The 54,004-nt window shown below is 71.5% G+C and carries 46 protein-coding genes and 2 pseudogenes (1 of these 48 running past the window's edge); 28 read left to right on the forward strand and 20 right to left on the reverse strand.

The window, feature by feature from the left end; genetic code table 11:
• Positions 1-802 carry the 3' portion of a molybdopterin oxidoreductase family protein gene (locus ACZ5NH_RS09915; protein ID WP_468774004.1) on the forward strand. The gene continues 1,334 nt to the left of window position 1, outside the view, so the window shows 802 of its 2,136 coding nt (coding positions 1,335-2,136); the start codon falls outside the window, past its left edge; it ends in the stop codon at positions 800-802.
• Here the strand turns inward: ACZ5NH_RS09915 and ACZ5NH_RS09920 are convergent, their stop codons facing one another.
• Positions 803-1,252 carry a gamma-glutamylcyclotransferase family protein gene (locus ACZ5NH_RS09920; protein WP_451552362.1) on the reverse strand — a complete coding sequence of 150 codons (450 nt, stop codon included), beginning with the start codon at positions 1,250-1,252 and terminating at the stop codon, positions 803-805.
• Positions 1,253-1,391: 139 nt separating this feature from the next.
• Between ACZ5NH_RS09920 and ACZ5NH_RS09925 the strand changes: the two genes are divergently transcribed.
• Positions 1,392-3,044: a M4 family metallopeptidase gene (locus tag ACZ5NH_RS09925; protein ID WP_468774007.1), complete on the forward strand. Its 1,653-nt coding sequence runs from the start codon at positions 1,392-1,394 to the stop codon at positions 3,042-3,044.
• A gap of 68 nt (positions 3,045-3,112) precedes the next feature.
• On the opposite strand, the pseudogene ACZ5NH_RS09930 reads toward ACZ5NH_RS09925, so the two are convergent.
• Together ACZ5NH_RS09930 and ACZ5NH_RS09935 are read right to left on the reverse strand one after the other, a co-directional pair.
• Positions 3,113-3,322: pseudogene (locus tag ACZ5NH_RS09930) on the reverse strand (Dabb family protein); the annotation flags it as partial.
• A 22-nt stretch (positions 3,323-3,344) separates the two neighbouring features.
• Positions 3,345-3,653 carry an aminotransferase class I/II-fold pyridoxal phosphate-dependent enzyme gene (locus ACZ5NH_RS09935; RefSeq protein WP_468774009.1) on the reverse strand — a complete coding sequence of 103 codons (309 nt, stop codon included), beginning with the start codon at positions 3,651-3,653 and terminating at the stop codon, positions 3,345-3,347.
• Between the two features lie 184 nt (positions 3,654-3,837).
• Between ACZ5NH_RS09935 and ACZ5NH_RS09940 the strand changes: the two genes are divergently transcribed.
• The 9 genes and pseudogenes from ACZ5NH_RS09940 (at position 3,838) to ACZ5NH_RS09980 (ending at position 12,788) form a co-directional block, all read left to right on the forward strand.
• Positions 3,838-4,344: a hypothetical protein gene (locus ACZ5NH_RS09940; protein ID WP_468774011.1), complete on the forward strand. Its 507-nt coding sequence runs from the start codon at positions 3,838-3,840 to the stop codon at positions 4,342-4,344.
• 430 nt (positions 4,345-4,774) lie between these two features.
• Positions 4,775-5,428 (forward strand): class F sortase, encoded by a 654-nt coding sequence (locus ACZ5NH_RS09945; RefSeq protein WP_468774013.1) that lies wholly within the window; start codon positions 4,775-4,777, stop codon positions 5,426-5,428.
• A gap of 358 nt (positions 5,429-5,786) precedes the next feature.
• A complete protein-coding gene (locus ACZ5NH_RS09950; RefSeq protein ID WP_468774015.1) occupies positions 5,787-7,004 on the forward strand; it encodes an NAD(P)/FAD-dependent oxidoreductase in 1,218 nt (405 codons plus the stop codon).
• Positions 7,004-9,604 (forward strand): nitrite reductase large subunit NirB, encoded by a 2,601-nt coding sequence (gene nirB / locus ACZ5NH_RS09955; RefSeq protein WP_468774017.1) that lies wholly within the window; start codon positions 7,004-7,006, stop codon positions 9,602-9,604. Before ACZ5NH_RS09950 ends, nirB begins: the two co-directional genes overlap by 1 nt.
• Positions 9,601-9,951, forward strand: a complete 351-nt coding sequence (gene nirD, locus ACZ5NH_RS09960; protein ID WP_388622085.1) for a nitrite reductase small subunit NirD — start codon at positions 9,601-9,603, stop codon at positions 9,949-9,951. The genes nirB and nirD overlap by 4 nt, the downstream gene beginning before the upstream one ends.
• A gap of 56 nt (positions 9,952-10,007) precedes the next feature.
• Positions 10,008-10,592 (forward strand): TetR/AcrR family transcriptional regulator, encoded by a 585-nt coding sequence (locus ACZ5NH_RS09965; protein ID WP_468774019.1) that lies wholly within the window; start codon positions 10,008-10,010, stop codon positions 10,590-10,592.
• A 74-nt stretch (positions 10,593-10,666) separates the two neighbouring features.
• Positions 10,667-10,846: pseudogene (locus tag ACZ5NH_RS09970) on the forward strand (SDR family NAD(P)-dependent oxidoreductase); the annotation flags it as partial.
• A gap of 235 nt (positions 10,847-11,081) precedes the next feature.
• Positions 11,082-11,666: a DUF4232 domain-containing protein gene (locus ACZ5NH_RS09975; RefSeq protein WP_468774021.1), complete on the forward strand. Its 585-nt coding sequence runs from the start codon at positions 11,082-11,084 to the stop codon at positions 11,664-11,666.
• A gap of 396 nt (positions 11,667-12,062) precedes the next feature.
• A complete protein-coding gene (locus ACZ5NH_RS09980) occupies positions 12,063-12,788 on the forward strand; it encodes a hypothetical protein (protein ID WP_468774023.1) in 726 nt (241 codons plus the stop codon).
• 227 nt (positions 12,789-13,015) lie between these two features.
• Here ACZ5NH_RS09980 and ACZ5NH_RS09985 read toward each other — a convergent pair whose 3' ends face one another.
• The 3 genes from ACZ5NH_RS09985 to ACZ5NH_RS09995 form a co-directional block, all read right to left on the reverse strand.
• Positions 13,016-13,741 (reverse strand): class I SAM-dependent methyltransferase, encoded by a 726-nt coding sequence (locus tag ACZ5NH_RS09985; protein WP_468774025.1) that lies wholly within the window; start codon positions 13,739-13,741, stop codon positions 13,016-13,018.
• Between the two features lie 195 nt (positions 13,742-13,936).
• Complete coding sequence (gene ppdK / locus ACZ5NH_RS09990; protein WP_388622095.1) at positions 13,937-16,657, reverse strand: pyruvate, phosphate dikinase; 2,721 nt, start codon at positions 16,655-16,657, stop codon at positions 13,937-13,939.
• Between the two features lie 422 nt (positions 16,658-17,079).
• On the reverse strand, positions 17,080-18,300 hold the full coding sequence (locus tag ACZ5NH_RS09995) for an ROK family protein (protein ID WP_468774027.1): 1,221 nt from the start codon (positions 18,298-18,300) through the stop codon (positions 17,080-17,082).
• A 131-nt stretch (positions 18,301-18,431) separates the two neighbouring features.
• Between ACZ5NH_RS09995 and ACZ5NH_RS10000 the strand changes: the two genes are divergently transcribed.
• The 3 genes from ACZ5NH_RS10000 to ACZ5NH_RS10010 all read left to right on the forward strand — a co-directional run bounded on the left by ACZ5NH_RS10000 (position 18,432) and on the right by ACZ5NH_RS10010 (position 23,897).
• Complete coding sequence (locus tag ACZ5NH_RS10000; protein ID WP_468774029.1) at positions 18,432-19,955, forward strand: MGH1-like glycoside hydrolase domain-containing protein; 1,524 nt, start codon at positions 18,432-18,434, stop codon at positions 19,953-19,955.
• Positions 19,952-21,889: an amylo-alpha-1,6-glucosidase gene (locus tag ACZ5NH_RS10005; RefSeq protein ID WP_468774031.1), complete on the forward strand. Its 1,938-nt coding sequence runs from the start codon at positions 19,952-19,954 to the stop codon at positions 21,887-21,889. Before ACZ5NH_RS10000 ends, ACZ5NH_RS10005 begins: the two co-directional genes overlap by 4 nt.
• 202 nt (positions 21,890-22,091) lie before the next feature.
• Positions 22,092-23,897 carry an alkaline phosphatase family protein gene (locus tag ACZ5NH_RS10010; protein ID WP_468774033.1) on the forward strand — a complete coding sequence of 602 codons (1,806 nt, stop codon included), beginning with the start codon at positions 22,092-22,094 and terminating at the stop codon, positions 23,895-23,897.
• On the opposite strand, the gene dusB is transcribed toward ACZ5NH_RS10010, so the two are convergent.
• Positions 23,898-25,031, reverse strand: a complete 1,134-nt coding sequence (gene dusB, locus ACZ5NH_RS10015) for a tRNA dihydrouridine synthase DusB (protein WP_468774035.1) — start codon at positions 25,029-25,031, stop codon at positions 23,898-23,900.
• Between the two features lie 226 nt (positions 25,032-25,257).
• On the opposite strand from dusB, the gene ACZ5NH_RS10020 reads away from it, so the two are divergent.
• Positions 25,258-26,697 (forward strand): MFS transporter, encoded by a 1,440-nt coding sequence (locus tag ACZ5NH_RS10020; protein ID WP_468774036.1) that lies wholly within the window; start codon positions 25,258-25,260, stop codon positions 26,695-26,697.
• 105 nt (positions 26,698-26,802) lie between these two features.
• Here ACZ5NH_RS10020 and ACZ5NH_RS10025 read toward each other — a convergent pair whose 3' ends face one another.
• Positions 26,803-27,714 (reverse strand): helix-turn-helix transcriptional regulator, encoded by a 912-nt coding sequence (locus ACZ5NH_RS10025; RefSeq protein WP_468774038.1) that lies wholly within the window; start codon positions 27,712-27,714, stop codon positions 26,803-26,805.
• A 101-nt stretch (positions 27,715-27,815) separates the two neighbouring features.
• Between ACZ5NH_RS10025 and ACZ5NH_RS10030 the strand changes: the two genes are divergently transcribed.
• From ACZ5NH_RS10030 to ACZ5NH_RS10040, 3 genes are all read left to right on the forward strand, one after another.
• Complete coding sequence (locus tag ACZ5NH_RS10030; protein ID WP_468774040.1) at positions 27,816-29,243, forward strand: MFS transporter; 1,428 nt, start codon at positions 27,816-27,818, stop codon at positions 29,241-29,243.
• Between the two features lie 136 nt (positions 29,244-29,379).
• Positions 29,380-29,604 carry a hypothetical protein gene (locus tag ACZ5NH_RS10035; RefSeq protein WP_228620312.1) on the forward strand — a complete coding sequence of 75 codons (225 nt, stop codon included), beginning with the start codon at positions 29,380-29,382 and terminating at the stop codon, positions 29,602-29,604.
• Positions 29,605-29,754: 150 nt separating this feature from the next.
• Positions 29,755-30,255: a hypothetical protein gene (locus tag ACZ5NH_RS10040; RefSeq protein WP_468774042.1), complete on the forward strand. Its 501-nt coding sequence runs from the start codon at positions 29,755-29,757 to the stop codon at positions 30,253-30,255.
• Here the strand turns inward: ACZ5NH_RS10040 and ACZ5NH_RS10045 are convergent.
• The 3 genes from ACZ5NH_RS10045 to ACZ5NH_RS10055 all read right to left on the reverse strand — a co-directional run bounded on the left by ACZ5NH_RS10045 (position 30,236) and on the right by ACZ5NH_RS10055 (position 33,519).
• Positions 30,236-30,928, reverse strand: a complete 693-nt coding sequence (locus tag ACZ5NH_RS10045; RefSeq protein ID WP_468774044.1) for a TetR/AcrR family transcriptional regulator — start codon at positions 30,926-30,928, stop codon at positions 30,236-30,238. The two genes, ACZ5NH_RS10040 and ACZ5NH_RS10045, sit on opposite strands and share 20 nt — an antisense overlap.
• A gap of 26 nt (positions 30,929-30,954) precedes the next feature.
• Entirely contained in the window at positions 30,955-31,965 is a 1,011-nt protein-coding gene (locus ACZ5NH_RS10050; RefSeq protein WP_468774046.1) for an aldo/keto reductase, read from the reverse strand.
• A gap of 171 nt (positions 31,966-32,136) precedes the next feature.
• The gene (locus tag ACZ5NH_RS10055) at positions 32,137-33,519 is read right to left on the reverse strand and encodes a glycine--tRNA ligase (protein ID WP_468774048.1); all 1,383 of its coding nucleotides are present in this window, start codon (positions 33,517-33,519) and stop codon (positions 32,137-32,139) included.
• A gap of 184 nt (positions 33,520-33,703) precedes the next feature.
• Between ACZ5NH_RS10055 and ACZ5NH_RS10060 the strand changes: the two genes are divergently transcribed.
• From ACZ5NH_RS10060 to ACZ5NH_RS10075, 4 genes are all read left to right on the forward strand, one after another.
• A complete protein-coding gene (locus ACZ5NH_RS10060) occupies positions 33,704-34,663 on the forward strand; it encodes a metal ABC transporter substrate-binding protein (protein WP_468774050.1) in 960 nt (319 codons plus the stop codon).
• Positions 34,664-34,674: 11 nt separating this feature from the next.
• Positions 34,675-35,445, forward strand: coding sequence for a metal ABC transporter ATP-binding protein (locus tag ACZ5NH_RS10065; RefSeq protein WP_468774052.1), 771 nt, complete (start codon positions 34,675-34,677; stop codon positions 35,443-35,445).
• The gene (locus ACZ5NH_RS10070) at positions 35,445-36,347 is read left to right on the forward strand and encodes a metal ABC transporter permease (RefSeq protein WP_388622122.1); all 903 of its coding nucleotides are present in this window, start codon (positions 35,445-35,447) and stop codon (positions 36,345-36,347) included. Before ACZ5NH_RS10065 ends, ACZ5NH_RS10070 begins: the two co-directional genes overlap by 1 nt.
• A 64-nt stretch (positions 36,348-36,411) precedes the next feature.
• Positions 36,412-36,828 (forward strand): Fur family transcriptional regulator, encoded by a 417-nt coding sequence (locus ACZ5NH_RS10075; protein ID WP_388622124.1) that lies wholly within the window; start codon positions 36,412-36,414, stop codon positions 36,826-36,828.
• A 5-nt stretch (positions 36,829-36,833) separates the two neighbouring features.
• Here ACZ5NH_RS10075 and ACZ5NH_RS10080 read toward each other — a convergent pair whose 3' ends face one another.
• The 4 genes from ACZ5NH_RS10080 to recO are packed head-to-tail and all read right to left on the reverse strand — an operon-like array spanning position 36,834 to position 40,390.
• A complete protein-coding gene (locus ACZ5NH_RS10080) occupies positions 36,834-37,370 on the reverse strand; it encodes a YcxB family protein (protein WP_388622126.1) in 537 nt (178 codons plus the stop codon).
• 31 nt (positions 37,371-37,401) lie between these two features.
• Positions 37,402-38,733 carry a histidine-type phosphatase gene (locus tag ACZ5NH_RS10085; RefSeq protein WP_468774054.1) on the reverse strand — a complete coding sequence of 444 codons (1,332 nt, stop codon included), beginning with the start codon at positions 38,731-38,733 and terminating at the stop codon, positions 37,402-37,404.
• Positions 38,734-38,773: 40 nt separating this feature from the next.
• Positions 38,774-39,625, reverse strand: coding sequence for an isoprenyl transferase (locus ACZ5NH_RS10090; RefSeq protein WP_388622128.1), 852 nt, complete (start codon positions 39,623-39,625; stop codon positions 38,774-38,776).
• Between the two features lie 18 nt (positions 39,626-39,643).
• Positions 39,644-40,390 carry a DNA repair protein RecO gene (gene recO / locus ACZ5NH_RS10095; RefSeq protein ID WP_132783564.1) on the reverse strand — a complete coding sequence of 249 codons (747 nt, stop codon included), beginning with the start codon at positions 40,388-40,390 and terminating at the stop codon, positions 39,644-39,646.
• Between the two features lie 117 nt (positions 40,391-40,507).
• Here recO and ACZ5NH_RS10100 point away from each other — a divergent pair, with 117 nt between their 5' ends.
• From ACZ5NH_RS10100 to ACZ5NH_RS10125, 6 genes are all read left to right on the forward strand, one after another.
• The gene (locus ACZ5NH_RS10100) at positions 40,508-40,885 is read left to right on the forward strand and encodes an AMP-binding protein (protein ID WP_468774235.1); all 378 of its coding nucleotides are present in this window, start codon (positions 40,508-40,510) and stop codon (positions 40,883-40,885) included.
• A 71-nt stretch (positions 40,886-40,956) separates the two neighbouring features.
• Positions 40,957-42,591, forward strand: a complete 1,635-nt coding sequence (locus tag ACZ5NH_RS10105) for an ABC transporter substrate-binding protein (protein ID WP_468774056.1) — start codon at positions 40,957-40,959, stop codon at positions 42,589-42,591.
• 4 nt (positions 42,592-42,595) lie between these two features.
• Positions 42,596-43,552 carry an ABC transporter permease gene (locus ACZ5NH_RS10110; RefSeq protein WP_468774058.1) on the forward strand — a complete coding sequence of 319 codons (957 nt, stop codon included), beginning with the start codon at positions 42,596-42,598 and terminating at the stop codon, positions 43,550-43,552.
• On the forward strand, positions 43,552-45,525 hold the full coding sequence (locus tag ACZ5NH_RS10115) for a dipeptide/oligopeptide/nickel ABC transporter permease/ATP-binding protein (protein ID WP_468774060.1): 1,974 nt from the start codon (positions 43,552-43,554) through the stop codon (positions 45,523-45,525). Before ACZ5NH_RS10110 ends, ACZ5NH_RS10115 begins: the two co-directional genes overlap by 1 nt.
• Complete coding sequence (locus tag ACZ5NH_RS10120; RefSeq protein WP_468774062.1) at positions 45,522-46,526, forward strand: oligopeptide/dipeptide ABC transporter ATP-binding protein; 1,005 nt, start codon at positions 45,522-45,524, stop codon at positions 46,524-46,526. The genes ACZ5NH_RS10115 and ACZ5NH_RS10120 overlap by 4 nt, the downstream gene beginning before the upstream one ends.
• 1 nt (position 46,527) lies before the next feature.
• Positions 46,528-47,454, forward strand: coding sequence for a dihydrodipicolinate synthase family protein (locus tag ACZ5NH_RS10125; RefSeq protein WP_468774064.1), 927 nt, complete (start codon positions 46,528-46,530; stop codon positions 47,452-47,454).
• Positions 47,455-47,458: 4 nt separating this feature from the next.
• Here ACZ5NH_RS10125 and ACZ5NH_RS10130 read toward each other — a convergent pair whose 3' ends face one another.
• From ACZ5NH_RS10130 to ACZ5NH_RS10150, 5 genes are all read right to left on the reverse strand, one after another.
• On the reverse strand, positions 47,459-48,634 hold the full coding sequence (locus ACZ5NH_RS10130) for a sialidase family protein (protein ID WP_468774066.1): 1,176 nt from the start codon (positions 48,632-48,634) through the stop codon (positions 47,459-47,461).
• Positions 48,631-49,296 carry a response regulator transcription factor gene (locus ACZ5NH_RS10135; RefSeq protein ID WP_468774068.1) on the reverse strand — a complete coding sequence of 222 codons (666 nt, stop codon included), beginning with the start codon at positions 49,294-49,296 and terminating at the stop codon, positions 48,631-48,633. The genes ACZ5NH_RS10130 and ACZ5NH_RS10135 overlap by 4 nt, the downstream gene beginning before the upstream one ends.
• Entirely contained in the window at positions 49,293-50,501 is a 1,209-nt protein-coding gene (locus ACZ5NH_RS10140) for a sensor histidine kinase (RefSeq protein ID WP_468774070.1), read from the reverse strand. Before ACZ5NH_RS10140 ends, ACZ5NH_RS10135 begins: the two co-directional genes overlap by 4 nt.
• A 15-nt stretch (positions 50,502-50,516) precedes the next feature.
• A complete protein-coding gene (locus ACZ5NH_RS10145; protein ID WP_468774072.1) occupies positions 50,517-52,586 on the reverse strand; it encodes an MMPL family transporter in 2,070 nt (689 codons plus the stop codon).
• Positions 52,587-53,024: 438 nt separating this feature from the next.
• Positions 53,025-53,720 (reverse strand): TerB family tellurite resistance protein, encoded by a 696-nt coding sequence (locus ACZ5NH_RS10150; RefSeq protein ID WP_388622147.1) that lies wholly within the window; start codon positions 53,718-53,720, stop codon positions 53,025-53,027.
• Positions 53,721-54,004 lie beyond the last annotated feature (284 nt).

Here is a 54,004-nt window from a genome sequence, read left to right on the forward strand (position 1 = left end):
GTGGGCGGAGGAGACGGGCACGACGACCAGCCTGGAGGGCAGGGTCCTGCTGCGCCGCCAGGCGGTCACCCCGCCGCCCGGGGTCCGCAGCGACCTGTACGTCCTGCACCAGCTGGCGGCCCGGCTGGGGGTGGAGAAGGGCTTCCCGACAGACGCGGAGGAGGTCTTCCAGGAGCTGCGCCGGGCGAGCGCGGGCGGTCCGGCGGACTACTCGGGGATCAGCTACGGGCGGCTGGCGGAGGAGAACGGGGTGTTCTGGCCGTGCCCGCAGAACGCGGACGCGGATCCGGAAGGCGAGGTGGCTCACCCGGGCACCCCGCGCCTCTTCCTGGACCGTTTCGCCACGCCGGACGGCCGGGCCCGGTTCGCCCCCGTGACCCACCGCCCGACGGCGGAGGAACCGGATGCCGAGTATCCGCTGCTGCTGACCACCGGCCGGGTGGTGTCGCAGTACCAGTCGGGGGCGCAGACCCGGCGGGTCACCGAGCTGAACGCCGCCGCTCCCGGCCCCTTCGTGGAGCTCCACCCCCGCCTCGCGTCCCGGATCGGCGCGGCCGAGGGGGATCCGGTGACCGTGACCTCCCGCCGGGGCCGGGCGACCGCCCCCGCCCGGATCACCTCCGCCATCCGCCCGGACACCGTCTTCATGCCCTTCCACTGGCCCGGCGAGGGCCGCGCCAACACCCTGACCAATCCGGCCCTCGACCCGACGTCCCGGATGCCGGAGTTCAAGTCGTGCGCGGTGCGGGTGGAGGTCGGTGACGATCAGCGAGGACTCGGCCGGCCAGTACCTCGCCTCTGATCAGCGCCCGCGCCAGTCCCCGCCGTCGATCGGCCTGCCCTGGTTTCGCAGCCGGGCCGCCACGCGCGGGGCGGCCAGGTAGACCCAGGCGGGGATGGTGGTGCCGTCGGCGCGTACGACCTCGCGGGCGGCGCGTTCGTAGAGGTTGCGGGGGTCTCCCGGGGTGTACTCCTCCAGGCGGTCCAGGGCGGCGAGCAGCTCGGTGTACGACTCCGGGCGGGCGGTGACCAGTTCGCCCCGGATCTCGCCGCCCGGCCGGTCCACGGCGTAGGGGTAGCCGGGGCCGTCGTACAGCGCGGCGTCCCGCAGGCGGGCCGGTTCCTCCGACACGGTGCGGCCCCGCAGGAACAGGTCGTGGTTGGCCTCGCCGGGACGCAGGGTGCCGTAGACGAAGAAGGGCAGGGGGGTGCCGGGCTCCTCAGGGGCCTTCTCGTTCTCCTCGGTGATCACGGAAACGATTCTCTACCCCCCTCGGCTCCTCACACATCTCCATGAAGGGGCTATGGACATGACATGTCAGGGCCCCTTAAATCACTGGGGACATCAGCGCCGCCCCCACGCCTTGACGGGCGCTTCCCCGAGGAGATCCATGAGCCGGATACGCCAGCACGTCCGAGGATCCCGTCGTCTCGCCGCCACCGCCGGCGTCGCCGTCACCACCGCGACCCTGCTGTCCCTGGCCCTCTCCCCCGCCGCACACGCCGACGCCAGACCGACCAGGGCCACCGCGATCCAGAACGCCGCGTCGGCGCTCCTGGCCCACGCCGCGAGCCTCGGCCTGACCCCCGCCGAGGGCACCACCGTCCGCGATGTGATCGTGGACAAGGACGGCACCCAGCACGTCCGCTACGACCGCAGCTACCACGGACTGCCCGTGCTGGGCGGCGACTTCGTGGTCCACCTGACCCCGGACGGCGCCTACCGCAGTGCGAACCGGGCCACCCGCGGCACGATATCCCTCACCTCGATCCTCCCGAAGATCTCCGCGCCCAAGGCCGCCGACCTCGCCGTGAACGCCCTGCGCGCCGTCCACCTCGGCAACACCCTGAAGCAGGTCAAGGCCAAGCCCGAGTTGATCGTCGACGCCCTGCACGGCACCCCGAGGCTCGCCTGGCGCACCAACGCGGCCGGCCTGGACTCGCTCGGCAACCCGGTCGCCCGGACCGTGCTGACCGACGCCCGCACGGGCCGGCAGATCGACGCCTGGGACAGCATCGAGACCGCCGCCGGCGACGGCAAGTCGCTGTACAGCGGGACGGTGCCGCTGGAGACGACCCAGTCGGGATCGTCGTACCAGCTCAAGGACCCGACGCGCGGCAACACCTACACCGGCGACGCCGAGGGCAAGACGGACCTGTGCTTCTTCGGCATCTGCTTCAGCCGGGCGCCCGCGGACCTGTTCACGGACGCCGACAACCACTGGGGCACCGGCACCACCTCCGACCGCGCCTCGGCCGCCGTCGACGCCCAGTACGGCACGAACATGACCTGGGACTACTACAAGAACGTCCAGGGGCGCAGCGGCATCGCGGGCGACGGCAAGGGCTCGTACAACCGCGTCCACTACGGCAGCAACTACAACAACGCCTTCTGGGACGACAGTTGCTTCTGCATGACGTACGGCGACGGTGACGGGACCACGTTCGGGCCGCTGGTCGCCCTCGACGTGGCCGGGCACGAGATGACCCACGGGGTGACGTCGAAGACCGCCGCGCTGACCTACTCCGGCGAGTCCGGCGGGCTCAACGAGGCCACCTCGGACATCCTCGGCACGATGGTGGAGTGGTACGCCAACAACCCCTCCGACCCCGGTGACTACCTCATCGGCGAGAAGATCGTGAAGTCCGGCTTCGGCCACACCGCCCTGCGCTACATGGACAAGCCGTCCAAGGACGGCAACTCGGCGGACTACTGGAGTTCGTCGGTCGGGAATCTCGACGTCCACTACTCCTCCGGTGTCGCCAACCACTTCGCCTATCTGCTGGCGGAGGGCAGCGGCCCGAAGACCATCAACGGCGTCAGCTACGACTCGCCGACGTACAACGGCTCCACGGTCACCGGCATCGGCCGGGACAAGGTCGGCAAGATCTGGTACCGGGCGCTGACGGTCTACATGACCTCCTCGACGAACTACGCGGGGGCCCGCACGGCGACCCTGAACGCCGCCAAGGACCTGTACGGCGCGGGCAGCACCGAGTACAACGCGGTGGCCGCGGCCTGGAGCGCCGTCAACGTGAACTGAGCCCCGCATCGAGTACGCCAGGCCGCGGCCGCCCCGGTGACGATGCCGGGGCGGCCGCGGTCCGCTCGTCACGCCTCGACGTCGACCACGGCCCAGTCGCTGATCCCCCGCCACTGGCGGATGGCCAGCTGGTGGAAGGGGTGGACCAGATAGCGGTCGACCATGTCCATGTCGTCCAGGAGGCCCTCGACGAGGAAGTCGTAGGCGATGTCTCGCGGGGACACGTTGCGGCCGTAGCGCCACTCCCGCAGTTCCGGCACCTCACGCCCGACCTGGGCGGCAGTGCGTTCCGCCGCCTGGTCAGCTTGGCCCGCTCGCGCACGGCCGGGTCCAGGGCGTCGTAGTCGGGCAGGAAACCGTTCTCCCGCAGGAGCGGGAGCGGGTGCATCCGGGCGCGGGCCCGGGGTTCAGGAAGCACTGGCTGATCTCCACCAGGCCTGCCTTCGCGCCGAACAGGATCGCGACCCCGGTCTCGGGGTCCAGCTCGACGCCGTGGTGCGTCGCGTACCACTGGGCGACCACGGCCTGGAGCTCGACGAGCCCGGCGAAGGACGGGTACTGCCGTCGCCCGTTCAACGGCAGACGCCGCTCCATTCGTGTTCTTTTCATACTTGTTGCTCTTCTGGTCGCGGGGTGCGCCTGTGACCTGCCAGAACGCGGCGAGGGTAGACCATGTGGGGGTCGGGGGCGACACCCGTTCATCGCATTTCTGACGAATCATCAGGGAGCGGAACTCCCGGACTGCGGCTTACCTCGGAGACAGGAGACCGAGACGAGAGCCCTGGGAGCCACCATGCGACGCACCGCTCGCCTGCTGTCGGGTGCCGCGCTCGTCATGGCGGCCGCCGCACCCGCCTGGGCCGGCACCGGCAGCCTGGACGTGTACCCCTCCAACGTGGTGCCCGGCGGTCAGGTCACGGTCAACACGGCCGCGTGCGGCGACAAGGGCGCGGCGATCGGGGACGCCGGCGCGGTCGGCGCCGGCACCTTCGCGCTGGCGCCCAGCTCGCACAAGGGCGAGGCGATCGGGCAGTTCCAGGTGCCCGAGAGCGCGCAGCCGGGGACGTACGAGATCGTCGCCAAGTGTTCCGAGGGCACCCGGCAGGTCACCGGCGACCTGGTGGTGGCGTTGAGCGCGGCGCACGAGCAGGTGCAGCCGCGGGGAAGTGTGAAGACGGGGGTCGGCGGCGCACTCGGCGCCGGCCCCGTGCAGACCGCGGCGGGTGTGGCGGCGCTGGCCGTCGCCGCCGCGGGCGGTACCTGGCTCCTGCATCGCCGGGCGAGAGGCGACGGGATCTGACGGACACCCTCCGCTGTCCGTCAGCCGGTACCGCACAGCCCGCCCCCTCCGGGTCCGACGCCCCTCGCGGCCCGGAGGGGGAGGGGGCCGATGGGGCCTCCAACCCACGGAGGCCAGGCCGCCCGGCCCTTCCGGGGTCCAGCCTCCGACCCACGGAGATCCGGACTCCCGGTCCTCGGGGTTCCGGCCTCCGGCCCACGGAGGCCCGGCCCCCAGGTCCTTCCGGGGACCAACCTCCAGCCCACGGAGGCCAGACTCCGGGCCTTCCGGGGTCCAGCCACGGCGCACGGCCAGGCCTCCGCTCCATGGAGGTCCTAGCCTCCAGGCCCACGCAGGGTCCGCCCACCGGCCCACCGAGGTCCGGCCTCCAAGCCCACGGAGGTCCGCCCACCGGCCCACGGAGGCCCCCGCCTCCGGGAGAGGTGTTCGTATGTGCACCAGAACCACGCGCGACAGGCTCGGCGACACCGCGATAGCCGCGGTCACCGTCGTGGCCCTCGGCTCCGGGGTGTGGCTGCTCGGAGGTGGCTCCGGGACGCACGCGCCGCCGCAGCCCGCCGCGGTCGAGGGGCGCCCGGAACCGGGGGGTGACCGGCTCGCGGCACCCGCCCTCGCCCCGTCCCCGCCGACCCGCATCCGCATACCCGAGATACGCGTGAACGCCCCGCTGATGGGCCTCGCCCTCACCCGGTCCGGCAGCCTGGACGTCCCCCCGGCCCAGAACAAGAACCTGGCCGGCTGGTACGAGGCCGGCACCATACCCGGCGAGACGGGCACCGCGATCGTCGCCGGCCATGTCGACAACACCGAGGGTCCCGCCGTCTTCTACGACCTGGGCGCGCTGAAACGGGGCGCCCGCATCGAGGTGGATCGCCGGGACCGCTCCGTGGCCGTGTTCACCGTGGACGCGGTGGAGGTCTACGCGGCGAGCAACTTCCCCGACGAGAAGGTCTACAGCGCGGCGCCCCGCCCCGAACTCCGCGTCATCACCTGCGGCGGCGGCTACTCCAGGACCACCGGCTACCAGGGCAACGTGGTGGTCTTCGCACACCTGACCGGGAGCCGCGCCCCTTCGGCACACTAGTGTGCCGGTTCACCGCCGAGGACATGCTCCCTCCCCCGCGCCCCGAGCGGCGCCGGCACCTCGTTCAGCAGCGCGCCCCGGCGAGCGGCGACCGCCGGACACCACCGGCCTGGTGGACCCGCTGCCCCGCCGAGAACCGGCCCGCGCCTCCTCACAGCCCTGCTGCCCCGCCGAGAACCGGCCCGCGCCTCCTCACAGCCCTGCTGCCCCGCCGAGAACCGTCCGCGCCTCCTCACAGCCCTCCCCCGCCCGCGCACGGACCCCTCACACCCCCCGGCCGCCCCCGCTGAGGGCAGCGTTCCTCACGGGAAACAGGCGTGATGCGACCGGGTAACGTCCGGACCGCACGCTCAAGGGCATGACCTCGAATACGCGTGTGGTGGTGATCGGCGCCGGCCTCGCGGGCGTACGGCTCGCCCGGCGGCTCGGCGAGCTGGGCACGCCCGCGCTGCTCGTCGGCGAGGAGGAGCACCCGCCGTACAACCGGGTGCTGCTCGCCGAGGTGCTGGCCGGCCGGTACGCCCCCGAGGTGATCGGCCTGCCGGCGCCCGAGGGCCTGCTGCGCGCCCGGGTCACCGGTATCGACCGGGCCGCCCGGAGCGTCGAGTGCGCCGACGGCTCCTCGATCGCATACGACACGCTGGTTCTCGCCACCGGATCCAATCCGGTGCTGCCGCCGCTGCGCGGTCTGTTCACCCCGGATCACCAACTCCCCGAGGGCGTCCACGCGTTCCGGACGATGGACGACTGCCTGGGGCTGGCCAAGGCGGTCCGGCCGGGTGTGCGCGCGGTCGTCATCGGGGGCGGGCTGCTCGGCGTGTCCGCCGCCCGCGCGCTCGCCGTGCGCGGCGCGCAGGTCGTCCTCGCCCAGCAGGCCGAGCGGCTCATGGAGCGCCAGCTCGACCCGGACGCCTCGCGGCTGGTGCTGCAGCATCTCACCGACCTGGGCGTCGAGGTGCACACCGAGTGCCGGGTGCGGGACGTGCGCTCGGTCGCGGGGGCGGTCCGCTCGGTGGAGATGGCCGACGGATACGCCCTGGACGCCGACCTCGTCGTGGTCGCCTGCGGGGTGCGCCCGCGCGCCTCACTCGCCGAACAGGCCGGTCTCGCCGTGCACAAGGGCATCCTCGTCGACGACGAACTGCGCACCTCCGACCCGCACATCCACGCGGTCGGCGACTGCGTCCAGCACGACGGCACGGTCTACGGCCTGGCGGTCCCGGCGCTGGAACAGGCGGACGCTCTCGCCGAGTTGCTCGCCGGAGACCCGGGCGCGCGCTATTGCGGCACCCGCTCCCTGACCCGGCTGACCCTCACCGGACCGGGCTCCCCCTTCGACCTGGCCGCGTTCGGCGAGACCGAGGCGCGCCCCGGCGACGACGTCGTACGGCTCGCCGACGCCACCCGCGGCACGTACCGCAAGGTCGTCGTCCGCGACGACCGGCTGGTCGGCGGGGTCCTCGTCGGCGAACTCGGCACCGTCGGCGCGCTCGCCCGCGCCTGGGAGGGAGCAGAGCCGCTCCCGACCGACGGCGGCCCGCTGCTCCACCTGCTCACCAACGACGGAGGCTCCTGATGTCCACGGACACCACCCCCACGATCGTGCTCGTCGGCCACGGCATGGTCGGCCAGCGCTTCCTCGAAGCGCTGGCCGAGCGCGGCCTGACCGCCACGCACCGCGTGGTCGTGCTGTGCGAGGAGCCGCGACCGGCGTACGACCGCGTGCAGCTCACCTCGTACTTCTCGGGCAAGACCCCCGAGGACCTCTCCATGACCGACATGGGGTTCATCAAGGACCACGGCATCGAGCTGTACGTCGGCGACCCGGCTCAGACGATCGACCGCGAGGCGAGGACGGTCACGGCCGGGTCCGGCCGGGTCTTCGGGTACGACACCCTCGTCCTGGCCACCGGCTCGTACCCGTTCGTGCCGCCGGTCCCGAACAAGGACGCCGAGGGCTGTTTCGTCTACCGCACGATCGAGGACCTGCTCGCCATCGAGGAGTACGCGAGGACGCGGGCGACGACCGGCGCCGTGGTCGGCGGCGGACTGCTCGGCCTTGAGGCGGCCGGCGCGCTGAAGGGGCTCGGACTGGCCACGCACATCGTGGAGTTCGCGCCGCGGCTGATGCCCGTACAGGTCGACGAGGGCGGTGGCGCGGCGCTGCTGCGGACCATCGAGGGCATGGGCCTGACCGTGCACACGGGTGTGGGCACGCAGGAGATCCTCACCGGTGCGGACGGCTCGGTCAGCGGCATGAAGCTGTCCGACGGTTCCGAACTCGCCGCCGACATGGTGGTGTTCAGCGCGGGCGTTCGGCCCCGCGACCAGCTGGCCCGCGACTGCGGCCTCGCGGTCGGCGAGCGCGGCGGCATCACGGTCGACGAGCAGTGCCGTACGGTCAGCGATCCGCACGTCTTCGCGATCGGCGAGTGCGCACTGGCGGCGGACGGGCGGGTGTACGGCCTGGTGGCCCCCGGCTACGAGCAGGCGCAGACGGCCGCGGCGACGATCGCCTCCGACGAAGCCGCTTTCGCCGGCGCCGACCTGTCCACCAAGCTGAAGCTGCTCGGCGTGGACGTGGCGTCCTTCGGCGACGCGCACGGCACCACCGAGGACTGCCTGGACGTCGTTTACTCCGACTCCCGCGCCGGCCTGTACAAGAAGCTGGTCATCGGCCCGGACGGCACACTGCTCGGCGGCATCCTGGTCGGTGACGCGGAGGCGTACGGCACCCTGCGCGCGCTGACCGGTTCGGTGCCCCCTGTCTCCCCCGAGTCGCTCGTCCTGCCCGCCGGAGCGGGCTCGGGGGCCCAGCTCGGCCCGTCCGCCCTGCCGGACGAGGCGGTCATCTGCTCCTGCCACAACGTCAGCAAGGGCACGATCCGCGGCGCGGTCACGGAGCACAGGTGCACCACCGTGCCCGAGGTGAAGAAGTGCACCAAGGCCGGTACCGGCTGCGGAAGTTGCGTCAAGGTGCTCGGCCAGCTCGTCAACGCCGAGCTGGAGGCGTCCGGCGTCGAGGTCGACAAGGGCCTGTGCGGCTGCTTCGCCCAGACCCGCGAGGAGCTGTACGAGATCGTCCTCGCGCTGCGCATCACGTCGTACCAGGACCTGCTGGACCGGTACGGCCGTGCGGGCGCCCGGGGCGGCGACGGCTGCGAGGTCTGCAAGCCGGCGGTCGGCTCGATCATCGCCTCCCTCGCCCCGACGATCGGCGCGAGCGGCTATGTCCTGGACGGCGAGCAGGCGGCCCTGCAGGACACCAACGACCACTTCCTCGCCAACCTGCAGAAGAACGGTTCGTACTCGGTCGTGCCGCGCATCCCCGGTGGCGAGATCGCACCCGAGAAGCTGATCGTGATCGGCGAGATCGCCCGGGACTTCGGCCTCTACACGAAGATCACCGGCGGCCAGCGCATCGACATGTTCGGCGCGCGGGTGGAGCAACTCCCGCTGATCTGGGCCCGCTTGGTGGACGCCGGCTTCGAGTCGGGCCACGCGTACGGCAAGGCGCTGCGCACGGTGAAGTCCTGCGTCGGCTCCAGCTGGTGCCGTTACGGCGTCCAGGACTCGGTCCGGATGGCGATCGACCTGGAGCTGCGCTACCGGGGCCTGCGCTCCCCGCACAAGCTGAAGTCGGCGGTCTCCGGCTGCCAGCGCGAGTGCGCCGAGGCCCAGTCGAAGGACTTCGGTGTGATCGCCACGGCCAACGGCTGGAACCTGTACGTCGGCGGCAACGGCGGTGCCACCCCGCGCCACGCGGACCTGCTGGCCCAGGACCTGTCCGACGCCGAACTGGTCCGCCTGATCGACCGTTTCCTGATGTTCTACATCCGCACGGCCGACCGCCTGGAGCGCACCTCGACCTGGCTGGAGCGGATCCCGGGCGGCCTGGACCACGTACGGGACGTGGTGGTGCACGACTCGCTCGACATCTGCGACGAGCTGGAGCGGCTGATGCGGGCGCATGTCGCCCACTACCGCGACGAGTGGGCGGAGACCATCAACGACCCCGAGAAGCTAGCCCGGTTCGTGTCCTTCGTGAACGCCCCGGACACCCCGGACCCGGTCGTCGCCTTCGTCCCCGAGCGCGACCAGATCAAGCCCGACCTGCCGCTGCTGAACATCGGCCTGCGGCCCGCCGACGACATCCTGGAAGGAAGCGCCCGATGACCCTGGCTGTCGAGACCACCGACCTGAAGGTCCAACTCCGGCTCGCCGACGGCTGGTTCACGGCCTGCGACCTGAGCGCGCTCACCCCGGGCCGCGGGGTGGCCGCCCTGCTGCCGGACGGCCGCCAGGTGGCCCTGTTCCGCGACCGCGCCGACCGCCTGTACGCCGTCGACAACCGTGACCCCTTCACCGGCGCGGCGGTCCTCTCCCGCGGCCTGACCGGCACCCACCGGGACCGCCCGTTCGTCGCCTCCCCCCTGCTCAAGCAGCGCTTCGACCTGGCCAGCGGGGAGTGCCTGGACGACGAGGAGGTGCGGGTGGCCGCGTACGAGGTGCGGGCCGCCTGACACGGGCCTCGACCTCTCTGGATCTCGGCCGTTTCAGTAAGCCTTAGGCTGCCCGCATGGCCAGGACGAAGGAATTCGATCCCGACGCCGCCCTGCAGGCAGCCCTGGAGCTGTTCTGGCAGCGCGGCTACGAGGCGACGTCGATGGCCGAGCTGGTCGAGCACCTCGGCATCGGCAGGGCGAGCCTGTACGCGACCTTCGGGAGCAAGCACGAGCTGTACCTCAAGGCGCTGGAGCGCTACGAGCGGTCGGGGCTCACCCGGATCGTGCAGGAGCTGTCCCAGCCGGGGGCTGCCCTGCCGGCCGTGCGGGCGGTCGTACGGCGGTACGCGGCGGAGGCGGCCGACGAGCGGCTGAGGCTGAACGGCTGCCTGATCACCAACACGGCCGCCGAACTGGCCCCGCACGACCCGGCCGCAGCCCGGCGCGTCGAGCGCAACTGGGACCATCTGGAGACACTGCTGCACTCCGCGCTGGCCCGCGCCCAGAGCCAGGGCGAGTTGCCGGCCGGCCGCGATCCGCTCGCGCTGGCCCGCACCCTGCTGGTGCTGATGCAGGGCCTGCGGGTCGTCGGCAAGGCGTCCGCGGACCCGGCCCGCGTCCGGGAGGCGGCGGAGCAGGCACTGGCACTGCTCGACTAGACGGACACCCTCCCCGCGGAGGGCGTCTTTCCTGGCCTCATACTGAACCGATCGTTCCGCAAAATTCGGTCCTCATGCCTCGCTTCTCCGGCCGGACGGCCCTCGTCACCGGCGCGGGATCCGGCATCGGCCGGACCCTTGCCCTCGCGCTCGCCGCCGAGGGAGCCCGGGTCGTCGTCGCCGGACGGCGGCCCGAGCCGCCGGCGGAGACCGTCCGGCTGATCGAGGAACAGGGCGGCAAGGCCCTCGCCGTGGGGGAAGGGCAGGACGCCGAAGCGTGTTGCGGCCGTGTGCCAGCGGGGGTGGGGGGCACCCGGAACACATGTGCTGGCCGCGGGCACCTGGAACGCATGTCCGACCGCAGGCGGCGGGCCGCAGGCGGCGGGCGGCGGGCCGTCTCGGGGCGGCGATGCACAACTTTTCCGCCCCATGGTGCATCCAACCCAGTGACCTGCATCCACCCGTTCGCCCGATGGAGGCGGATGTGTCATGTTTCCGTATCTGAATTTCCCGGATCATCCGAACCCTCGCCCTCAGAGAGCCTTCCGGACGCTCCGGACGCTCCCCAGGCGCAGCCCGGCGGCCGCACTGACCGCCGCGCTCCTCGGCCTCACGGCCGCGGGAGCCGCGTGGAGCGCGACCCCGGCGGCGGCACGGACCTCGGCCACCGTCCGGACCTGCGCCGTCAGCGACCTCTACCTCTCCATGGGCCGCAAGGAAGGCGCGGCGGGCTCGCTGTACTGGCCCATCCGGTTCACCAACACCAGCACGACCAGCTGCGCCCTGCGCGGCTACCCGGGCGTCAGCGTCCTGGACACCGCGCACCACCAGATTGGCCCGGCCGCCACCCGCAGCGGCCGCTCGTACGGCACGGTCACCCTCACCCCCGCCCATTCGGCGTCGGCGATAGCCCGCACCACCAACGGCCCGGTGGGCGGCCCCTGCCTGCGCGCCGGCGCCTACCTGCGGGTCTACCCACCGGCCTCTCACACCGCGATCCTGGTCCCGGCCTCCTGGACGACCTGTTCGGGCGTCTTCCAGATCGGGCCGGTGAACGTCGCGGGCACCTTCTGAGAGGGGGCGGAAGAGCCGAAGGGGCGGCACCCACACCAGGTACCGCCCCGAGCGACTCCCCCCTCTCAGTCCCGCCGGATCAGCACCGGGCCGCATGTCAAGCAGCGACTCGCCGGTGCTTCCCGGCGACCCACCACCATTGCGGGTGACTAGATGTCAGAAGATCACCCGCAAGGGCTAACTGCCGCTCAACTCCGCCTATCGGCACGGAGGTTGCTGGCTCATCAGCTCTGCTTCGGAGCGGGATGGAGGGCCTCCGTATACCCGATCAGTCCCACGAAACCGAGATCCCGATTTGCTCGATATGACAGCAATAAGAGGTGTTAGTACGTTCAATCACGCACCGTCTGCCACAGCGGGCGCTTCCCTCTCGGTCTCAGAAGGAGAACAAGCGGCATGTCCATGAACCGTTCCCACGCGATCGCCACGGCCGTCGCAGCCGCCGCGGCCCTGACCGCGACTGGTATCACCTACGCCTCGGCCGCCTCACCGCCGGTTCCCCAGTCCGCCCCGGCGGCTGCCATGGCGGCACCGCTCGGCGGCCCCAGCACCCCCAACACCGAAGGCAAGGGCAACGAAGGAAGAGGAGGAAGGGAGTTCCGCCCCCACTTCGAGGGCAGGGTCTTCATCAACGAGCGCGAATACTCCGGCCGCCCCGACGGCTGCATCACCGTCGTCAGCGGCCTGGGTGCCAAGACTCTCAACATCCGCAACGACAGCCGCAACGTGGTCGAGGTCTTCCGCGGGGCCGTCTGCGACAACGGCGCCCCCATCGCCATCGTCGGCCCCCACAGCGACGCCAACGGTGTCTGCCCGAAGTTCAGGGACGAGGACGAGCGCGAGCGCGAGCACGAGAACGAGAACTGCGAGGAGCGCGAGCACCACGAGAAGGGCGAGCACCACGAGAAGGGTGAACACCGCGAGAAGGGCGAGCACGACGAGAAGGGCGAACGCCACGAGAAGGGCGAACACCGCGAGAAGGGTGAACACCACGAGGACGAGGACGGACTGAAGGTAAAGAACGGAGTCATCGCCAGCTTCCGCGTCATCTGCCGCCATGGCGAGGGCGGCGGATTCGGCGAAGGCGGTGGATTCGGCGAGGGCGGCGGATTCGGCAAATAATGCCAGCAGCTGCCTAATGCACATGCTGGAGAACGCCGGCCCACCGGAATCGGGCCGGCGCCCTCCGGCTAGGCGCACAATACAGGATCCCGGCCCGCCGTAATCGGGCCGGGATCCTGTTGTGCAATGGCTGACGGGCCGTAAGCCTTGGCCTGGTATGCGGTGACGCGCCTTTAAAGCCATAAGCGCCCCGCACGTAGCGGCTACCCATTCCCGCGAATAGCGACCTACCTTGCCTCTCGCTGCTCCGATAGAAACGTCGCCTCTGCTTGCATTCCCTTTGACAACCGCCAAAGGTCACCGGGCTTTTCGGGCTTGCGGGCCAGCAGGCAGGCGTGCGGTCTGCTCACCCGTCCGCCAGGCTCCTGCTCCAGCCTCGCGGTGACGACGAGTCCGGCCTGCTCCAGCAGGCCGATCACGCGGTTCAGGGGCACGAGATACGACTCGTAGGACACCGGACGGCCATAGCCCTGGGTGGGCTGCAGCCGTTCATCGCCGACATAGTCTCCCCAGAGCAGGTAGCCGCCGGGCGCGAGCGTGCGGTGGAACTCGGCGAACACCGCCGGCAGCCACTGCGGGGGCGTGTGGTGGGTGGAGTACCAGGCCAGGATGCCGCCGAGTTCGTCGTCCCTCATCTCCAGCGCGGTCATCGAGCCCGCGGTGAACCGCAGGTTCGGATAGGCGTGCCGGGCCAGCCCGATCATCTTCGGTGACAGATCGACGCCGAAGGCGGACACTCCCAGCCCGGCCAGGTGCGCCGTCACGCGTCCGGGGCCGCACCCCAGGTCCGCGACCGGCCCCAGACCGGCCGTCCGCACGAGTTCGGCGAACCCCGCCAGCATCGCGCGGGACAGCGGGTCCATCTCGGCTGGAGGCGGGACCCGTTCGACGTAATCGGCGGCAACCGTGTCGTACGACTCCCGGACGGCGGTCAGGAAGGAGGGCTCAGCCATGCGGGCGACCCTAGACCAGAGGACCGACTGGAGGGCACGACGAGGGCACCACGGCTTCGGACCACAGACGATGCACGGAGAGGCGGCACCCCCGCACAGGGTGTCGCCTCTCCTCTTTCGTGCGCCGGAGCCGCCGCCGATCGGTGAGGGTCGGGGACCAGCGGCTGCTCCGGGGTTCACGGGGCCCCTGAGGGCCTAGCGGTGGTCGCTGCCCACCGACTGGGTTGCCGCGCGGCCTGCCTCGAGGCGGGCCACGGGGATGCGGAAGGGGGAGCAGGAGACGTAGTCCAGGCCGACCTCGTGGAAGAAGTGGACGGACTCGGGGTCACCGCCGTGCTCGCCGCAGACGCCGAGCTTCAGGTCGGGGCGGGTACGCCGGCCCGCCTCCGCCGCCGACTTCACCAGGGAGCCGACGCCGTCCCTGTCGATCGTCTCGAAGGGGCTGACGCCGAAGATGCCCTTCTCCAGGTACGCGGTGAAGAAGGAGGCTTCGACGTCGTCGCGGCTGAAGCCCCACACCGTCTGCGTCAGGTCGTTCGTGCCGAAGCTGAAGAACTCCGCCGCCTCGGCGATCTGGCCCGCCGTCAGGGCGGCTCGCGGGAGTTCGATCATCGTGCCGATCGCCAGCTTCAGAGCCGTACCCGTCGCCGCCTCGACCTCCGCGATGACCTTGTCGGCCTCCTCGCGGACGATCTCCAGCTCCTGGACCGTGCCGACGAGCGGGATCATGATTTCCGCGCGCGGGTCGCCCTTCGCGGACTTGCGTTCCGCCGCCGCCTCGGCGATCGCGCGGACCTGCATCGTGAACAGGCCGGGGATGACCAGGCCGAGGCGGACGCCGCGCAGGCCGAGCATCGGGTTCTGCTCGTGCAGGCGGTGTACCGCCTGGAGCAGGCGGAGCTCGTTCTCGTGCGGCTCCTGGCGGGACTCGGCCAGGGCCACGCGGACCGACAGCTCGGTGATGTCGGGGAGGAACTCGTGCAGCGGCGGGTCCAGGAGACGGATCGTCACCGGGAGGCCGTCCATCGCCTCGAAGAGCTCGACGAAGTCCGACTTCTGGAGGGGGAGCAGGTCCGACAGGGCCGCCTCGCGCTCCTCCTCCGTGTCCGCGAGGATCAGCTTCTCGACCATCTCGCGGCGCTCGCCGAGGAACATGTGCTCCGTGCGGCACAGGCCGATGCCCTGGGCGCCGAAGCGGCGGGCGCGCAGCGCGTCCTCCGCGTTGTCCGCGTTGGCGCGCACCCGCAGGCGGCGCTTGCGGTCGGCGAAGGCCATCATGCGGTGGACCGCCTCGACCAGCTCGTCCGCGTCGTCGGCGCCCGGGTGCATCCGGCCCTCGAAGTACTCGACCACGGGGGACGGGACCACCGGGACCTCGCCCAGGTAGACCTTGCCGGAGGAGCCGTCGATGGAGATCACGTCGCCTTCCTCGACGACGTGGCCGCCGGGGACCGTCATGCGACGGCGCTTGGTGTCGACCTCCAGCTCCTCCGCGCCGCACACACACGTCTTGCCCATGCCACGGGCCACCACGGCGGCGTGGGAGGTCTTGCCGCCGCGCGACGTCAGGATGCCCTCCGCCGCGATCATGCCGTCCAGGTCGTCCGGGTTCGTCTCGCGGCGGACCAGGATGACCTTCTCGCCCGAGCGGGACCACTTGACGGCCGTGTAGGAGTCGAAGACCGCCCGGCCCACCGCGGCGCCGGGAGATGCGGCGATGCCGCGCGCCACCTTGTCGACCTTCGCCTGCTCGTCGAAGCGCGGGAACATCAGCTGGGCCAGCTGGGCGCCGGTGACGCGCTGGAGCGCCTCCGTCTCGTCGATCAGGCCCTGGTCGACCAGCTGGGTCGCGATGCGGAAGGCGGCGCCCGCCGTGCGCTTGCCCACGCGGGTCTGGAGCATCCACAGCTGACCGCGCTCGATCGTGAATTCGATGTCGCACAGGTCCTTGTAGTGGTTCTCCAGCGTCTCCATGATCTGCATGAGCTGGTCGTACGACTTCTTGTCGATCGACTCCAGCTCCGCGAGCGGGACGGTGTTGCGGATGCCGGCGACGACGTCCTCGCCCTGGGCGTTCTGCAGGTAGTCGCCGTAGACGCCCTGGTGGCCGGAGGCGGGGTCACGGGTGAAGGCGACGCCCGTGCCGGAGTCGGGGCCGAGGTTGCCGAAGACCATGGAGCAGACGTTGACGGCCGTACCGAGGTCGTGCGGGATGCGCTCCTGGCGGCGGTAGAGCTTGGCGCGGTCGCCGTTCCAGGAGTCGAAGACCGCCTTGATGGCGAGGTCCATCTGCTCGCGCGGGTCCTGCGGGAAGTCCCGGCCGGCCTCCGCCTTGACGATCTTCTTGAACTTGGTGACCAGCTTCTTCAGGTCGGCGGCCTCCAGGTCGGTGTCGACCGTGACCTTCTTGGCCTCCTTGGCCGCCTCGAGGGCCTCCTCGAAGAGGTCGCCGTCGACGCCGAGGACGGTCTTGCCGAACATCTGGATCAGGCGCCGGTAGGAGTCCCAGGCGAACCGGTCGTCGCCGGCCTGCTTGGCCAGGCCCTGCACCGACTTGTCGGACAGGCCGATGTTCAGGACCGTGTCCATCATGCCGGGCATGGAGAACTTCGCGCCGGAACGGACCGACACCAGAAGAGGGTTGTCGGGCTGGCCGAGCTTCTTGCCCATGCGGGACTCGAGGGCGTCGAGGTGCGCACTCACCTCGTCACGCAGCGCCGCGGGCTCCTCACCGCTGTCCAGGTAGACCTTGCAGGCCTCGGTGGTGATGGTGAAGCCGGGAGGCACCGGCAGACCGAGGTTGGTCATCTCGGCGAGGTTGGCGCCCTTGCCGCCGAGGAGGTCCTTGAGGTCCTTGTTGCCCTCGGTGAAGTCGTAAACGAACTTCACTACGTGGGGTTCTTTGTTTTCCGACACGGGTCTCGACTCCTTGAGGCCACGGTGGCTGCCCTGACGGCGAGGAACATACCCAGATCGAAGGCGCATGGGTACGTCCACTTGCGCGTCATGAGCCCGTAACCACTCGTCCGCCAGCGGATCGAAAGTCAAGGCTTGGCAAGCAAGCACCGCCAGATGCCTTCACTTCTTGAACGCAAGCATGCCCAGAGGCTGGGTTTTTCGCTCAGATGAGCGGGCATCCCGCACGTCTGATTTCGATCGATGAACGATCAGGGGGTGGCACCCAGTGCCACCCTTTGGAGAAGTGCAGTCGCTCATGATCCGCTCATCTGAGCGCAACCCTTATCAAGGGTGGCGAGAATCACGCTGCCACAGCCCGCCGGATTTCACCATGCGGACCGGTTGCCGATACCCGGAAACACCCACGTCACACGCCCGCCTCAGACACCCAGTGCCCGCAGCCGCTCCTCCGCCCGCTCCGGCGCGTAGAGGTGTTCCACGACCAGCGCCCCCGCTCCGATGAGCGCGGCCCGCTCCCCCAGCCGGGAGGTCACGACCTGGAGGTGCGCCGTGGAACGCGGCAGCGCCCGCTGGTAGAGGAGTTCCCGGACGCCGGTGAGGAAGGGGGTCCCGGCCAGGTCGCCCGCGATCATCAGCACCCCGGGGTTCAGCAGGGTCACCACCGTCGCCAGTACGTCACCGACCCGCCGCCCCGCCTCCCGGGCCAGCGCCGCCGCCTCCGGATGCCCGGCGGCCAGCAGATCCCGTACGTCCGCGCCGGAGGCGGCCGGCACCCCGCTCTCGGCCAGCCGCCGGGCCACGGCGCCCCCGCTCGCGACGGCGGCGAGACAGCCGTGCGAACCGCAGCGGCACAGCGCGTCCGCGCCGACCCGGATGTGCCCGATGTCGCCGGCGCCGCCGTCGATGCCCCGGTAGATCGAGCCGTCCACGACCACCCCGGCGCCGATGCCGGTGGACACCTTGACCAGGACGAAGGCCGCGCAGTCGGGGTGGCCGGCGCGCTGTTCGCCGTACGCCATGAGGTTCGCGTCGTTGTCGACCAGGACGGGGACCACCGGGGCACCGGTGTGTTCGGTGAAGGCACGGGAGAGACGGCCCGCCAGGTCGTAGCCGTCCCAGCCCGGCATCATCGGCGGCTGCGCCACCCGGCCGGTCCCGGTGTCCACCGGGCCGGGCACGGCGAGCCCGATGCCGCAGACCTCCGCCGCCGGACGCCCGCTCTTCTTCAGCAACTCGCCGAACCAGCGGCCCAGTTCGGGCAGTACGGCTTCCGGGCCGTCCCCGATCACGAGCGTCCCCGAGTGCTCGGCGAGGATCTCGCCGGTCAGGGAGAGTACGGCCGCGCGGGCGTGCCGGGTGTCCAGGTCGGCGGCGAGGACGACGGCGTGGGAGTCGTCGAACTCCAGGGTGATGGAGGGACGGCCGCCGAGCGGCGAGTCGACCGGGCCGCCGGCGCCCTCGCGCAGCCAGCCGGCCCGGAAGAGGCGGTCCAGGCGCTGCCCGACGGTCGCGCGGGACAGTCCGGTCGCCTGCTGGAGCGCACCGCGCGTCACCGCCCGTCCGCTGCGGACGAGTTCGAGCAGCTCGCCGGCGCCGGCCGGAGCGCCGGTCTTCCCGCTTCTTCCCGGACGTTCGGTCATGCGCACCCCCTTGTGTTTCCCAAGCCTGCATTACATATTGAGTTTTGCGTGTTAAATAGACGTAACTCTACGACGGTTACCACCAAACCCGGTCGGCCCGGCCGGGTGTCTTCGTCTTCGGGGAGCCCCGAGTGGATCTCAGCACGCAGCTCACCGTCCGTCCCGCGGAGCCCGCGAAGCACGAGACCGCGGGTGATCCCCCGCTCTCCGGCTGTTCCCTGCCCGTCCGGGCGGCCCGGGTGCTCGACGCGAACTGGACGGGCGCCTCGACGGTCCCCTCCCGCAGCCTCTATCCGCACCAGTGGTCCTGGGACTCGGCTTTCATCGCAATCGGCCTGCGGCATGTCTCGCCCCTGCGGGCCCAGACCGAGCTGGAGACACTGCTGGCCGCGCAGTGGGCCGACGGGCGCGTCCCGCACATCGTCTTCAACCCCTCCGTACCGCTCGACGCCTACTTCCCCAGCCCCGACTTCTGGCGCTCCTCCACCGCAGGTCGCGCGGCGGGCGCTCCGCGCACCGTACAGACGTCGGGGATCGTGCAGCCACCGGTGCACGCGCTCGCGGCCTGGCTGGTGCACCGCGCCGACCCCGGGCTGTCGCGCGCCCGCGGCTTCCTGGCCCGGGTGTACCCGCGGCTGGCCGCCTGGCACCGCTATCTGCTGCACCGTCGGGACCTGGGCGGCGCGGGGCTGGTGTCCGTGGTCCACCCCTGGGAGCAGGGCATGGACAACAGCCCCTGCTGGGACGCCCCGCTCGCCCGGATCACCCCCGCCCCGGCCCGCTCCTTCCGCCGCGCCGACCTCGCCCACGGGTCGCCCGAGGACCGGCCGACGGATCTGGACTACGGACGGTACGTGCGGCTGGCCGCCGACTACCGGGACGCGGGGTACAGGGACGGGGCGAGCGGAAGGCACGGGGACGGGGCGAGCGGAAGGCACGGGGCCGCGAGGAACAGGGGCGGCGGCGGTGAATTCGCCGTGGAGGACCCGGCGTTCAACGCCCTGCTCATCGCCTCCGAACACGCGCTGGCGAGGATCGCCGAGGAACTCGGTGCCTCCGGCACCGCCCGGCACGCACGCGCCGAACGGCTGACCGAGGTGCTGGCGGAGCGGCTGTGGGACCCGGCGGCCGCGATGTTCCTGTGCCGGGACCTGCACGCCGACGGACCGATCCGTGAGCGGAGTGTCTCCGGGCTGGTGCCGTTGCTCCTCCCCGGGCTGCCGCGCGAGGTCGTCGACGCGCTCGTGCGCACCCTGTGCGGGCCGCACTTCGGGCTCGGCGGGCGCACCCGGCTCGTGCCCAGCTACGACCTGCTCGGCGAGGCGTTCGATCCGCACCGGTACTGGCGCGGGCCGGCCTGGTTCAACACGAGCTGGCTGCTGGAGCGGGGCCTGCGCGTGCACGGCGAGCGGGAGCGGGCCGACGCGCTGCGCGCGGCCGTGCTGCAGCTCGCCGAAGCCACCGGTTTCGCGGAGTACGTCGACCCGTACACCGGCGAGGCCTGCGGCGCGACCGGCTTCGGCTGGACCGCCGCGCTCGCCCTCGACCTGCACCACGAACTGCACAAAGACCTTCCCAAGGGCACCCGCGAGGGCGTGTCCGAGGCGGCCACCGGCACGTTCGACAGAAGTGAAGAAGGAGGCGACCGGGCATGACGGACCGGCATCATCTGCTCGTGCACGGGGCGACGTTCGCCGCCGTGGGCGACCGGGGCGACATCAGCGGGGTCCGGGGCAGCGGCTCCCCGGACGGGTTGTTCGTACGGGACGCCCGGCACCTCAGCCGCTGGCAGCTCACCGTCGACGGCGCCGTGCCCGAGGTGCTGACCCCGGTGACCGACGGTGACGCGGCCCGCTGCGTCCTGGTCCCGCGCGGCGGCCGGCAGGAGCCTCCCGCGCACACCCTCTTCCGCCGACAGGCCGTCGGCGACAGCTCGTTCGTCGAATCGCTGCGGGTGACCAGCAACCGCCCGGTGCCGACCACCGTCCGGCTCGCCCTCACCGCCGACGCGGACTTCACCGACCAGTTCGAACTCCGCTCCGACCACCGCACCTACGCCAAGCCCGGCGCCGTGCGCTCCCGCGAAGTCCTCGACGACGGCATCGAGTTCACCTACCGGCGCGCCGAGTGGCAGTCCCGTACGACCATCACCGCCGACCCGGCTCCCGACGCCGTGGAGGAGACCGGCACGGGTGCCCGCCGCCTGGTGTGGACCCTCGATCTGCCACCGCACGGCACGACCGAGCTGCTGCTCCGCGTGATCGCCCGCCCGCACCGCGAGAAACGCGCCCTGCGCGTACCCCGCGACCCGGACTCCGTGCGTGAACAACTCCGCGTACTGGAAGGGGAGTTCGTGGAGGGCGTGGCCTTCCCGACCGGCTGGCCGGAACTGGCGGCGGCCTGCGCGCGGGGCCTCGCCGACCTGGCGGCGCTCCAGGTGCCGGCGCGCGGGCCCGACGGCGAGGAACTGCGCGTCCCGGCCGGCGGCGCCCCCTGGTTCCTCGCCCTCCTGGCCCGGGACGCCCTGCTCACCTCCCTGTTCGCGCTGCCGTACCGCCCCGAACTGGCCGCCGCCACGCTGCCGGCGCTCGCCGCGACCCAGGCCACCGGCAGCGGCCCGTCCCCGCTCGCCCAGCCCGGCAAGATCGTGCACGAGGTACGGCACGGCGAGCTGGCGCACTTCGGGCAGGTGCCGTTCGGCCGGTACTACGGCTCGGTCGACGCGACCCCGCTGTTCCTGATCCTGCTCGGCGCGTACGTCGAGCAGACCGGGGACACCGGCCCGGCCCGGCGGCTGGAGCCGCACGCGCGTGCCGCCGTCGGCTGGATGCTGGACCACGGCGGCCTGACCTCGCGCGGCTACCTCGTCTACCGCGCCGACGAGGGCGGCCTCGCCAACCAGAACTGGAAGGACTCCCCCGGCGCGATCTGCTGCGCCGACGGCACCCGGCCGACCGGCGCGGTGATGGCGGCGGGCGCGCAGGGCTACGCGTACGACGCGCTGCGCCGCACCGCGTGGCTGGCGCGGACGGCGTGGGGCGACGAGACGTACGGCGCCCTGCTGGAGCAGGCCGCCGCCGACCTGCGGGACCGGTTCCAGCGGGACTTCTGGATGCGGGAGCAGTCCTTCCCGGCGCTCGCGCTGGACGGCGAGGGCCACCGGATCGACGCGCTGGCGTCCGACGCCGGGCATCTGCTGTGGTCCGGGCTGCTGGACAAGGAGTACGGGGAGGTGGTGGGCCGGCGGCTGCTGGAGCCGGACTTCTTCTCCGGGTGGGGTGTGCGGACGCTGGCCGCGGGGCAGGCGGCGTACCACCCGCTGTCCTATCACCGGGGTTCTGTGTGGCCGCATGACAACGCGCTGATCACGTTGGGGCTCGCGCGGTACGGACTGCATGACGAGGCCCGGGCGGTGGCGCGTGCGCTGATGGACGCGGCGTCGGTTGCGGGGCATCGGCTGCCGGAGGTGCTGGCGGGGTACGGGAGGGACACGCATCCGGAGCCGGTGCCGTATCCGCATGCGTGTGTGCGGGAGTCACGGTCGGCTGCGGTGCCGCTCGCGCTGTTGACAGCGGTCGGGGGTGCCTAGCGCCGTTGTCGACCGCGGGTTCGTTGTGGCTTGTCGCGCCCGCGCGGCGAAGCCGCATATCGACACAGCCCCGCGCCCCTCGGACTGGCGCACCGACCGTTTGCCAGGTGTTTGCCCGGTGCTTGTGAACAGGCGTGGCGGAGTGGCCGTACGGGACGGCAGATCGGGTCTCGCAGGGAAGGACGCCGGGTTGTCCCAGGACATGAGCACGCGCGAATCAGCCGCCGCAGAAGCCGAGGAGGCCGAGCCGGAGGCGTCGCCCGAACCCATACCCGGCCCGCAGCCCGCCCGGCGCCCGTGGACTGCCCGGCTCCGGCGTCCCTGGACCGCCTGGTCCACGTGGACGGGAAGGTGGCGGGCGGAGCATCCGGCCGGTGCTCAGGCGCTGTCCGCCACGGTCACCGTGGTCGCCGCCATGCTCGTCGTCGCCGCGCTGGTGATGCCCAGCTCCGTGGCCGACCTGCACCCTTCCAGGTTTTTGCGGATACCGGCGGAGGCCGTGATCGGGGCCGCGGTGATGATCGCGCTGCCCCGGCGGCCGCGGGTGGCGCTGGCCGTGGTGTCCGGGGTGGCGCTGGCCGCGATGGCCATGCTGGACCTGCTCGATGCGGGGTTCAACCAGTACCTCGGCCGTGGCTTCAACGTCGTGCTCGACTGGAGCCTGTTCGGCGACGCGGAGTCGTATCTGGAGGACTCCTACGGCCGTACGGCCACCCTCGTCGCCGTAGCCGGTGTGATCGTCCTCGTGCTGTCGGTCTTCGTCCTGCTGGCGCTGTCGATGGTCCGGCTGAGCAATCTGCTCGCCCGGCACCCCGCCACCGCGACCCGGGGCACGCTGGTCGCCGGGGTCGTGTGGATCACCTGCTCCTCCCTCGGCCTCCAGCTGTCCGGCGTGCCGCTCGCCGCCGACAGCACCGCCAACGCCCTGAAGGACCAGGTCCACCGGATCTCGAACACGCTCAAGGACGAGGCGGAGTTCCGGAAGGTGGCCAGGGTCGACGCCTTCGGGAACACACCGGGCAGCCAGCTGGTCCCGGATTTGCGGGGCAAGGACATGGTCTTCACGTTCATCGAGAGCTACGGGCGCAGCGCCGTCGAGGACCCGATCATGGCGCCCGGTGTCGACGCCACCCTCGACGCCCGCACCAAGGCCCTGGCCAAGGCGGGCTTCCACGCCAAGAGCGGCTGGCTGACCTCGGCGACCTACGGCGGCAGCAGCTGGCTCGGGCACTCCACCACCATGTCGGGCCTGTGGATCAGCAACCAGCAGCGCTACCGCACGGTCATGGCGAGCGACCACATGAGCCTGACCGACGCGTTCAAGAAGACGGGCGCCTTCGACACGGTCGGGGTGATGCCGGGTGTGCAGAAGGCGTGGCCGGAGCAGAAGTGGTACGGCCTCGACAAGGTCTACAACGCCTTCCAACTCGGCTACAAGGGACCGAAGTTCAGCTGGTCGACCATGCCGGACCAGTACACGCTCCAGCAGTTCCAGGACCGGGTGCACAGCAAGCAGCCCGCCGCCGGCAAGTCACGGATGTCGCTGCTCATCCTGACCTCCAGCCACACGCCCTGGGCGCCGATCCCGAAGATGGTCGGCTGGGACCAGCTGGGCGACGGCTCCATCTTCAACGGCATCGAGAAGGCGGGCCACCCGTCCTCCTACACGCTCACCGACGACACGCACACCAAGGAGGAGTACGGCAAGTCCGTCCAGTACACGGTGACGGCGCTGACCGAGTGGCTGGAGCGGTACGGCACGAAGGACACCGTGCTGGTCTTCCTCGGCGACCACCAGCCGAACGCCCACGCCAGCGGCAACCATGCCAGCCGTGACGTGCCGGTCTCGATCGTCGCCAAGGACCCCACGGTCCTCGACAAGATCGCCGGCTGGGGCTGGACCGACGGCCTCCGCCCCGCGCACACCGCACCGGTCTGGAAGATGAGCGCCTTCCGCGACCGCTTCCTGTCGGCCTTCGGCTCGACACCGCATCCGAAGAAGAACTGATCAGCCGCCCGACGTGTCCAGCTCCGCGTCCTCGCCGACCCCCGCGCAGTCGTACGGGTCCTTCAGCCAGCCGTCCGGCAGCACCACGCGGTTGTTGCCGGACGTACGGCCGCGCGGCCCGTCCGCGCCGGTGGGCCACGGCTGGTCGAGGTCCAGCTCGTCCAGCCCGGCGCGCAGTTCGTGCAGCGAGGACGTGATCGCGAGCCGCCCCCGCATCTCGGAGCCGACCGCGAAGCCCTTCAGGTACCAGGCGACGTGCTTGCGGAAGTCCACCACGCCCTTGGACTCGTCGCCGATCCACTCCCCGAGCAGGGTGGCGTGCCGGACCATGACGTCGGCGACTTCCCGGAGCGTCGGCCGCGCGAAGGACGTACGCCCCTCGAAGGCGGCGACCAGGTCGGCGAACAGCCACGGCCGCCCCAGGCAGCCGCGCCCGACCACGACCCCGTCGCAGCCCGTCTCCCGCACCATCCGCAGCGCGTCCTCGGCCGACCAGATGTCGCCGTTGCCGAGCACGGGGATCTCCGGGACGTGCTCCTTCAGCCGGGCGATGGCGTCCCAGTCGGCCGTGCCGCCGTAGTGCTGGGCGGCCGTGCGGCCGTGCAGGGCGATCGCCGTGACGCCCTCCTCGACGGCGATGCGGCCGGCGTCGAGGAAGGTGATGTGGTCGTCGTCGATGCCCTTGCGCATCTTCATCGTGACCGGGAGGTCCCCGGCGCCGCTGACCGCCTCGCGCAGGATGGCCCGCAGCAGGTTCCGCTTGTACGGCAGGGCCGAGCCGCCGCCCTTGCGGGTCACCTTGGGAACCGGGCAGCCGAAGTTCAGGTCGATGTGGTCGGCCAGGTCCTCCTCCGCGATCATGCGGACGGCCTTGCCGACGGTCGCCGGGTCGACGCCGTACAGCTGGATCGAACGCGGCGTCTCGCTCGCGTCGAACCTGATCAGCTGCATGGTCTTCTCGTTGCGCTCGACCAGCGCCCGGGTCGTGATCATCTCGCTGACGAACAGGCCCTTGCCGCCGCTGTACTCCCTGCACAGGGTGCGGAAGGGCGCGTTGGTGATCCCCGCCATGGGCGCGAGCACGACGGGCGGCGTCACGGCGTGCGGGCCGATGGAGAGCGGGTGGGTGGTCATCAGACGACTCCGGGACGGATGTACAGCACAGGGCAAGCACCCATTGTCCCTCACCCCGCGGGCAGCTCGGTCTACGGCCGACCGTGGGGCTGGGCGTGCTTGGCCTTCGGCTGCCGCGGGTACCGGGGCAGCCGCTGGGAGGGGCGCTCGAATGATCGTGTAGTGCCCATCAGTTAGCCACACTATTAGTTAGACGCACTATCGAAATACGCGTACGCTTGAAGCCATGCCTGAGCTGAGCCACCGCCGTCGCCTCCTCGTGCTCGCGATCTGCTGCATGAGCCTGCTGATCGTGAGCCTGGACAACACCGTGCTGAACGTGGCGCTGCCGTCCATGCAGCGCGATCTGCATGCCACCACCTCCGGCCTGCAGTGGACGATCGACGCCTACACCCTGGTGCTCGCCTCGCTGCTGATGCTCGCGGGCTCGACGGCCGACCGGATCGGCCGCAAGCGGGTCTTCATGTCCGGCCTGGTGATCTTCTCCATCGGCTCGCTGCTGTGCTCGCTCGCGCCGAGCCTGTCGCTGCTGGTGGTGTTCCGGATGGTCCAGGCGATCGGCGGCTCGATGCTCAACCCGGTCGCCATGTCGATCATCACCAACACCTTCACCGACTCCCGGGAGCGGGCCCGTGCGATCGGCGTCTGGGGCGCGGTGGTCGGCATCTCCATGGCGGCCGGCCCGCTGGTGGGCGGTCTGCTGGTGCAGTCGGTGAGCTGGCGCGCGATCTTCTGGATCAACCTCCCGGTCGGCCTCGCGGCGCTCCTGCTCACCCTCCGCTTCGTCCCCGAGTCCCGCGCGCCCAAGGCCCGCCGTCCCGATCCGGTGGGCCAGCTGCTGGTCATCGCCCTGTTCGGCGCGCTGACGTACGGCATCATCGAGGCCCCGGACTCGGGCCTGACCGCGGTGGCCCCGTTCATGGCGATCGCCTTCGTGGCCCTGCTCGGCCTGCTCTGGTACGAGCCCCGGCGCACCGAACCCCTCATCGACCTGCGCTTCTTCCGCTCGGCGCCGTTCAGTGGCGCCACGGTGATAGCGATCAGCGCGTTCGCGGCGCTGGGCGGCTTCCTCTTCCTGTCCACGCTCTATCTGCAGAACGTCCGCGGTCTCGACGCCCTGCACGCGGGCCTGTGGATGCTGCCGATGGCAGCGCCGACGTTCCTGTGCGCGCCGCTGTCCGGCCGCCTGGTGGGCAGCCGCGGGCCCCGCCTGCCCCTGCTGATCGCCGGTACGGCGATGACGGCGAGCGGCATCCTCTTCGCGGCCTTCGAGGCGGAGACCTCGAACACCACCCTCCTCGTCGGCTACGTCCTGTTCGGCATCGGCTTCGGCTTCGTGAACGCGCCGATCACCAACACGGCCGTCTCCGGCATGCCGCGCGCCCAGGCCGGGGTCGCCGCCGCGGTCGCCTCCACGAGCCGGCAGCTGGGCCAGACGCTCGGCGTCGCGGTGGTCGGCGCGGTCCTGGCCTCCGGTATCGGCTCGTCGCCCATGAAGCAGGCCTTCGTCTCGGCGGCCCGCCCCGGCTGGTGGATCCTCACTGTCTGTGGCCTGGCCGTGCTCGTCCTCGGCCTCCTCACCAGCGGTCACTGGGCCCACCGCACCGCGGAACGCACGGCCGAGACCCTGGAGTCCGCGGAGATCCGCCAGACGGTCGGAGCCTGAGCGCTCCGCTGGAAGGGCCGCGCTGTGCCGTCGTTCGGGTGCGGCGCCGTTATGGCTGGTCGCGCAGTTCCCCGCGCCCCTTCGGGGCGCAGGAGGGCCGCCTCCTCAGGATGCTCTGGCGGCCCCGGCAACGGCCCCGCGGGCGATGTCGTGGAGCCTCTCCAGGCGCTCGCGGGTCTGCTCGTCGGCGGGGGTGTACGTCACCATGCGGGCGCCCTGTTCGGGGCCGAGCCACAGGTCCGTGTGCTCCAACTTGAGGTGGCCCACATGGGCGTTGAGGAACTCCTTGGTCTTGGTGCGGGCGGCGACGACCTCGTAACGCTCCCAGTTCTCACGGAAGTCGGGGGACTCCGTCTGCAGGCGCTTCAGCAGCATCTTCCAGGCCGGCTCGCCGAGATGGCCGGCCATGGACGCGCGCAGGCGGGCGGCCATCAGGCGCTGGGTCTGCTCCAGGTGGACGACCGAGGACTGCCAGTCCTTGTTCGTGTACGTGAGGAGGATGCAGTTGCGGTCCTCCGCCGGTATCGCGTCCAGGTCGCCGAGGAGGCGGCCGTAGGTGAGGTTGTAGGCGAGGATGTCGTACCGGCTGTTCTGGACGCAGGCCGGGATCGGCTCCAGTTGGCGCAGCATCGCGCGCAGGGCCGGGGTGACGCTCGGGCAGCTCGCGGCGGGCGTCGGATCGATGGCGCCGGCCAGCTGGAAGAGATGGGCGCGTTCGCCGGCGTCCAGCATCAGGGTGCGGGCCAGGGCATCCAGGACCTGCACGGAGACCTGGATGTCACGGGCCTGTTCGAGCCACGTGTACCAGGTGACGCCGACCGCGGAGAGCTGGGCGACCTCCTCCCGGCGCAGTCCCGGGGTACGGCGCCGGGCCCCGCGCGGCAGGCCCACCTGCTCGGGGCCGATGCGCTCGCGGCGGCTGCGCAGGAAGGCGGCCAGCTCGTGCCGCCGGATCTCCGAGCCGCGGAGCGTCGGCTGAGTGGCGGGCGTCTTGCGGTCCGTGGCCATGGTGGTCATGGTTCCAGGGTGCCTGCCCCGTCATCCTGTTTCCAGGTACTTCTTGTACCAGGATGAGGACACTCTGGTACCAGTCTGTGCGGCGGCGCAGGCTCGGGGGCATGAGTGAAACCGTCACCATCCCGGCCGTCCGAACGACGGCCGCACCACCCGCACTCGGCGGGCCCGGGTTGTTCACCGTACTGCTGGCCGCGGCACTGCCACTCGTCGATTTCTTCATCGTCAACGTCGCCCTGCCGACCATCGGCACCGACCTCGCCGCGAGCGAGGCCGTGCTGGAGCTGGTGGTGGCCGGGTACGGCGTCGCGTACGCCGTGCTGCTGGTGCTCGGCGGGCGGCTCGGCGACCTGTTCGGGCGGCGCCGGCTGTTCCTCGGCGGAATGGCCGCGTTCGGACTGACCTCGCTGGCCTGCGGGCTGGCGCCCGACGCCTGGAGCCTGGTCGCGGCGCGGGTCGCGCAGGGCGCCTCGGCCGCCGCGATGCTGCCGCAGGTGCTCGCCACCATCCAGGCCACCACGCGCGGCGCGCGCCGCGCCAGGGCCATGAGCCTGTACGGCGCGACCGCCGGACTGTCGATGGTCGCCGGGCAGATACTCGGCGGGGTGCTCGTCGCCGCCGATGTCGCCGGCGCCGGCTGGCGCGCGGTGTTCCTCGTCAACGTGCCCGTGGTCGCCCTCGGCCTGCTCCTCGCCGTGCGAGTCGTACCCGAGACCCGGTCGCAGCACCCCGAGCCCGTCGACGGGCCCGGCACGGTCCTGCTGGCGGCGTCGCTGCTGACGCTGCTCGCCCCGCTCACCGAGGGCCGCGCCGCGGGCTGGCCGCTGTGGACGTGGCTGTCGCTGGCCGCGTTCCCGTTCGCCGCCGGCGCCTTCTGGGCCGTGGAACGGCGGGCCGACCGGGCGGGGCGGACCCCGCTGGTGCCGCCGAGCCTGCTGGCGCTGGCCTCGCTGCGGCGCGGTCTGATCCTGATCCTGCCGTTCTCGATCGGCTTCAGCGGGTTCATGTTCGTCATCGCGCTGGCCCTGCAGAAGGGCGCGGGACTCGGTCCGGTGGCGGCCGGGCTCGCGCTCGCGCCGATGGCCGTGGTGTTCCTGTTCGTCTCCCTCGCCGGGCCGCGACTGACGGCCCGTCACGGCACCCGGGTCGTCACCGCCGGCTCGGTGATCCAGGGGGTGGGCGTGCTGCTGATCGTGCTGGCCGCCTGGCGGGACTGGCCGCACCTGGACTTCGGCTCGCTGCTGCCGGGCGCCGCCGTGGCCGGTGCCGGGCAGGCGCTCCAACTGCCCAATGTCTTCCGGATCGTGATGTCCGAGGTGCCGCCGGCCCGGGCCGGTGTCGGCAGCGGTGTGATGGTCACCACGCAGCAGTCCGCGCTCGCCCTCGGCGTGGCCACGCTCGGCACCCTGTTCCTCACCCTCACGTCGAGCATGGGCATGCGGGACGCGCTGGTCATCACGCTGCTGGTGCAGTTGGCCGGGGTCGTGCTGACCGGGCTGCTCAGCCTGCGGCTGCCGCGCGAGGTCGGCTGAGTCGGGGCCGGGCCGGGACGACTCCGGCCACGGCTTGGACAACTCCACGTGAAGCTCCCCCTGTTGATGTTCGTCTTGCTGCACACTCCTGTCCCGGCCGGGGTGTGCCACAGGAGCCGAGGAGACGTGAGGCGTCATGCCGCAGGGCAACAGCACGAGCAAGGTCAGCCGCTGGGACCAGCACGGCCGGGAGCACGTCGTCCGGGTCCAGCGCACGGGGGTGCAGCGCACGATCAGATGCGACACGTGCGGCTGGCGCAGGGGCGCCCAGTTCCTGCCGTGGCTGAAGGCGGAGGAGCATCTGGCCGAGGCCCATCAGGCGACGGTCGATCCGGCGGCGGACCGGCAGCCCTCCCGTTGAGCACGGGGGTCGGCGAAGTCTCCGCATATCCGCACTGACCTGCGCATATGCCCGCCCCGGCGGCCGGTTACACAGCGTCTCGAGTGGCCGACGGAGCGAAGTCGGGTCAGCCTGGGATACGTCCGATCGAGCGATCGACAGGAGATGAACATGACCTCCGTACTCCGCCACCACCGCTACGGCCGCACGCTGGGAGCCGGCGTTCTTTCCGTGGCGCTGCTCTCCGGCGGTACGACCGGAGCCTTCGCCGCGACCCACGCGCCGAGCCCCACCCCCTCCCCCACCATGACCCGCAGCGGCATGCCGACCGCCAGACCCTCGATGACCCGCAGCGGCATGCCGACCATGCGGCCGTCGCGGATGCCGAACGCGATGGGTTCGATCACCGTCGCGGCCAACCACCGGGCCGTCAAGGTCGGCAACACCGTGGTGTTCACCGGCCGGGTCAGGGGCGTGAAGTCCGGCTCCACACTGGTGCTGCAGCACCTGCGCAACGGCAAGTGGATCTCGCTCAAGTACACGGGGGTCGTCAACAAGAACGGCACCTACATGATCAAGCGGACGTTCACCGACAAGGGCACCCACCATGTGCGGGTGGCGACCAAGTCCGGCACGCTCCACTCCTCGCCGGTCACCGTGAGGGTGAGCTGAGTCCCCGTATCAGCAGGTCCACGACGGCCGTGAACTCCTCGTCGACACCGGGAGCGGTCCATTCCCGGGCGTGACAGGGGTCGTGGAAACGGCCGGTGGCCTGGAAGACGGCTCGTGCCGCGGCGGGGGGGGGGGGGGGGGGGGGGGGGGGGGGGGGGGGGGGGGTGGAGGGGGGGGGGGGGGGGGGGGGGAGGGGGGGGGGGGGGGGGGGGGGGGGCGGTTTGGGTGGGCCCCCCCCCCCCCCCCCCCCCCCGGCCCCGTCCGCGATGATCCGGGTCAGCTGTCCGGTCAGGTCGGCGATGTGCTCGCCGACCGCCGTGCCGTTCTCGTCGACGAGCACCGTGTAGGTGGCGAAGAGTTCGGGGTCGTCGCCCGCCTTGTGCCGCTTGGCCTCGAACAGCGCCGAGAGCCAGGCCCGCAGCCGCTCCTCGGGAGCGCCGTCCGCCACGGCGATCCCGGCGAGCTTCACCGACGTCCGGTCCAGCCAGCGCTTGGTGACGGCCTCGCGCAGGGCCGCCTTGGTGCGGAAGTGCCGGTAGACACTGCCATGGCTGACGCCGAGCGCGCGGGCCACGTCGACCACGGTGGCCTTGGCCGGGCCGTGGCGGCGCAGCACCTCCTCGGTCGCTTCGAGGATGCGCTCTGCGGTCAGGGTCTCGGTGGGCGGTGCCATGCCCTAGACCGTACCTGGAGCCATGGTCAGCGCTCGCTGTCGAGGTGTGCCATCTGCGCGGTCGGGTAGCGGTCGCCGGCCGCCGCGTCCGCCGGCACGGCCTCCTCGATCGCCGCCAGGTCGGCCGCGTCCAGGGTGACGTCCAGCGCGCCCAGCGACTCGCCCAGCCGCTCGCGGGTGCGGGCGCCGACCAGCGGCACGATGTCGTCACCGCGGGAGAGCACCCAGGCGATGGCGATCTGCGCGACCGTGACGCCCTTCTGCTCGGCGATCTTGCGCAGGGCCTCGACCAGGTTCAGGTTGTGCCGGAGGTTCTCGCCCTGGAAGCGGGGCGAGTGGGCGCGGAAGTCGTTCGCGGCCAGCTGCCGGTCGCGGGTGAAGTGACCGGAGATCAGGCCGCGGGACAGCACGCCGTACGCCGTGATGCCGATGCCCAGTTCACGGGTGGTCGGCAGGATGTCACGCTCGACGCCCCGGCTGATCAGCGAGTACTCGATCTGCAGGTCGGCGATCGGGGCGGTGGCGGCGGCCCGGCGGACGGTCTCGGCGCCGACCTCGCTCAGGCCGACGTGCCGGACGTACCCCTTCTCGATCAGTTCGGCGATCGCGCCGACGGTCTCCTCGATCGGCACGTCGGGGTCGATGCGGGCGATCCGGTAGACGTCGATGTGGTCGACGCCGAGGCGCTGCAGGGAGTAGGCCGCGAAGTTCTTCACGGCGGCGGGGCGGCCGTCGTAGCCGCTCCAGTTGCCCTCCGGGTCGCGCAGGGCGCCGAACTTCACGCTGGTCAGGGCCTGCTCGCGCAGGGCGGCCGGGGCGGTGCGCAGAGCCTCGCCGATCAGCATCTCGTTGTGCCCCATGGCGTAGAAGTCGCCGGTGTCCAGCAGGGTGACGCCCGCTTCCAGGGCGGCGTGGACCGTCGCGATGGACTCGGCGCGGTCGGCGTCGCCGTAGAGGGCGGACATGCCCATGCAGCCGAGGCCGAGGGCGGAAGTGTGGGGGCCGGTGGTTCCGAGGGTCCGGGTGCGCATCGTCATGGCTTCACTGTTGCATGACAGCTGACAGATTTCAATATCTGTCAGCTCAACTTTGTCATTCGAGTAGATCGCGGCCTGCCAGTCCGGCGGTGCCTGAACGCAAAAGGCCCACCCACCCGGCCGATGGTTTCGGGCGGGTGGGTGGGCAAAACAGCCGAAGCGCCGCAGGCCTCAGCAGCCAAGGAGGCGCTGGGCCAGGTACCCCTCGATCTGGTCCAGCGACACGCGCTCCTGCTTCATCGAGTCGCGCTCACGCACCGTAACGGCATTGTCGTCAAGCGTGTCGAAGTCGACGGTCACGCAGTACGGCGTACCGATCTCGTCCTGACGCCGGTACCGGCGACCGATCGCGCCGGCGTCGTCGAACTCGATGTTCCAGTGCTGGCGCAGCGCCTGGGCGAGGCCCTTGGCCTTCGGGGACAGCTCGGGGTTGCGGGACAGCGGCAGCACGGCGGCCTTCACCGGCGCCAGCCGGTGGTCCAGGCGCAGTACCGTCCGCTTCTCCATCTTGCCCTTGGCGTTCGGCGCCTCGTCCTCGACGTAGGCGTCGAGCAGGAAGGCCAGCATGGTGCGGCCGACACCCGCCGCCGGCTCGATGACGTACGGGGTCCAGCGCTCCTGGGCCTCCTGGTCGTAGTAGGCGAGGTCCTGGCCGGAGGCCTTGGAGTGGGCACCGAGGTCGTAGTCGGTCCGGTTGGCGACACCCTCCAGCTCGCCCCACTCGCTGCCGCCGAACTGGAAGCGGTACTCGATGTCGGCGGTGCGCTTGGAGTAGTGGGAGAGCTTCTCCTTCGGGTGCTCGTACCAGCGCATGTTCTCAGTCCGCAGCCCCAGGCCGGTGTACCAGTTCCAGCGCTGCTCCATCCAGTACTCTTGCCACTGCTCGTCCTCGCCCGGCTTGACGAAGAACTCCATCTCCATCTGCTCGAACTCGCGGGTGCGGAAGATGAAGTTGCCGGGCGTGATCTCGTTGCGGAAGGACTTGCCCATCTGGGCGATGCCGAACGGCGGCTTCTTGCGCGAAGCGACCTGCACCTGGGCGAAGTTGGTGAAGATGCCCTGGGCGGTCTCGGGGCGCAGGTAGGCGACCGAGCCGCTGTCCTGGGTCGGGCCGAGGTGCGTCGACAGCAGGCCGGAGAACTGCTTGGGCTCGGTGAACTGGCCCTTGTTGCCGCAGTTCGGGCAGTTGATGTCGGCCAGGCCGTTCGCCGGGGCGTGGCCCTTCTTCTCCTCGTACGCCTCTTCCAGGTGGTCGGCGCGGAACCGCTTGTGGCACGAGGTGCACTCGGTCAGCGGGTCCGTGAAGGTGGCGACGTGGCCGGAGGCGACCCAGACCTCGGGGGCCAGGATGACGGACGAGTCGATACCGACCACGTCCTCGCGCGACGTCACCATGTAGCGCCACCACTGGCGCTTGATGTTCTCCTTGAGCTCGACACCCAGCGGTCCGTAGTCCCAGGCGGCACGCTGTCCGCCGTAGATCTCACTGCACGGGAAAACGAAGCCACGGCGCTTGCTCAGGCTGACGATGGTGTCGATCTTGTCGGCGGCCACGGTGCTCTCTTCATTACGACGACGGGCGTTGAAGCGAGATGCTTCCAGCGAATGATTCAGGTTACCGGCGCAGGCTCCCCCCGGACCAAATCGGCCCCCTCCCCGAGCCACTCCCCCCGGCTCTCACCGGCCGCTTACCGGTACTTATTGACAACGGTTTCCATGTTTGTTGAAAATGACTGTCATGAACGTACGACGACGCCTGATACCCGCCGCCGCGATCACCGCCGTGACCGCCCTCGGCCTCGGTAGCCTCACGGCCTGCTCCGGCGACAGGGCGGAGGCTGCGAACACCGGCAAGTTCGACGTCGTCGCGTCCTTCTACCCCATGGCCTTCCTCGCCGACCGGATCGGCGGGGACCACGTCCACGTCACCAGTCTCACCTCCCCCGGCCAGGAGCCGCACGACCTGGAGCTCAGCGCCCAGCAGATCGCCTCGCTCCAGGACTCCGACGCGGTCCTGTACCTGAAGAAGCTCCAGCCCTCCGTCGACGACGCGGTGGCCCAGTCCCCGGTCGGGACGAAGATCGACGCGGCCTCCCTGACCACGCTGGAGGAGCACGGCAACGAGGTCGGCGGCCACGCCGCCGCGCACGACACCCACCAGGGCGAGGAGAAAGGCGCCAAGGACCCGCACATCTGGCTCGACCCGGTGCGCTACGCCCAGGTCGCCGAGGGCGTCGGCAAGGCATTCGAGAAGGCCGACCCGAAACACGCGGCCGACTACCGGAAGAACACCGCGGCCCTCGTCAAGCAGCTGACCGGCCTGGACCAGCAGTTCAAGAGCGGCCTCGCGCACACGAGGACCAAGGTCTTCATCACCACCCACGCCGCCTTCGGCTATCTCGCCGAGCGCTACGGCCTGACCGAGGAGGCCATCAACGGCCTGGACCCCGAGTCCGAGCCCAGCGCCGCACGAGTGAAGGACCTGGAGACGATGGCCAAGGCCGACGGCGTCTCCACCGTCTTCTACGAGACGCTCGTCAGCGACAAGACCGCGAAGACCATCGCGCACGACGCGGGCCTGAAGACCGACGTGCTGGACCCGATCGAGGGCATCACGGCCAAGTCCCGCGGCAAGGACTACTTCTCCGTCCAGGAGGCCAACCTCAAGGCGCTCCAGCAGGCCCTCGGGTCGAAGTGAGGGGACACGAGATGACCAGCGAACCCGTCATATCCCTGCGCGGGGTCACCGCCGAACTCGGCGCCCGCCCCGTGCTCCGGGGCATCGACCTCACGGTCCACCGCGGCGAGGTCGTCGCGCTGCTCGGCGCCAACGGCTCCGGCAAGTCCACGGCGATCCGCACGATCATCGGCCAGGTCCCGCTCAGCGGCGGCGCGATCGAGCTGTTCGGCACCCCGCGCCGCGCCTTCCGCGACTGGGCGCGCGTGGGCTACGTACCGCAGCGGACGACGGCCGCGGGCGGCGTACCCGCGACCGTGACCGAGATCGTGTCGTCCGGGCGCCTCTCCCGCACCCGCTTCGGCGTCTTCCGCCGGAGCGACCGGGAAGCCGTGCACCGGGCCCTGGACCTGGTCGGGATGGCCGACCGCGCCAAGGACTCGGTGAACGCCCTGTCCGGCGGCCAGCACCAGCGCGTCCTGATCGCCCGCGCCCTCGTCGCCGAGCCCGAACTGCTGATCATGGACGAGCCGATGGCCGGCGTCGACCTGGCCAGCCAGGAAGTGCTCGCCCGCACACTGAGGCAACAGGTCGACGCCGGTACGACGGTCCTGCTCGTGCTGCACGAACTGGGCCCCCTGGAGCCCCTGATCGACCGGGCGGTCGTACTCAGGGACGGCTGTGTCCTCCATGACGGCCCGCCACCGCCGGCCGTGGGCCAGCATGCGCTGCCCGGCCACGACCACGTACACCCGCACGCACCGGCGGGTTCCGAATCTCCGCGGACGGGGCTGCTGAGCTGATGGACTTCCTGAACTACGACTTCATGCAGCGGGCGCTGCTCGCCGCCGTCCTGGTGGGCGTCACCGCGCCCGCGATCGGCATCTACCTGGTCCAGCGCCGCCAGGCCCTGCTGGGCGACGGCATCGGCCATGTGGCCATGACCGGCGTCGGCCTCGGCTTCCTTCTCTCCACGTCCCCCATATGGATGGCGACGGCCGTCTCGGTCCTCGGCGCGGTCCTGATGGAACTGATCCGCTGGTACGGCCGCACCCGCGGTGACATCGCCCTCGCGATGCTCTTCTACGGCGGTATGGCCGGCGGTGTGCTGCTGATCAACCTCGCGCCGGGCGGCTCCACCGCGAACCTGACGTCGTACCTGTTCGGCTCCCTCTCCACGGTGTCGCCGTCCGACGTGACCGCGATCTGCGCACTCGCCGCCCTCGTGCTGCTGGTCACCCTCGGCCTGCGCCGTCAGCTGTTCGCGGTCAGCCAGGACGAGGAGTTCGCCCGGGTGACGGGCCTGCCGGTGCGCGCGCTCAACCTCCTGACGGCGGTGACGGCGGCGGTCACGGTCACGGTGGCCATGCGCGTGGTCGGCCTGCTGCTGGTGTCCGCGCTGATGGTGGTGCCGGTGGCGGCGGCGCAGCAGCTCAGTCGCAGCTTCACCGCCACGTTCGTGATCGCCGTGGCCATCGGGGTCGCCGTGACCGTCAGCGGCACGGTCACCTCGTACTACCAGGACGTTCCGCCCGGCGCGACGATCGTGCTGCTGACCATCGCCGCGTTCGTCGCGCTGACGGTCCTGGCCACACCGCTGGCCCGCCGACGCGCCCGCGCAGCGGCCGCCGCACAGCCCGCCGGGGATCCGGCAGAGTGCACGATTCCGGCCACCCGGCCGGCCGGGGACGAGATCATCGTCTGACCGCCCGACAGCCCGGGCTGGCACAATGGCCGCCCGGGCAGAAGCGAGACGTGAGGAGACGACGGTGACGACCGCTGGACCGCCCGTGAAGGGCCGCGCGACCCGCCAGCGTGCAGCCGTGGCGGCGGCCCTGGACGAGGTCGAGGAGTTCCGCAGCGCGCAGGAACTGCACGACATGCTCAAGCACAAGGGCGACTCGGTCGGCCTGACCACGGTCTACCGCACCCTCCAGTCCCTCGCCGACGCCGGCGAGGTCGACGTCCTGCGCACGTCCGACGGCGAGTCCGTCTACCGCCGCTGCTCGACCGGTGAACACCATCACCACCTCGTGTGCCGCGCCTGCGGCAAGGCGGTGGAGGTGGAGGGGCCGGCCGTGGAGAAGTGGGCGGAGGCCATCGCCGCGGAGCATGGTTACGTCAACGTGGCGCACACGGTGGAGATCTTCGGTACGTGTGCGGACTGCGCCACGCAGGCCGACTGAGGTTCCTATACCCGGCGGATGTTCCGGTCCAGGATCGCCCGCAGCCGGTCGATGTCCGCCGGGTCGGCCAGGCCGCTCTTCGGCAGCATGGTGAAGGTGAGGGCGTTCTTGTCGTCGCTGAGGAGCACGAACACGCGCGGCGTCTCCCGGTAACGGGGCTGTACGGCCCAGGCGACCGACGCCGTGGTGTGGTCGGTCGTCACCGTCACGCCCTGCCCCGTCACCGTCACCCGGAACAGGCCCCGCCCCACGGCGACCCGTTGGAAAGCACGCGCCTGCAACCAGGGAGACAGCGCCATCACCACGGCGGCCATGACGAAGCCCGCCAGCAGGCCGGGCGAGGAGTTACGGCTCCCGGTCACGAGTGACCCGATCTCCACGAGGGCGCCGAACCCCCAGAGGAACGGCAACCACCGGTAGATCCACCCCACCCGGCTCACCCGCTGCCGCGCACGCAGCGCCGAGGTGACGTCCTTGACCTCCGGCCGGTATCTCAGTTCCACGACGTCCTGCACGGCACCCCGCCCCATGTCCATGACCATGAGGCGGGATCGTACAGGCCCGTGCCGTCGGTCAGTTCCGCCCGAAGCAGCGCTCCAGTTCGTCCAGGTCGTAGAAGGCGCTGCCCTCGGCGATCGGGCGGCAGCCCGCCCTGAACGGCGTCTCCCGCTCGTCGTAGAGCATGCGGACGAGGTAACGGCCGTCCTTCTCGTACACGTCCCACTGGATGTTCGCACCCAGAGGCGCCACCGACGCCCCCCGCCAGGGATTGCCGACGTAGGTGTACGGCTCCCCCGGCGTCGCCGGCCTCGTGCTGCCCGGCAGGCCCATCAGCGCGGCCAAGGGGATGATCTCCTCGGCGTGGGTGAAGCGCAGCTCTGCGCCGAGGTCGCTGGTGCCGGCGCGCTTGGCCTCGACCTGCTGGAAGAAGTCGTCCAGGAGGACGCCGGCCATCTTGTAGGTGATGTCGCTGTCGGAGAACCCCGGGCCCTTCTCGTAGAAGTCCTCCGCGTCGGAGAGGTAGCCGAACCACGCCACGTCCGCGTTCGAGAGGTAGCGGTCCATGTCCCAGCCCCTGCCGTCCGGGTCGGGGCTCTCCTCGGTCATCGCCGGTGCGATGGCGTACAGGTCGTAGACGGCCTGTGCGGCGCCCACCTGGTCGGTGAGGCCGGCGATGAAGGGTTCCTTGAAGATCCGGCGCAGGACACCGTGCGCGGCCTCGTGCGTCCTCGGCTGGTCGGCGATCGCGTTCAGCGTGTCCTTGAGGCGCCGGTCGTTCGCGATGTAGTCGCGGTAGGCGGCCCCGCCCGCCGCCTTGTGGAAGTACAGCAGGTCCTTGTCGGTGCGGGTGGGACCGATCAGCGGCTTCAGCGCGGGGTCGGCGGCGGCCAGGGCCCCGGTGTACTCGCCCGCGCTGTCCACCGCCCGCGCCTGCCCGGAGCTGACCACGTCGATCTTCTCGCCCCGGTCGGCGATGTCCTCGAACAAGCTGGGCAGCCGCTGTGCCATGCGCGTCGCGGTGTCCCGCATCTCCTGCCGGCCGCGCCCGCTGAGGTTGCCGTACCCCACCTTCTCCATGGCGGCCGTGAGCGCCCGCACCGTCGGCCCGAACTCCTCACCCGTACCGGTGAGTTGTCCCTCGGCCTGCGCCTTGTCCCACAGCCCGAGGATCAGCTCGCCGTCCTGGCTGCCGGTCGCCGCACGGGAGCCGTGCCGGGAGACGTTCTCGGTGAAGACGGCGGTGTAACCGGCCGGGGGCCGCTGGTAGGTGTGCGCGCTCTGCTCGGGCTCGTACGGCGCCTTGGTGCCGTAACTCTCGCGGTGCGCGGGGCCGTCGGCGGCGTGCGCGGGTAACGCGGTGAGCAGGAGGGCGCCGAGGGCGAGGACAGGCGTGAGACGTCTCATGAACCCCGCATCCTCGGCGACCCGCGTGAACCGCCGGTGGCTACGAGATGGACTCGTCGCCCTTCATGGCGGCCTCCATGGCGAGGAGTTCCTCGTTCGGGACGGCGCCGCCGAACCGCCGGTCGCGGGAGGCGAATTCGACACAGGCCCGCCACAGGTCGCGGCGGTCGAAGTCGGGCCACAGCACGTCCTGGAAGACCATCTCGGCGTACGCGCTCTGCCAGAGCAGGTAGTTGGAGGTGCGCTGCTCCCCGCTGGGCCGCAGGAAGAGGTCCACGTCCGGCATGTCCGGGTAGTAAAGGTACTTCTGGATGGTCTTCTCGCTGACCTTCGCCGGGTCCAGCCGCCCCGCCGCGACATCCTCGGCCAGCGCCTTCGCCGCGTCGGCGAGCTCGGCCCGGCCGCCGTAGTTCATGCAGAAGTACAGCGTGAGCAGGTCGTTGCCCTTGGTCTGCTCCTGGGCGACCTGCAGCTCCTTGGCGACCGACTTCCACAGCCTGGGCATACGGCCCACCCAGCGCACCCGGATGCCCAGCTCGTCGAGCTGGTCCCGCGTCTTGCGGATGAAGTCGCGGTTGAAGTTCATCAGGAAGCGGACCTCGTCGGGGGAACGCTTCCAGTTCTCGGTGGAGAAGGCGTAGAGGGAGATGTTGCGGACGCCGATCTCGATCGAACCCTGGAGGACGTCGAGGACGCGCTCGGCACCGACCTTGTGCCCCTCGGTCCGCGGCAGCCCCCGCTCCTTCGCCCACCTCCCGTTGCCGTCCATGACGATGGCCACGTGGTTCGGGACCAGCTCGCCGGGGAGCTTGGGCGCGCGGGCACCGGACGGGTGCGGCTCCGGCGCCTTGTACTCGCGCCGCTGGCGCCCCAGGATCCCGCGTACGACCATGTGCTTCTCGTCTCCCTCTTACTTCTCGACGTACCTGAGCGAACGCAGCCCGCGCTCCAGATGCCAGTGCAGGTAGGCGGACACCAGCCCGCTGCCCTCGCGGACGTAGCGCGCCTCGCACGCGTCCGCCGTCTCCCAGTCTCCCGTAAGCAGCGCCCCGAGGAGTACCAGGGTCTGGGGCGACGGTACGACACTCCCGGGCACCCGGCAGTCGGCGCAGACGGAACCGCCCGAGGCCACGGAGAAGAAACGGTTCGGGCCGGGCATCCCGCACTTCGCGCAGTCACCGAAACTCGGGGCGTACCCGTTGACGGCGAGGGAGCGGAGCAGGAAGGCGTCGAGGACGAGGTGGGGCGCGTGCTCACCCCGGGCGAGCGTCCGCAGCGCGCCGACCAGCAGCAGATACTGCTGGACGGCCGGCTCCCCCTCGTGATCGGTGAACCGCTCGGCGGTCTCCAGCATCGCCGTCCCGGCGGTGTAGCGGGCGTAGTCGGTCACGATCCCGCCGCCGTACGGCGCGATGGTCTCACTCTGCGTACACAGCGGGAGCCCGCGCCCGACCAGCTCGCTCCCGCGCGCGAAGAACTGCACGTCGACATGGGAGAACGGCTCCAGCCGGGCCCCGAACTTCGACTTCGTCCGCCGCACGCCCCGGGCCACGGCCCGGACCCGCCCGTGACCGCGCGTGAGCAAAGTGATGATCCGGTCCGCCTCACCCAGCTTCTGGGTGCGCAGCACGATGCCGTCGTCGCGGAACAGACTCATGGACACCATTCTCGCCCAAGCGCTCCCCCGCCGATGCCGTTAAACAATATGTTGAAGGTGGGCAGCGACACGATGTGGGAAGAAGGTGCAGACCGTGCCGCTCGACGGCTTCACTCCATGGCCCGAGGACGCCTCCCTCGCCTACCGCCGCGCCGGCCTACTGGCAGGGCCGTCCCCTGCCCGAGCTGCTGCACGACTGGGCGCGCGACCACGGGGCCGCGCACCGCGCTCGCGCACGGCGCGACCCGCCTGACGTACTTCCAGCTGGACCGCCGGGTGAGCCGGATGGCGGCCGGCCTGCGGCTGCGCGGCGTCGAGCCCGGCAAGCGCGCGGTGGTCCAGCCGCCGAACACTCCCGAGTTCGTCGTCGCGGGTGTTCGGGCCCGGCACCGGTCGACCGCCAATGGTGCAACCTCTGGCGGCTCGCCCATTCGTGTGCGCCGTCTTGACCGCCCCCACGCCCGCTCCTATGGTCGCGCTACCGATCGGACGTAGGACGTAGGACGTCGTATCTCCCAGCCCCGCCCCTCCTCCTCCCCCTCCCCCAACGACTTGCTGGAGGACCCGTGCGCGACGACGTGAACCCCGACGTACCGGCACCGCGCCGCCGGTCGTTCCTCAAGTACTCGGGTGCGCTGGGCGCGGCCGCCGTTCTTCCGCCCGTGCTGGCGGGTTGCTCCGCGGGACCGCAGTCCACGAACGACACCGGGAGCGGCGGCAGCGGCAAGAACCGGACGCTGACCGCCGTGATCGGCTACGGCAACGACGGCAGCTGGGATCCGACGCAGACGGCGTCGGCGTTCTGCATGGCCGCCAACAACCATGTCTACGAGGGACTGCTGGACACCGATCCGATCACCCGGGTGCCCTATCCGGCGCTCGCCACCGAGGTGCCGAAGGACCCGAAGGCCACCGTCTGGCGGTTCACCCTCCGCTCGGGCGCGACCTTCCACGACGGCAAGCCCGTCACCGCCGACGACGTCGTGTTCGTCTTCGACCGGATCCTCGATCCGAAGACCCAGACGCTCGCCAAGGGGTTCTTCGCCGGCTGGCTGAGCGGCGTCCGTAAAGTCGACTCGCGCACCGTCGACCTCGTCCTCAAGTTCCCCTTCCCCGACGGGCTTTCCCGCCTCACCCTCGCCAAGATCATGCCGAAGCACGTCTTCTCCAAGCCCGGCGCCTGGGACGACGCCGTCAAGGGGCTGGCCGTCGGCTCGGGGCCGTACCGGCAGACCGCGCACCACCCGAAGTCCAACACCACCTTCGAGGCCTTCGCCGCCTACAACGGGCCCCGCCCGCCTGCCTTCAAGCGCATGAACTGGCTGACCATCGTGGATGCCGCTCCGCGCGTCGCGAAGATCTCGGGGAGCGATGCGGGGGCGCAGATCGCCGACAACATCCCCTACGCCAACATCGCGCGGCTGCAGGAGGGGGGCCTGAAAGTCGCCGGTGGCGCCGGGATGAACAACCTCTTCCTGATGTTCAACACCCAGCACAAGCCCTTCGACGACGTACGGGTGCGGCAGGCGCTGCACTACGCCATCGACACCGAGAAGATGGTGCGGGTCGCCCTCAAGGGGCACGGCAGGCCGGCCTCCTCGTTCCTCAACGAGGGCAACCCGGCCTACCGGCGGGCCAAGACCGTCTACGACTACGACCCCGGCAAGGCGAAGGCCCTGCTGAAAGCCGCCGGGGTCAGCGGACTCAAGGTCAACATCCTTGCCGTGAACGTCAGTTGGATCGTGGACTGCCTGCCGACCATCAAGTCCTCCTGGGACGCGATCGGCGTGGAGACCACCCTGGCGCCGCAGGAGACCACGGCCGTGTTCACCAAGATGGACCAGAAGCAGGACTATCAGGTCGTCGCCGCGGCCTCCAATCCCAATCAGTTCGGGCTCGACGCCGATCTGATCATGCACTACAACTACGGGCCGCAGAACCTGTGGATGGGGTACACCCGGTGGGCCGACAACCCCGTCGCCAGGCAGCTCTTCAAGGACATGGACCGGGCGACCCGGGAGCCGGATCCGGAGAGGAAGAAGGCGATCATCCAGGACTACATCGACGTCGTCGCCGAGCAGGCCGTGCTGTACCCGGTCGTCCACAACGAGCTGATGACCGCCTGGGATCCCCGGAAGCTCACGGGTATAAGGGCGCAGCCCTACCCCGGCATCAACGTCCTCCAGGCCAAGTGGGTCTGACGGCATGACGGCCGTCGTGCGGATCCTGCTCCGCCGTATCGCGCTGCTCGTGCCGCTGATGCTCGGGATCGTGCTGTTCGTGTTCCTGGTGATGCGGTTCTCCGACGTCGATCCCGCGTCCGCGTTCTTCCAGGGCGCCAATCCGACCCCGCAGCAGTTGCATGACTTCCGGGAGCGGAACGGCCTGCTCGATCCGCTGCCCGTCCGGTACGTCCACTTCGTCGGCGATCTGCTCCACGGCGACCTCGGCACCAGCGCCCTGACCCGGGCGCCGGTGGTCGACCAGGTCACCACCGCGCTGCCGCTCACCCTCCAGCTGACCTTCCTCGGGCTCGCCCTCGCGGTGGTGCTGGCGCTGGCGGGTGGGGTGACGGCGGCCGTGTACCGGGACCGGATCCCGGACCAGGTCATCCGGGTGGTCTCGCTCGTCGGGGTGGCCGCACCCGGCTTCTGGCTGGCGCTGCTGATGATCCAGTACCTGGCGGTGGACCGGGGCTGGTTCCCGACCGGCGGCTACATCAACCCGGCCGACTCGGTCACCGGCTGGCTGAGGACCATGGCGCTGCCCGCCTGCGCCCTCTCCCTGCCGGTGGCCGCGCAGCTGACGCGGATCGTGCGGACCTCGATGGTGGAGGAGCTGGACAAGGACTATGTGCGGACGGCGATCGGGAGCGGGCTGCCGCCGTGGGTCGTCGTCGGGCGGAACGTCCTGCGCAACGCCCTGGTCAATCCGCTGACCGTGCTCGGGCTGCGGGTCGGCTATCTCCTCGGCGGTGCCGTGGTCATCGAGACGATCTTCTCGCTGCCCGGCATGGGCAAGCTGATGATCGACGCCGTGCAGAACGGCGACCCCGCGGTGGTGCAGGGGGTGGTGCTGACGACCGCCACCGGGTTCGTCGTCGTCAACCTCGTGATCGACATTCTGTATCTGCTGGTCAACCCACGTCTGAGGGCCGGCTGATGGTCACGCGCGCGAGTCTTGCCGAGCGGCTCTCCCGGCCCGGCGGCGTGCGGCTGCGGGGCTGGCGCCGGCTGCCGCTGCTGTCGAAGGTCGCCGTCTGTTTCCTGACCCTGGTCATCCTCGTCGCCGTACTCGCCCCGCTCCTCGCCCCCGACGATCCGCTCGACCAGCAGGACCCGGTCGGCGGCAGCGGGCATCCGTCCGCCGCGCACTGCCTGGGGCAGGACAGCCTCGGCCGGGACATCCTGAGCCGGCTGATGTACGGCGCCCGCTGGTCGCTGGCGATCGGGCTGGGGGCCACCGCGCTCGCCCTGGTCGTGGGTGCCGTCATCGGGGCGGTCGCGGCCACCTCCCGCAAGGCGGTCGACGAGACGCTGATGCGCTGCCTGGACGTGGTGATGGCGTTCCCCGGGATCGCGCTCGCCGCAGTCCTGGTCGCGGTCTTCGGCGGCGGGATCGGCGTGCTGATCTGTGCCATCGCCTTCCTGTTCACGCCGCCCGTGGCCAGGGTCGTACGGGCCAACGTCCTCGATCAGTACGGCGAGGACTACGTCACCGCGGAACGGGTGATCGGCGCCCGTACGCCCCATATCGTGGCGCGGCACGTGGCCGTCAACTGTGCCGCCCCGGTGCTGGTGTTCTGCACGGTGCAGGTCGCCGAGGCGATCGTGTTCGAGGCGTCACTGTCCTTCATCGGCGCCGGGGTGCGGCCGCCGGACCCGTCCTGGGGCAGTGTCATCGCCGACGGCAAGAACATGGTGCTGACCGGGGGCTGGTGGGCGACCGTCTTCCCCGGGCTGCTGATCCTGCTGACCGTGCTGTCGTTGAACATCCTCGCCGAGGGTGTGTCCGACGCGTGGGCGGCGCCGGCCGCCCGCGACATGGAAACCGCCGAGGACCGGTTGGAGAAGGCGGCGCCCGGTGAGGTGCCGCACCTGCCCGGGCTGACCGAGGCCGCCCGGCGGCTGCGGTCCCGGGCCCGGCCGCTGCCCGACCGGGGCGGGCAGCCGGTGCTCGCCGTGGAGAACCTCACCATCGGCTTCCCGTACCGGCACCGGGGCGTGGACATCGTCGCCGGGGTCAGCTTCGAGGTGTACCCGGGTGAAGTGCTCGGTCTGGTGGGCGAGTCGGGCTGCGGGAAGTCGCTGACCGCGCTGACCGTCATGGGACTCCAGCCGAGGGACACGCGGATCGGCGGCCAGGTGCGGTTCCGGCAGCGGGACCTGCTCGCCGAGCCGATGCGGGCCAGGCGACGACTGCTGGGGCACGAGATGGCGATGGTCCACCAGGACGCCCTGTCCTCGCTGAACCCGGCGATGACCATCCGCGCGCAGCTGAAACAGCTCGTCCGGCGCGGGGGCCGGCGTAGTCCGCGCGAGCTGCTGGAGCTGGTCGGCCTTGACCCCGAGCGGACCCTGCGCAGCTACCCGCACGAGCTGTCCGGCGGGCAGCGGCAGCGCGTGCTGATCGCCATGGCGCTGTCCCGCGAGCCGCGGCTGATCGTCGCCGACGAGCCGACGACCGCCCTGGACGTCACCGTGCAGGCCCAGGTGATGGAGCTGCTGCTGCGGCTGCGCGAGGAGCTGGGGTTCGCGCTGATCCTGGTCTCGCACGATCTGGCGCTGGTCGCCGACGTCACCGACCGGGTGGTGGTGATGTACGGCGGGCAGATCGTGGAGAGCGGGGTGACCGCCGACCTGGTGGCGGCGCCGGCCCACCACTACACACGCGGGCTGCTGGGCAGCGTGCTGTCGCTGGAGTCGGCCGAGGAACGGATGACGCAGATCAGGGGGGTCGTACCGTCCCCTGCCGACTTCCCGGCGGGCTGCCGCTTCGCCGACCGCTGCCCGCTGGCGAGCGAGGTGTGCCACGCGCACGCCCCCGTCCTCGCCGGTACGGCCACCCACACGGCCGCCTGCCATCACCCGGCGGTGGACCTCACGTCGGCGGAGAGCGAGGAGGCGCTGCAGTGACCGCTGTGGTCGAGGTGCAGGACGCCCACGTGGTGCACAAGGCCCGCAGCGGCGGGCTGCTGCGCCGGGACCGGGTGTACGCGCTGACCGGCGCCGGCCTCACCGTGGCCGCCGGGGAGACGGTGGGCGTGGTCGGCGAGTCGGGGTGCGGGAAGTCGACGCTGGCGCGGGTACTGGTCGGCATCCAGCGGCCGGCCTCCGGCACGGTGGCGTTCCGGGGCCGTGACCTGTGGACGATGCCGCCCGCCGAGCGCCGGGCCACGGTCGGTGCGGGCGTCGGGATGGTCTTCCAGGACCCGTCGACCGCGCTCAACCGGCGGCTGACCGTACAGCGGATCCTGCGCGACCCGCTGGACGTCCACGACCGCGGCACCAGGGTTGAACGGGAGGACCGGGTAAAGGAGTTGATGACACTGGTGGGGCTCCCCCGGGCGCTGGCCGACGCGCTGCCCGGGCAGCTCTCCGGCGGGCAGCGGCAGCGCGTCGCCATCGCCCGCGCGCTCGCCCTGGACCCGGCGCTGGTCGTCGCCGACGAGCCGACCAGCGCCCTGGACGTCTCGGTGCGCGCCCAGATCCTGAACCTCCTGCTGGACCTGAAGGAGCGCCTCGGCCTGGCCCTGGTGTTCGTCTCGCACGACATCCAGACGGTACGGCGGATGAGCGACCGGGTGATCACCATGTACCTGGGCCGGATCGTGGAGGAGACCCCGGCCGACCGGGTCACCGACGGTGCCCGGCACCCGTACACCCGCGCCCTGTTCTCCGCCACGCCCGGCCTGCTGGACCCCATCGACCCGATCCCGCTGACCGGTCCGGTGCCCTCGGCGACCCGGCCGCCCAGCGGCTGTCCGTTCCGCACCCGCTGCTGGAAGGCGGACGGGTTGTGTGCCGAGGCGATGCCGGACTTCTCGGCCGCGTCACGCCCCGGACACCGCTATCGGTGCCACCATCCTGTCGAGGAGGAGGAACCGATCCGCGACCCAGCACGCCAGGAGCCCTGACATGCCCTTCCCCACCCCGCTCACCGGTGTCGTCCCGCCCGTCTGCACGCCCCTGACGCCGGAGCGCGAGGTGGACGTGCCCTCGCTGCTCGGTCTGGTCGACCATCTGGTGGAGGGCGGGGTGCACGGACTGTTCCTGCTCGGGTCCACCTCCGAGGCGGCGTTCCTCACGGACCGGCAGCGCAGGCAGGTCGTGGAGGCGGTCGTGGCCCATGTGGGCGGTCAGCTGCCGGTCCTGGCCGGCGCCATCGACATGACCACGCCGCGCGTCCTGGACCACGTCTCGGCGGTGACGGCGGCCGGAGCGGAGGCGGTGGTCGTCACCGCGCCCTTCTACGCCCGCACCCACCGCTCCGAGATCGTCCACCACTACCGCAGGATCGCCGCCGCGTCCGAGGTGCCGGTCATCGCCTACGACATTCCCGGCGCCGTGCACACCAAGCTCCCCGCCGACGTGGTGCTGGGTCTCGCCGCCGACCGGGTGCTGGCCGGGATCAAGGACTCCAGCGGGGACCTGGCCGCCTTCCGCGAGATCACCACGGGCGCCCGTGTGCACCCCGGGTTCAGCGTGCTGACCGGCTCGGAGCTGATCGTGGACTCCGCGCTGGCGCTGGGTGCCGACGGCGCGGTGCCCGGGCTGGCCAACGTCGACCCGCACGGGTACGTCCGGCTGTACCGGATGTGCCGTGCCGGGGACTGGGAGGGGGCGCGGGTGGAGCAGGAGCGGCTGTGCGCGCTGTTCGGGATGGTCACGGTCGGGGACCCGGCGCGGATGGGCGGCAGCTCGTCGGCCCTGGGCGCGTTCAAGGCCGCACTGCATCTGCGGGGCGTCATCGACTGCCCGGTGACGGCCGAGCCGCAGGTGCCGCTGTCGGGCGAGGAGGCCGAGCGGGTCGGGAAGTTCTTGGCGGCGGCCGGACTTCTCTAGGGCCTCAGGGCAGGGTCAGTCTGCGGAACTCCACGGTGTCGTAGCTGTGGGTGGTGCCCGTTTCATACAGGACGCCGACCGTGTCGCGCCCGAGCTGGACCAGGTCGGAGTAGGCGGCCGGGCGGTCCGCGAGGGTGAGGAGCCTGGTGAAGGTGCGGCCGCTGTCCGTGCTGGACCAGAGTGCCAGGGCGCGGCGGGCGGTCGGTACGGACGGGGCCGAGAACAGCAACGGGGCTTGACGGCCTTGGAGCTGGAGGACGCTGCCCTGGACGACCGGGACGTCGGTCAGGGTGGGCTGGGCGGCGTAGGGGCGGTCCAGGGTGGTGCCGCCGTCGCCGGAGTAGGTGTCGAGGCGGTTGCCGGGGGCGGTGCCGTACTGGTCGCGGGCGTTGAAGTAGAGCCTGCCGTCCAGGAGTTGGGTGGCAGTCGTCTCGTTGACGTTGGTCACGCCGTCGTGGGCTTCGGTCACGAAGCCGAGCCGCCAGGTGCGGCCGCCGTCGTCGCTGTAGAGCGCGTGCCCGCCGTCGTACCGGGAGCCGGGGCCCAAGGACGTGGCGGGCGCGGCGACGGTGTGGTTGGCGGGGACGAGCAGACGGCCGGCGTGCGGGCCCCGGGTGAGGGCGACGGCGTGGCCGGGACCGGTGGCGTACCAACGCCAGCCGGGCCGCTTCACCTGGGCCGTGATGTCCGCCGGAGGTGTGAAGTGCCGGCCGTCGTCCCAGCTGTGCTGCACGAACACCCGGCGTTCCCCCACCCCGCGCCGGATCTGCTCCTCCGCCGCCTTCCCGCTGTTGGCGCAGGTCACCAGGACGACGGCGCCGGTGAGCGGATCCACGACCGGCGCCGGGTTGCCCCGGGTGTCCCCGTGTCCGGCGGTCACGACCGTCAGCGGGCCCCAGGTGCAGCCGCCGTCGGTGGAGCGGCGCAGGACGACATCGATGTCACCGGTGTCGCCGACGCCGTCCCGCCGCCCCTCGGCGAAGGCCAGCACGGTGCCATGCCCGGTCTGCACGACCGCGGGAATCCGGTAGGCGGCGTAGCCGCCGCGGCCGGCGACGTACGGCACCGAGGAGACGCAGCCGGGCAGCGCCCGCGCCGCTGCGGGGTGGGCGGGCAGGGCGGCGGTGAGCGAGGTGAGGAGCGCCAGGGCGGTGAACAGGGCGCGGCTCTTCGGTGTCACCCACCCATGCTCCCCGGAATCACCAGCCCTGACTCGTAGCCGACGATCACCAGCTGGGCCCGGTCCCGGGCGCCGAGCTTGCCCATGATCCGGCTGACATGGGTCTTGGCGGTGAGCGGGCTGAGGCCCAATACCTCGGCGACCTCGGCATTGTTGAGGCCGCGCGCGACCAGGGTCAGCACCTCCCGCTCCCGGTCCGAAAGGCACTCGGGGCCACCGGTCACGGGCGCCGAAGGGCTGCGCAGGAACCGCTCGATCAGGCGTGCCGTGGGCCCCGGCGAGAGCAGTGCCTCGCCCGCCGCGACCGTGCGGATCGCGTCGAGGAGGTCGGCCGGACGGGTGTCCTTCACCAGGAATCCGGAGGCACCGGCGCGCAGCGCCTCCACCACGTGCTCGTCGGTGTCGTAGGTGGTGAGCACCAGGACCCTGACCCCGGCGAGGTCCTCGTCGGCGGCGATCAGCCGGGTCGCCTCGATGCCGTCCAGACCGGGCATGCGGATGTCCATCAGGACGACGTCGGCGCGCTCGGCGCGGGCCAGGTCGACGGCCTCGCGCCCGGTGCCGGCCTGCCCGACGACCGCCATGTCCGGCGCCGACTCCACGAGCATCGCGAACGCGGCCCGCACCAGGGTCTGGTCGTCGGCGAGCAGTACCCGGATCATCTCCGCTCCTCCGGCCCCAGCGGCAGTACGGCGCTCACCTCGAAGCCCCGGCCGTCGGCGCGCGGTCCGGCGTCGACCGTGCCGCCGACGCTGCGGGCCCGCTCCCGCATCCCGACGAGCCCGAACCCGGGCGGACCGTCACCGGCGTCGCCCAGCCCGTCGTCGGTGACCCGCACGCGCAGGCCGCCCTCCTCCTGGTGCACGCCCACGCGCACGGTCAGGTCGGCCCGGCCGCCGTGCCGTACCGCGTTGGTGAGCGCCTCCTGCACGATCCGGTAGGCGGCGGCGCCGACGGCGGGCGGCACCCCGTCGGCGCGCACGGCCAGCTCCACCCGGGCGCCCGCCGACTTCGCCAGTTCGGCGAGGCCGTCGAGGCCGGGCAGCGGGCCGCGGGCGTCCGGGGCGCCGGGGTCGCGCAGCACCTCCAGGGTCGTACGGAGTTCTCCGCGGGCCGTGCGGCAGGTCTCGGCGATGTCGTCGAGGGCCTTCGCGACGGCCGTGCGGTCCAGGCGCTCGGGGTCGGCCTCCAGGACGTGTGCGGCGACCGAGGTCTGCACTCCGATGAGGGTGATGGTGTGGGCGAGCAGGTCGTGCAGGTCGCGGGCGATGCGCAGGCGTTCCTCGGCGACCCGGCGGCGGGCCTCCTCCTCGCGGGTGCGTTCGGCGCGTTCGGCGCGCTCCACGGCCGCGGCGGCGTTCTCCCGGTGGACGCGGAGGTAGCCGCCGAGGACGAGCATGGAGACGATCCAGCCGGTGATCTGGAAGCTCACCTGGACCCCGGCCATGCCGTGACGGATCTTCAGGAGCAGCATCAGCGCGACGACGGCGGCGCCGATGAAGGCCGTGCGCCGGGGGCCGTGGGTCACCGCCACCGTGTAGAGGACGACCATCGAGGCGGCGGTGGGCGCCGAGTGGTTGTAGTCCAGCTGGTGGTAGGTCGCGATCAGCGTGATCATGACCGCCAGCACGGTGAGCGGGGCCCGTCGGCGCCAGGCCAGCGGCACGTGCAGGCCGAGCAGCAGGGCCCAGCCGAGCGCGTCCGGGTGCCGGCCGCTGCCGACGGTGACGGCGATGGCGGAGGCGAGCGCGGCGAGCGCGGCGGCCAGGAGGGCGTCCTGCCGCAGGGGATCCAGGGCCGCGAGGGTCCGGCCGGGCCGGGACGCGGTGATGGTTGCCTGCACGGGGTTCGTGACGGTTGCCTGCACGGGATTCATCTTCCGCTACGCGCTCACCGGCTCCGGCGTGCGGTCGGCGTCCGGCGCCGGGCGGGACAGCCGGCCCGGCCACCACACCCTGCGCCCGAGCGCCACGCTCGCGCTGGTCACCAGGTAGGTGCGGACGAGGAAGGTGTCCAGCAGGACGCCGACGGCGATGACGAAGCCCAGCTCGACCAGCGGCACCAGGCCCATGTTGGTCAGCACCGCGAAGGTGGCCGCGAGCACCAGTCCGGCGGAGGCGATGACCCCGCCGGTGGTGCGCAGGGCGGTGAGGGCGGCTGCCGCCGGTTCGGCGCCCTTGACCGATTCCTCCTGCATCCGGTGCATCAGGAAGATGCCGTAGTCGACGCCGAGGGCGACCAGGAAGACGAAGGACAGCAGGCCGATGCCGGGGTCGGTGCCGGGGAAGCCGAACACGGGCCCGAAGACGAGCCCGCCGAGGCCGAGGGCGGCGCCCCACACGGCGACGACGGCGGCGACGAGAAGCAGCGGTGCGACCAGGGAGCGCAGCAGGACGACCAGGATCAGCAGCACGGACAGGAGCACGATCGGGACGACCACCAGGCGGTCGCGGGCGCTTGTGTCCTTCAGGTCGAGTTGCTGGGCACTGGGCCCGCCGACGTGGGAGCCGGGCAGCCGGTGCCGGAGTGCCTCGATGGTGGCGGTCTCGGCGGCGGACTGGGGCGGGGCGGAGGCGGTCACGGTGATCTCGGTCCAGCCTCCGCCGGTACGGACCTCGCGGGCGTCCGCCACTCCCTCGGTGCCCTTGACGGCGGCGAGGGTGGCGTCGGCCCGCCGGGCCGGGGTCATGATCTCGATGGGCTGCGCGGACCGCTCCGGGTAGGCCTTGGCGACGGTTTCCATGGCGGTCACGGACTCGGGCCGGTCCACGAAGGTGTCCAGTTGCTTGATCGCGCCGGGCAGGTTCAGGGTGCCCAGCGCGAGCGCGCCGAGCAGGACGGCGCCGGAGGCGAGGACTGTCAGCGGGCGGCGCCCGGCGGAGGAGCCCATCGCCGCGAACAGGGACCGGCGGACCTTGGGCTCGCTGCCGTACGCCGGGACGAGCGGCCAGAAGACGCGGCGGCCGAGCAGGACGAGGACGGCGGGGAGGAGGGTGAGCATCGCGGCGAGCGCGCACAGCACGCCGACCGTGCCGAGCGGACCCATGCCCCGGCTGGAGTTGAGGTCGGCGGCGAGCAGGCAGAGCAGACCGGCGGCGACCGTGCCGGAGGAGGCCAGGACGGCGGGCCCACAGCCGCGCAGGGCGGCGCGCATCGCGTCGTACGGGCGCTCGTGGCGCCGTAGCTCCTCGCGGTAGCGGGAGACGAGGAGCAGGGCGTAGTCGGTGCCGGCGCCGAAGACGAGGATGGTCATGATGCCGGCGCTCTGGCCGGAGACGGTGGTGCCGAAGGCCTGGTTGAGGCCGTAGGCGGCGGCGCGGGCGAGGAAGTCGGAGAGGCCGGCGACGACGAGCGGGACCAGCCACAGCAGGGGGCTGCGGTAGATGAGGATGAGCAGGATCGCGACGACGGCGACCGTGGTGTAGAGCAGGGGGCCGCCGAGCGAGGCGTACACGCCGGAGGCGTCGGTGGCGAGGGCGGCGGGACCGCCGACGCGCACGGCCAACCCGCCCTGGCCGTGGGCGACTTGGTGGACGTCGTCGACGAAGGTGTTCCGCTTGTTCTCGTCCGTGCCGGGCTCGTTGCTGGTGACGGGGTACATGAGGGTGGTGCCGTCGGCGGACGGGATGCCGTGCGGGGTGCCCCCGGTCAGCTGGTGCCGCCTGCCGATCTCGGCGACCTGGGCCTGTGCCGTGGTCCGGTCGGCGGCGGTGAGACCGGCCGGCCGGTGGTAGACGAGGACCAGCCCGGTGGTCTCGCCGCCGGGCAGCCGGTCTTCCAGCTTGGCGACCCGGGTGGAGTCGGCGGACGCCGGCAGGTAGTCGGTGGCCCGGTCGTGCTGGACGTCGCCCAGCTTGGCGGCGAACGGTCCGACGACGGCCAGCAGCACCGCCCACAGTCCGAGCACCAGCCAGGGCAGCGCCCGGCTCCTCCGTGTTTTCGCGGCCCCCATGGAAATCGGGCCTCCCCTCCGCAGTGGATGTCTGGACACGGCTTCCAGACTTCCGGCGAAAGGGGCGACGATCGTCGGACGCGGGAGCGAGTTCGGCGGTACTGCACGGGGTGACTGGGCGGCCCGGTTACTCCCCGGGGAGTACCGCCCGCACATCCCAGCGCCGCACGCCCTGCGCCCCGCGCACCCCAACACCGCACGCCGAGGCACCACGGACCCGCACCGCCCGCACACGATGGCCACGCGCGCCTTACGGCCCCGCGTGCAGCGCGCCCCCGGCTTCACGGGCCCCGGGCCCCCGTCAGGACGGTGTGCGCGCCGCTGCCAGGAGGCGGGTCACGTCGGGGGCGCAGATGGTGAGGGCCGCGCCCACCGTGGTGAGGGCGCCGCGTTCGGCTCGGGTGTACGAGCCACGGCGCATCAGGGCCCCCGCTGGCGTCAGGACGGTGTGCGCGCCGCTGCCAGGAGGCGGGTCACGTCGGGGGCGCAGATGGTGAGGGCCGCGCCGACCGTGGTGAGGGCGTCGCGTTCGGCGGGGGTGTAGGGGCCGTCGGCGAGGGCGATGCGGGCGGCCTGGAGGAGGAGGGACTCGCGGCCGGCGGGCGCGAGGTGCGGGGCGAGCGGGTCCAGGGCCTCGTGGAGCTCTATGGTCAGGCTGGTGCCGCACTCGGCGCCGAGGACCCGGCCGGTGTCGGCGGCGAGCGCGTCGACCAGGGCGGCCAGCTGTTCCTCCGTGCAGCCGTCGAAACCGGCCGCGCGCACGGCGCCGGCGGCCGTCTCCAGGGCCGTACGGGAGGAGGTGCCGCCCGCGGCGAGCACGGCGAGGGCGACGGTGTGCACGGCGTCGCGGAGCATCGCGGAGAAGCGGCGGGTGGTGGGATGGTCGAGGACGTCGGTGCCGTAGTGGTGGCGGCAGGCGGCGCACTCCACGACCGGGCCCGCGGTGCCGCGCGGCAGCAGGGGCACACCGAGCAGGGTGAGTCGGCGGCGGCCGGTGAGCCGCTGGTAGTTGCGGTCGCCTCCGCAGCCGGGGCAGTAGAACTCGCCGTCCCCGACCGGTGTCCACGCGGTGCGGACGCGCAGGATGTGCGCAGCCCCGGTGGCACGGCCGTCTCGTCCCCGTACTGGCAGCACGTCGCACCTCCGTAACGACGCGGCAACATCGCCGCGCTGGCGTGATGTTAGCCACATCACCAAGGCTGAGTCAGTACCCCGTAAGAGACCTTTCTGTGACCTCACCGGCCCCATGGCCGATAACAGCCGGGGCCCGGGGGGGGGGGGGGGGGGGGGGGGGGGGGGGGATAGGGGGGGGAGTGGGGGGGGGGGGGGGGGGGGTGGACGAGCCGACGTCGGATGTCGACTGGTCGGCGGGTATGGTGCGACTGCTGACTGGGGCCCGTGAGCGGCCGGAGACCGGT

It is taken from the genome of Streptomyces sp. NPDC031426 (assembly GCF_055581585.1).

Bases quoted from the DNA above. Each gene is read 5' to 3' on its own strand.
- ACZ5NH_RS09925 (WP_468774007.1), top strand. From the start codon at position 1,392: ATGAGCCGGATACGCCAGCACGTCCGAGGATCCCGTCGTCTCGCCGCC.
- ACZ5NH_RS09935 (WP_468774009.1), bottom strand. From the start codon at position 3,653: ATGAAAAGAACACGAATGGAGCGGCGTCTGCCGTTGAACGGGCGACGG.
- ACZ5NH_RS09940 (WP_468774011.1), top strand. From the start codon at position 3,838: ATGCGACGCACCGCTCGCCTGCTGTCGGGTGCCGCGCTCGTCATGGCG.
- ACZ5NH_RS09945 (WP_468774013.1), top strand. From the start codon at position 4,775: ATGTGCACCAGAACCACGCGCGACAGGCTCGGCGACACCGCGATAGCC.
- ACZ5NH_RS09950 (WP_468774015.1), top strand. From the start codon at position 5,787: ATGACCTCGAATACGCGTGTGGTGGTGATCGGCGCCGGCCTCGCGGGC.
- nirB (WP_468774017.1), top strand. From the start codon at position 7,004: ATGTCCACGGACACCACCCCCACGATCGTGCTCGTCGGCCACGGCATG.
- nirD (WP_388622085.1), top strand. From the start codon at position 9,601: ATGACCCTGGCTGTCGAGACCACCGACCTGAAGGTCCAACTCCGGCTC.
- ACZ5NH_RS09965 (WP_468774019.1), top strand. From the start codon at position 10,008: ATGGCCAGGACGAAGGAATTCGATCCCGACGCCGCCCTGCAGGCAGCC.
- ACZ5NH_RS09975 (WP_468774021.1), top strand. From the start codon at position 11,082: ATGTTTCCGTATCTGAATTTCCCGGATCATCCGAACCCTCGCCCTCAG.
- ACZ5NH_RS09980 (WP_468774023.1), top strand. From the start codon at position 12,063: ATGTCCATGAACCGTTCCCACGCGATCGCCACGGCCGTCGCAGCCGCC.
- ACZ5NH_RS09985 (WP_468774025.1), bottom strand. From the start codon at position 13,741: ATGGCTGAGCCCTCCTTCCTGACCGCCGTCCGGGAGTCGTACGACACG.
- ACZ5NH_RS09995 (WP_468774027.1), bottom strand. From the start codon at position 18,300: ATGACCGAACGTCCGGGAAGAAGCGGGAAGACCGGCGCTCCGGCCGGC.
- ACZ5NH_RS10005 (WP_468774031.1), top strand. From the start codon at position 19,952: ATGACGGACCGGCATCATCTGCTCGTGCACGGGGCGACGTTCGCCGCC.
- ACZ5NH_RS10010 (WP_468774033.1), top strand. From the start codon at position 22,092: ATGAGCACGCGCGAATCAGCCGCCGCAGAAGCCGAGGAGGCCGAGCCG.
- dusB (WP_468774035.1), bottom strand. From the start codon at position 25,031: ATGACCACCCACCCGCTCTCCATCGGCCCGCACGCCGTGACGCCGCCC.
- ACZ5NH_RS10020 (WP_468774036.1), top strand. From the start codon at position 25,258: ATGCCTGAGCTGAGCCACCGCCGTCGCCTCCTCGTGCTCGCGATCTGC.
- ACZ5NH_RS10025 (WP_468774038.1), bottom strand. From the start codon at position 27,714: ATGACCACCATGGCCACGGACCGCAAGACGCCCGCCACTCAGCCGACG.
- ACZ5NH_RS10030 (WP_468774040.1), top strand. From the start codon at position 27,816: ATGAGTGAAACCGTCACCATCCCGGCCGTCCGAACGACGGCCGCACCA.
- ACZ5NH_RS10035 (WP_228620312.1), top strand. From the start codon at position 29,380: ATGCCGCAGGGCAACAGCACGAGCAAGGTCAGCCGCTGGGACCAGCAC.
- ACZ5NH_RS10040 (WP_468774042.1), top strand. From the start codon at position 29,755: ATGACCTCCGTACTCCGCCACCACCGCTACGGCCGCACGCTGGGAGCC.
- ACZ5NH_RS10045 (WP_468774044.1), bottom strand. From the start codon at position 30,928: ATGGCACCGCCCACCGAGACCCTGACCGCAGAGCGCATCCTCGAAGCG.
- ACZ5NH_RS10050 (WP_468774046.1), bottom strand. From the start codon at position 31,965: ATGACGATGCGCACCCGGACCCTCGGAACCACCGGCCCCCACACTTCC.
- ACZ5NH_RS10060 (WP_468774050.1), top strand. From the start codon at position 33,704: ATGAACGTACGACGACGCCTGATACCCGCCGCCGCGATCACCGCCGTG.
- ACZ5NH_RS10065 (WP_468774052.1), top strand. From the start codon at position 34,675: ATGACCAGCGAACCCGTCATATCCCTGCGCGGGGTCACCGCCGAACTC.
- ACZ5NH_RS10070 (WP_388622122.1), top strand. From the start codon at position 35,445: ATGGACTTCCTGAACTACGACTTCATGCAGCGGGCGCTGCTCGCCGCC.
- ACZ5NH_RS10080 (WP_388622126.1), bottom strand. From the start codon at position 37,370: ATGGTCATGGACATGGGGCGGGGTGCCGTGCAGGACGTCGTGGAACTG.
- ACZ5NH_RS10085 (WP_468774054.1), bottom strand. From the start codon at position 38,733: ATGAGACGTCTCACGCCTGTCCTCGCCCTCGGCGCCCTCCTGCTCACC.
- ACZ5NH_RS10090 (WP_388622128.1), bottom strand. From the start codon at position 39,625: ATGGTCGTACGCGGGATCCTGGGGCGCCAGCGGCGCGAGTACAAGGCG.
- recO (WP_132783564.1), bottom strand. From the start codon at position 40,390: ATGAGTCTGTTCCGCGACGACGGCATCGTGCTGCGCACCCAGAAGCTG.
- ACZ5NH_RS10100 (WP_468774235.1), top strand. From the start codon at position 40,508: ATGGCCCGAGGACGCCTCCCTCGCCTACCGCCGCGCCGGCCTACTGGC.
- ACZ5NH_RS10110 (WP_468774058.1), top strand. From the start codon at position 42,596: ATGACGGCCGTCGTGCGGATCCTGCTCCGCCGTATCGCGCTGCTCGTG.
- ACZ5NH_RS10115 (WP_468774060.1), top strand. From the start codon at position 43,552: ATGGTCACGCGCGCGAGTCTTGCCGAGCGGCTCTCCCGGCCCGGCGGC.
- ACZ5NH_RS10125 (WP_468774064.1), top strand. From the start codon at position 46,528: ATGCCCTTCCCCACCCCGCTCACCGGTGTCGTCCCGCCCGTCTGCACG.
- ACZ5NH_RS10135 (WP_468774068.1), bottom strand. From the start codon at position 49,296: ATGATCCGGGTACTGCTCGCCGACGACCAGACCCTGGTGCGGGCCGCG.
- ACZ5NH_RS10145 (WP_468774072.1), bottom strand. From the start codon at position 52,586: ATGGGGGCCGCGAAAACACGGAGGAGCCGGGCGCTGCCCTGGCTGGTG.